This is a genomic window from Faecalibacterium tardum (genome assembly GCF_040096515.1).
Taxonomy (GTDB): Bacteria; Bacillota; Clostridia; order Oscillospirales; family Ruminococcaceae; genus Faecalibacterium; species Faecalibacterium tardum.
The window spans coordinates 1-57,671 of the sequence record NZ_JBBMEO010000002.1 but is presented as its reverse complement, the minus strand read 5'-3'; the positions used below and the strand labels follow the sequence as shown (position 1 = coordinate 57,671).

General features: G+C 59.0%; 50 protein-coding genes, 1 tRNA gene and 1 CRISPR repeat array (1 of these 52 running past the window's edge). Of the genes, 14 read left to right on the top strand and 37 right to left on the bottom strand.

What is annotated here, in order from left to right; all coding sequences use genetic code 11:
* From lepB to WMO44_RS02405, 23 genes are all read right to left on the bottom strand, one after another.
* Positions 1 to 331 carry the 5' portion of a signal peptidase I gene (gene lepB / locus WMO44_RS02515; RefSeq protein WP_055184269.1) on the bottom strand. It extends 221 nt beyond the left edge of the window, so 331 of the gene's 552 nt are visible here — the first part of the coding sequence; its start codon is at positions 329 to 331; its stop codon lies off the left edge, out of view.
* A gap of 105 nt (positions 332 to 436) precedes the next feature.
* A complete protein-coding gene (rplS, locus tag WMO44_RS02510; protein ID WP_015538550.1) occupies positions 437 to 778 on the bottom strand; it encodes a 50S ribosomal protein L19 in 342 nt (113 codons plus the stop codon).
* A 217-nt stretch (positions 779 to 995) separates the two neighbouring features.
* A complete protein-coding gene (locus WMO44_RS02505) occupies positions 996 to 1,640 on the bottom strand; it encodes a TIGR03936 family radical SAM-associated protein (protein WP_349151637.1) in 645 nt (214 codons plus the stop codon).
* On the bottom strand, positions 1,615 to 3,474 hold the full coding sequence (locus tag WMO44_RS02500; RefSeq protein ID WP_055184265.1) for a TIGR03960 family B12-binding radical SAM protein: 1,860 nt from the start codon (positions 3,472 to 3,474) through the stop codon (positions 1,615 to 1,617). Before WMO44_RS02500 ends, WMO44_RS02505 begins: the two co-directional genes overlap by 26 nt.
* A gap of 37 nt (positions 3,475 to 3,511) precedes the next feature.
* On the bottom strand, positions 3,512 to 4,021 hold the full coding sequence (locus WMO44_RS02495; protein WP_349151636.1) for a metalloprotease: 510 nt from the start codon (positions 4,019 to 4,021) through the stop codon (positions 3,512 to 3,514).
* Entirely contained in the window at positions 4,018 to 4,548 is a 531-nt protein-coding gene (locus WMO44_RS02490) for a M23 family metallopeptidase (protein WP_349151635.1), read from the bottom strand. The genes WMO44_RS02495 and WMO44_RS02490 overlap by 4 nt, the downstream gene beginning before the upstream one ends.
* Positions 4,549 to 4,671: 123 nt before the next feature.
* Positions 4,672 to 7,065, bottom strand: coding sequence for a polyphosphate kinase 1 (gene ppk1, locus WMO44_RS02485; RefSeq protein ID WP_349151634.1), 2,394 nt, complete (start codon positions 7,063 to 7,065; stop codon positions 4,672 to 4,674).
* A gap of 53 nt (positions 7,066 to 7,118) precedes the next feature.
* A complete protein-coding gene (locus tag WMO44_RS02480) occupies positions 7,119 to 7,463 on the bottom strand; it encodes a ComEA family DNA-binding protein (RefSeq protein WP_349151633.1) in 345 nt (114 codons plus the stop codon).
* Positions 7,464 to 7,544: 81 nt separating this feature from the next.
* On the bottom strand, positions 7,545 to 8,372 hold the full coding sequence (locus WMO44_RS02475; RefSeq protein WP_349151632.1) for an HAD hydrolase family protein: 828 nt from the start codon (positions 8,370 to 8,372) through the stop codon (positions 7,545 to 7,547).
* The gene (locus WMO44_RS02470; RefSeq protein ID WP_349151631.1) at positions 8,369 to 9,301 is read right to left on the bottom strand and encodes an RluA family pseudouridine synthase; all 933 of its coding nucleotides are present in this window, start codon (positions 9,299 to 9,301) and stop codon (positions 8,369 to 8,371) included. Before WMO44_RS02470 ends, WMO44_RS02475 begins: the two co-directional genes overlap by 4 nt.
* A 3-nt stretch (positions 9,302 to 9,304) precedes the next feature.
* Positions 9,305 to 9,784: a signal peptidase II gene (gene lspA / locus WMO44_RS02465; protein ID WP_349151630.1), complete on the bottom strand. Its 480-nt coding sequence runs from the start codon at positions 9,782 to 9,784 to the stop codon at positions 9,305 to 9,307.
* Positions 9,785 to 9,875: 91 nt separating this feature from the next.
* A complete protein-coding gene (ileS, locus tag WMO44_RS02460) occupies positions 9,876 to 12,671 on the bottom strand; it encodes an isoleucine--tRNA ligase (RefSeq protein ID WP_349151629.1) in 2,796 nt (931 codons plus the stop codon).
* 36 nt (positions 12,672 to 12,707) lie between these two features.
* Positions 12,708 to 13,553, bottom strand: coding sequence for a DivIVA domain-containing protein (locus tag WMO44_RS02455; RefSeq protein WP_349151628.1), 846 nt, complete (start codon positions 13,551 to 13,553; stop codon positions 12,708 to 12,710).
* A gap of 15 nt (positions 13,554 to 13,568) precedes the next feature.
* Complete coding sequence (locus WMO44_RS02450; RefSeq protein ID WP_349151627.1) at positions 13,569 to 14,387, bottom strand: YlmH family RNA-binding protein; 819 nt, start codon at positions 14,385 to 14,387, stop codon at positions 13,569 to 13,571.
* Positions 14,371 to 14,838: a cell division protein SepF gene (locus WMO44_RS02445; RefSeq protein WP_055184243.1), complete on the bottom strand. Its 468-nt coding sequence runs from the start codon at positions 14,836 to 14,838 to the stop codon at positions 14,371 to 14,373. Before WMO44_RS02445 ends, WMO44_RS02450 begins: the two co-directional genes overlap by 17 nt.
* 109 nt (positions 14,839 to 14,947) lie before the next feature.
* Positions 14,948 to 16,261, bottom strand: coding sequence for a biotin/lipoyl attachment domain-containing protein (locus WMO44_RS02440; RefSeq protein ID WP_349151626.1), 1,314 nt, complete (start codon positions 16,259 to 16,261; stop codon positions 14,948 to 14,950).
* Between the two features lie 5 nt (positions 16,262 to 16,266).
* The gene (gene miaA / locus WMO44_RS02435; RefSeq protein WP_349151625.1) at positions 16,267 to 17,217 is read right to left on the bottom strand and encodes a tRNA (adenosine(37)-N6)-dimethylallyltransferase MiaA; all 951 of its coding nucleotides are present in this window, start codon (positions 17,215 to 17,217) and stop codon (positions 16,267 to 16,269) included.
* The gene (mutL, locus tag WMO44_RS02430; protein WP_349151624.1) at positions 17,201 to 19,336 is read right to left on the bottom strand and encodes a DNA mismatch repair endonuclease MutL; all 2,136 of its coding nucleotides are present in this window, start codon (positions 19,334 to 19,336) and stop codon (positions 17,201 to 17,203) included. Before mutL ends, miaA begins: the two co-directional genes overlap by 17 nt.
* Before the next feature lie 34 nt (positions 19,337 to 19,370).
* The gene (gene mutS, locus WMO44_RS02425) at positions 19,371 to 21,986 is read right to left on the bottom strand and encodes a DNA mismatch repair protein MutS (RefSeq protein WP_349151623.1); all 2,616 of its coding nucleotides are present in this window, start codon (positions 21,984 to 21,986) and stop codon (positions 19,371 to 19,373) included.
* A 112-nt stretch (positions 21,987 to 22,098) separates the two neighbouring features.
* Positions 22,099 to 22,506: a YlbF/YmcA family competence regulator gene (locus tag WMO44_RS02420; protein WP_005925591.1), complete on the bottom strand. Its 408-nt coding sequence runs from the start codon at positions 22,504 to 22,506 to the stop codon at positions 22,099 to 22,101.
* A 61-nt stretch (positions 22,507 to 22,567) separates the two neighbouring features.
* A complete protein-coding gene (gene miaB / locus WMO44_RS02415) occupies positions 22,568 to 23,959 on the bottom strand; it encodes a tRNA (N6-isopentenyl adenosine(37)-C2)-methylthiotransferase MiaB (RefSeq protein ID WP_113991947.1) in 1,392 nt (463 codons plus the stop codon).
* A 118-nt stretch (positions 23,960 to 24,077) separates the two neighbouring features.
* Positions 24,078 to 24,482 (bottom strand): Fur family transcriptional regulator, encoded by a 405-nt coding sequence (locus WMO44_RS02410; RefSeq protein ID WP_349151622.1) that lies wholly within the window; start codon positions 24,480 to 24,482, stop codon positions 24,078 to 24,080.
* A gap of 24 nt (positions 24,483 to 24,506) precedes the next feature.
* Positions 24,507 to 25,781 carry a replication-associated recombination protein A gene (locus WMO44_RS02405; protein ID WP_349151621.1) on the bottom strand — a complete coding sequence of 425 codons (1,275 nt, stop codon included), beginning with the start codon at positions 25,779 to 25,781 and terminating at the stop codon, positions 24,507 to 24,509.
* A gap of 172 nt (positions 25,782 to 25,953) precedes the next feature.
* Here WMO44_RS02405 and WMO44_RS02400 point away from each other — a divergent pair, with 172 nt between their 5' ends.
* The 9 genes from WMO44_RS02400 (at position 25,954) to cas2 (ending at position 35,039) form a co-directional block, all read left to right on the top strand.
* On the top strand, positions 25,954 to 26,643 hold the full coding sequence (locus WMO44_RS02400; RefSeq protein ID WP_112089789.1) for an endonuclease III domain-containing protein: 690 nt from the start codon (positions 25,954 to 25,956) through the stop codon (positions 26,641 to 26,643).
* Between the two features lie 20 nt (positions 26,644 to 26,663).
* Entirely contained in the window at positions 26,664 to 26,990 is a 327-nt protein-coding gene (locus WMO44_RS02395) for a GlsB/YeaQ/YmgE family stress response membrane protein (protein ID WP_097780404.1), read from the top strand.
* A gap of 184 nt (positions 26,991 to 27,174) precedes the next feature.
* Entirely contained in the window at positions 27,175 to 29,337 is a 2,163-nt protein-coding gene (cas3, locus tag WMO44_RS02390) for a CRISPR-associated helicase Cas3' (protein ID WP_349151620.1), read from the top strand.
* Positions 29,338 to 29,720: 383 nt separating this feature from the next.
* Positions 29,721 to 30,371 carry a type I-C CRISPR-associated protein Cas5c gene (gene cas5c / locus WMO44_RS02385; RefSeq protein ID WP_055184232.1) on the top strand — a complete coding sequence of 217 codons (651 nt, stop codon included), beginning with the start codon at positions 29,721 to 29,723 and terminating at the stop codon, positions 30,369 to 30,371.
* On the top strand, positions 30,368 to 32,134 hold the full coding sequence (cas8c, locus tag WMO44_RS02380; protein WP_349151619.1) for a type I-C CRISPR-associated protein Cas8c/Csd1: 1,767 nt from the start codon (positions 30,368 to 30,370) through the stop codon (positions 32,132 to 32,134). Before cas5c ends, cas8c begins: the two co-directional genes overlap by 4 nt.
* A gap of 3 nt (positions 32,135 to 32,137) precedes the next feature.
* The gene (cas7c, locus tag WMO44_RS02375; RefSeq protein WP_118657551.1) at positions 32,138 to 33,037 is read left to right on the top strand and encodes a type I-C CRISPR-associated protein Cas7/Csd2; all 900 of its coding nucleotides are present in this window, start codon (positions 32,138 to 32,140) and stop codon (positions 33,035 to 33,037) included.
* Positions 33,037 to 33,723 (top strand): CRISPR-associated protein Cas4, encoded by a 687-nt coding sequence (gene cas4 / locus WMO44_RS02370; RefSeq protein ID WP_349151618.1) that lies wholly within the window; start codon positions 33,037 to 33,039, stop codon positions 33,721 to 33,723. The genes cas7c and cas4 overlap by 1 nt, the downstream gene beginning before the upstream one ends.
* Positions 33,708 to 34,739 (top strand): type I-C CRISPR-associated endonuclease Cas1c, encoded by a 1,032-nt coding sequence (cas1c, locus tag WMO44_RS02365; RefSeq protein WP_349151617.1) that lies wholly within the window; start codon positions 33,708 to 33,710, stop codon positions 34,737 to 34,739. Before cas4 ends, cas1c begins: the two co-directional genes overlap by 16 nt.
* Positions 34,740 to 34,748: 9 nt before the next feature.
* A complete protein-coding gene (cas2, locus tag WMO44_RS02360; protein WP_055184225.1) occupies positions 34,749 to 35,039 on the top strand; it encodes a CRISPR-associated endonuclease Cas2 in 291 nt (96 codons plus the stop codon).
* A 180-nt stretch (positions 35,040 to 35,219) separates the two neighbouring features.
* Positions 35,220 to 36,204: direct repeats of the CRISPR family, unit length 33 nt; unit sequence GTCGCCCTCCTCGCGGAGGGCGTGGATAGAAAT.
* Between the two features lie 9 nt (positions 36,205 to 36,213).
* Here cas2 and WMO44_RS02355 read toward each other — a convergent pair.
* The 5 genes from WMO44_RS02355 to WMO44_RS02335 all read right to left on the bottom strand — a co-directional run bounded on the left by WMO44_RS02355 (position 36,214) and on the right by WMO44_RS02335 (position 41,984).
* Positions 36,214 to 36,765: a hypothetical protein gene (locus WMO44_RS02355; RefSeq protein ID WP_055184224.1), complete on the bottom strand. Its 552-nt coding sequence runs from the start codon at positions 36,763 to 36,765 to the stop codon at positions 36,214 to 36,216.
* A 1-nt stretch (position 36,766) separates the two neighbouring features.
* Positions 36,767 to 39,904 carry a portal protein gene (locus WMO44_RS02350; protein ID WP_349151616.1) on the bottom strand — a complete coding sequence of 1,046 codons (3,138 nt, stop codon included), beginning with the start codon at positions 39,902 to 39,904 and terminating at the stop codon, positions 36,767 to 36,769.
* A 150-nt stretch (positions 39,905 to 40,054) separates the two neighbouring features.
* Positions 40,055 to 40,984, bottom strand: coding sequence for a terminase large subunit domain-containing protein (locus WMO44_RS02345; protein ID WP_349151615.1), 930 nt, complete (start codon positions 40,982 to 40,984; stop codon positions 40,055 to 40,057).
* Positions 40,965 to 41,468, bottom strand: a complete 504-nt coding sequence (locus WMO44_RS02340) for a hypothetical protein (RefSeq protein WP_349151614.1) — start codon at positions 41,466 to 41,468, stop codon at positions 40,965 to 40,967. The genes WMO44_RS02345 and WMO44_RS02340 overlap by 20 nt, the downstream gene beginning before the upstream one ends.
* Before the next feature lie 440 nt (positions 41,469 to 41,908).
* Positions 41,909 to 41,984 (bottom strand) — tRNA-Thr (locus WMO44_RS02335).
* A 193-nt stretch (positions 41,985 to 42,177) separates the two neighbouring features.
* Here WMO44_RS02335 and WMO44_RS02330 point away from each other — a divergent pair.
* From WMO44_RS02330 to WMO44_RS02320, 3 genes are read left to right on the top strand one after another with little or no spacing between them, the layout of a single operon-like run.
* Positions 42,178 to 42,546, top strand: a complete 369-nt coding sequence (locus WMO44_RS02330) for a hypothetical protein (RefSeq protein WP_349151613.1) — start codon at positions 42,178 to 42,180, stop codon at positions 42,544 to 42,546.
* 16 nt (positions 42,547 to 42,562) lie between these two features.
* Positions 42,563 to 43,477, top strand: a complete 915-nt coding sequence (locus tag WMO44_RS02325) for a DnaD domain-containing protein (protein ID WP_055184214.1) — start codon at positions 42,563 to 42,565, stop codon at positions 43,475 to 43,477.
* Positions 43,478 to 43,486: 9 nt separating this feature from the next.
* Positions 43,487 to 44,467 carry an ATP-binding protein gene (locus WMO44_RS02320; RefSeq protein WP_349151612.1) on the top strand — a complete coding sequence of 327 codons (981 nt, stop codon included), beginning with the start codon at positions 43,487 to 43,489 and terminating at the stop codon, positions 44,465 to 44,467.
* Positions 44,468 to 44,623: 156 nt separating this feature from the next.
* On the opposite strand, the gene WMO44_RS02315 is transcribed toward WMO44_RS02320, so the two are convergent.
* The 3 genes from WMO44_RS02315 to WMO44_RS02305 form a co-directional block, all read right to left on the bottom strand.
* Complete coding sequence (locus WMO44_RS02315) at positions 44,624 to 45,412, bottom strand: MBL fold metallo-hydrolase (RefSeq protein WP_249254317.1); 789 nt, start codon at positions 45,410 to 45,412, stop codon at positions 44,624 to 44,626.
* Positions 45,413 to 45,489: 77 nt separating this feature from the next.
* Positions 45,490 to 46,776, bottom strand: a complete 1,287-nt coding sequence (gene murA, locus WMO44_RS02310) for a UDP-N-acetylglucosamine 1-carboxyvinyltransferase (protein ID WP_349151611.1) — start codon at positions 46,774 to 46,776, stop codon at positions 45,490 to 45,492.
* A gap of 281 nt (positions 46,777 to 47,057) precedes the next feature.
* On the bottom strand, positions 47,058 to 49,076 hold the full coding sequence (locus WMO44_RS02305) for a fructose-1,6-bisphosphatase (protein ID WP_349151610.1): 2,019 nt from the start codon (positions 49,074 to 49,076) through the stop codon (positions 47,058 to 47,060).
* 133 nt (positions 49,077 to 49,209) lie between these two features.
* Here WMO44_RS02305 and WMO44_RS02300 point away from each other — a divergent pair, with 133 nt between their 5' ends.
* Together WMO44_RS02300 and WMO44_RS02295 are read left to right on the top strand one after the other, a co-directional pair.
* The gene (locus tag WMO44_RS02300) at positions 49,210 to 50,124 is read left to right on the top strand and encodes a radical SAM protein (RefSeq protein ID WP_349151609.1); all 915 of its coding nucleotides are present in this window, start codon (positions 49,210 to 49,212) and stop codon (positions 50,122 to 50,124) included.
* A 163-nt stretch (positions 50,125 to 50,287) separates the two neighbouring features.
* On the top strand, positions 50,288 to 51,376 hold the full coding sequence (locus WMO44_RS02295; RefSeq protein WP_055184205.1) for a sugar kinase: 1,089 nt from the start codon (positions 50,288 to 50,290) through the stop codon (positions 51,374 to 51,376).
* A gap of 64 nt (positions 51,377 to 51,440) precedes the next feature.
* Here WMO44_RS02295 and nagZ read toward each other — a convergent pair whose 3' ends face one another.
* From nagZ to WMO44_RS02265, 6 genes are all read right to left on the bottom strand, one after another.
* Positions 51,441 to 52,691 (bottom strand): beta-N-acetylhexosaminidase, encoded by a 1,251-nt coding sequence (gene nagZ, locus WMO44_RS02290; protein WP_349151608.1) that lies wholly within the window; start codon positions 52,689 to 52,691, stop codon positions 51,441 to 51,443.
* A 12-nt stretch (positions 52,692 to 52,703) separates the two neighbouring features.
* Positions 52,704 to 53,498 (bottom strand): ABC transporter ATP-binding protein, encoded by a 795-nt coding sequence (locus WMO44_RS02285; protein ID WP_055184201.1) that lies wholly within the window; start codon positions 53,496 to 53,498, stop codon positions 52,704 to 52,706.
* On the bottom strand, positions 53,491 to 54,432 hold the full coding sequence (locus tag WMO44_RS02280) for an ABC transporter permease (protein WP_349151607.1): 942 nt from the start codon (positions 54,430 to 54,432) through the stop codon (positions 53,491 to 53,493). Before WMO44_RS02280 ends, WMO44_RS02285 begins: the two co-directional genes overlap by 8 nt.
* Positions 54,433 to 54,548: 116 nt before the next feature.
* A complete protein-coding gene (locus tag WMO44_RS02275; protein ID WP_349151606.1) occupies positions 54,549 to 55,577 on the bottom strand; it encodes an ABC transporter substrate-binding protein in 1,029 nt (342 codons plus the stop codon).
* A 186-nt stretch (positions 55,578 to 55,763) separates the two neighbouring features.
* Positions 55,764 to 56,489: a YkgJ family cysteine cluster protein gene (locus WMO44_RS02270; protein WP_349151605.1), complete on the bottom strand. Its 726-nt coding sequence runs from the start codon at positions 56,487 to 56,489 to the stop codon at positions 55,764 to 55,766.
* 84 nt (positions 56,490 to 56,573) lie between these two features.
* On the bottom strand, positions 56,574 to 57,446 hold the full coding sequence (locus tag WMO44_RS02265; RefSeq protein WP_349151604.1) for a D-alanyl-D-alanine carboxypeptidase family protein: 873 nt from the start codon (positions 57,444 to 57,446) through the stop codon (positions 56,574 to 56,576).
* Positions 57,447 to 57,671 lie beyond the last annotated feature (225 nt).

The window sequence follows — 57,671 nt, the reverse complement described above, 5'->3', positions numbered from 1 at the left end:
CGCCGTTCACCGTGACTGTACCGGCGTCGTAATCAATGCTGATGGTGTCGCCGCCCTTGGCGATGATCCGCTTGACCAGCGGTTTACCATAGACGGTGTAGCTGTCCACGATGACCACATCGCCCCGCTGCGGGGTGTAGCCTGCCGCCCAGACGATAAGCTTATCGCCGTGGGTCAGGGTGGGCACCATAGAACGCCCATCCACCTGAATGATGCGGAAGAAAAACGAAAAGATCAGAACCAGTACCAGCGCTGCGGAGATAAGCGCTTCGTACCATTCCAGTATGCCCTGCCCGCGCACTGCGGGGGCAGACTGCTGCTGTTTTTCCATAGCTTAGCCACCAGCCTTTCTTGATTTTATGATACACCCGGGCTTTGAAAAAGAAAAAAGGGACAACAAGTTGTCCCTTTTCTCCCGGTTTCAAATCGGGGATGATCAAATATCGCTCTTGACCTTGGCAGCCTTGCCCGTACGGCCACGCAGATAGAACAGCTTTGCGCGGCGAACCTTGCCCTTGCGGACAACAGTGACCTTCTCAACGAAGGGGCTGTTGACGGGGAAGACACGCTCGATGCCGACACCGTAAGCCACGCGGCGAACGGTGAAGGTCTCTGCAACGCCGCCGTGCTTCTTAGCAATGACAGTGCCCTCGAAGGCCTGAATGCGCTCACGGTCGCCGTCCTTGATACGAACATCAACGCGGACGGTATCGCCAACGTTGAACTGAGGCTTTTCAGCCTTGATGCTGCCTTCAGAAATAATCTTCAGTGCGTCCATTTTTGAATCCTCCATTTGTTTTTAGACGTTCATGCACGGCATAGCCGTCAGAGGACCGCCCGTTTAATGATAAATACTTGTCATTAACCCCGCTGTGGTCTCAGCGGACACTAACGCCTTAATAGGATAGCACAAAACCGGCTTGAATGCAAGCAATTTAGCGAAAAATCTTGCAAAAATTTTCTGTTTTGCCTGATAGACGGACTTTTGCGCAGCTTTAGACAAACAGCTGCCGGTCTGCCGTTAAAAATTTGGTGCGCAGGATGTTGGCGCTTGCGGCAGACAGGCCGAACTTTTCTTCCAGAAAACCGGTGAGCAGCGAGGGGTTCAGGTTCAGTTCCTGCGCAGCGGGCAGACACAGCTCCAGCTGCACGGTGTCCCCCAGTGCGGTATAGCGCAGCTGCGGGATATGCTCTTTAAGGTCCACGATCTTTTTGCCGCGCTTGCTGTGCTTTTCCACAGGGGCTGTCTCCAGCGCGTTATACTGCTCCAGCACCGCAGCGGCAGCCGCCGGGTAGCTGATACGGTAGCAGGCAAAGGCAATGCTGTCCGCCTTCATCTCCACCGGAGCCACACGGGTAACGTGGATACCGGCGGGCATAATGGCGTTGAGCGCAGTCTGCCACTGGACAAAATCCGGGGCTTCGGCCTCGGTCTTAACGTCCACGCACTCGCACTCACTCTCCTGTCCCAGCGAGAGCGGGCAGGCAAAGGTCATGTAGATATGGGGGTTGAAGCCCAGCGTATGCCACACCGGCAGGCCGCTGCGCTTGAGCACCCGCTGCATCACCCGCTGCAGATCCAGCAGGGAGATATAGGAGGCTTCATTTTTCTTTTCAAACGAGATTCTGACTGTAATCAAAGCAGGGACCTCCTAACAGATGGTTGGCACCGCAGGCGTTGCAGGCACGGTTGCAGGGCGGGGTGGTCTGGGCGGCCAGAGCCTTGTTGTACTCCCGCACCAGATACTCGTGGGTGATGCCGTAGTCCATGTGAGACCACGGGGTCACCTCGTCCAGTGCGATGGGGCGCTGGCAGTAGAAGGCGGGGTCGATGCCCAGATCCGCAAAGGTCTGCATCCATGTATCGTACTTGAAGCACTCTTCCCAGCCGTCGAAGTAGCAGCCGCGCTTATAAGCCTCCACGATGACCGGGGCAAGGCGGCGGTCGCCCTTGGCAAACACGCCCTCCAAAAAGCTGGTGGTGCTGTCGTGGTAGTTCACCTTGATCTTGCGGCTGTGCACGCTTTCCAGCAGGTGCTTCTGCTTAGCCTGCAGGGTCTCGGCGGTATCCATGGGCACAAACTGGAAGGGGGTGTGGGGCTTGGGCACAAAGCAGGCGCAGCTGATGGTCACCTGCACGCCGCGTCCCTTGGCGTGGTTCGTGTTCTTGTAGTAGAGGTCTACCACCTTCTGAGCAGTCTCGGCAATACCCTCGATATCCTCCATGGTCTCGGTGGGCAGGCCCATCATGAAGTAGAGCTTGACCGAGGTATAGCCCGCGTTGAAGGCGATGGTGCAGGTCTTTTCAATCTCGTCCCAAGTGACGTTTTTGTTGATGACGTTGCGCAGACGCTGGGTACCGGCCTCGGCAGCAAAGGTCAGGCCGCTCTTGCGCACCTTGGTGGTTTTTTCAATGAGGCTCTGGGAGAAGTTGTCCACGCGCAGGGAAGGCAGCGACAGGCTGACGTGCTCCTTGGGCGCCCACTCGTTCAGATCGTCCAGCAGTTCTTCCAGCTGACCGTGGTCAGAGGTGGAAAGGCTGGAAAGGCTCAGTTCCTCGTAGCCGGTGTTGGCGCACAGATCCTGCGCGGCCTTGTTCAGCAGGCTGGCATCGCGCTGGCGCATGGGGCGGTACAAGAAGCCCGCCTGACAGAACCGGCAGCCGCGCACGCAGCCGCGCAGCACCTCGATGCTGGCGCGATCCTGAATAGCACCTACCATGGGCACCACAAAGTTGGTGGGCGGGGCGAACTGGTTCAGATCCTTGATGATGGCCTTCGTGATGCGCGCGGGGATGCCCGGCTCGTTGGGGGTGATGGCCTTCACTCTACCGTCCTCGTGGTAGGTGACATCGTAGAAGGCCGGGATGTACACGCCCGGGATCTTTGCAATGTTGAGCAGCAGCTGTTTTTTGGAGATGCCCTCTTTCTTTGCCTTTTCGATCTCAGCGCAGATGGCGGGCAGCTGGTTCTCGCCCTCGCCCAGCTGGATAACATCAAAGAAATCCGCAATGGGCTCCGCATTGCAGGCGCAGGGGCCGCCCGCCACGATCAGCGGCCAGCGGTCATCACGGTCTTTGGAATAGAACGGGATGCCCGCCAAGTCCAGCATGGCAAGGATATTGGTATAGGAAAGCTCGTACTGCAAGGTAAAGCCCACAGCATCAAAGGCCGTGAGAGGGTCTTTGCTTTCCATGGTGTACAGCGGCAGCTGCAGGCGCTCCATCTCTGCCTTCATATCCAGCCAAGGCATAAAGGCGCGCTCACACCACCAGTTCTCGTGGCTGTTGAGCAGCTCGTACAGGATCTTTTCGCCCAGAAAGGACATTCCCACCTCGTAGGTATCCGGGAAGCAGAAGGCAAAGCGCACATCCACCTTGTCCTTTTCTTTATAGATACTGCCGGGCTCGCCGCCGGTATAGCGGCCGGGCTTCTGCACCCGTCCCAGCGCTTCTTTCAGTTTGGGATCAAACATCGGGTCCTCCATAAACAATCCGTTTTTTGCGTTCTTTTTATTTTACCCCAAATGTGCCGGTTTTGCAATCGTTTCCGGCGGTTTGTGCATACTTTCCGTGTTTTTGCTGCCACAGCGCCCCTGCACACGCCGCCATCTGTGCACCATCCAGCGGCGGGATTGGCAAAAGGTTGAACAGCCCGGTCAGCAGATTCGCCGCCCAGAACGCGCTGCCGCGGATGGTAGTGGTCTGTAAAAGGCGCAGCACCCACACCCCGGCAAGTAAAAAATTGACCGCAGGCCCGGCGGCAGCCAGCACGAGCCGCTGACGCGGGGAGAGCCTCTCCCCTGCTGTGTGCATACAAAAGCCGGTCATGGTCACCTCGATGACCGGCAGATGCCTTTGCTGGATGCAGTAGACAAAAATGTGCCCCAGCTCGTGCAGAATAGCCGCCAGTAGCCCCAGACGCAGAAAACCGCTGGCATCAAAGTAGAGCAGCAGATATACCACGCCGCACAGCAGCACCGGGTCCCGGAATACAAGCTTCCCCGCCCGTACCCGGCTCATGGGGCATTCTCCAGCAGGGCGGCGGGGTCGCAGGCAGCGCCCTGCTGCCACAGTTCCAGATGCAGGTGCGCACCGGTGGCGCGGCCTGTCTGCCCTACTGTACCAAGCGTCTGCCCGGCCTGCACCACCTCTCCCGGGCGGACATAGAGGTATTGCAGGTGCGCGTAGCGGGTCTCGCAGCCATCCGGGTGCAGGATACGCAGATGGTTGCCGTAGCTTGGGCTGTATGCCGCTGCGGTCACTACCCCGCCCTGTACCGCCCGCACCGCTGTACCCGCCGCACAGGCAAGGTCGAGCCCCTGATGAAACGCAGGCTTGCCGGTAAAGGGGTCGATCCGCTTGCCATAGACATCCGAGATGCGCCACACCGCAGTATCCAGCGGAAAACAGCATTTTTTCGTATTCCGCGCGGCCTGCACCGGTAAAGCCGCCAGCAGACAGAGTGCCAGCCCTGCCAGCACAAGTGCCATGATGCCCCACCGCCGTCTGCGTATTTTTGCTGCCTGTCCGCTCCGTTTTGACCGCATACGCTGTCCCCCCTATCCTGAAAAGTGTATGCATAAGCGGCAGGCAGGAGAACGCAAACAAAAAGAGCCGCCGCACAAATTTCTGCGCAGCAGCTCTGTTTTTGGTTTACATGATTTTACAGATCAGCGCCGGAAAAAGCTCCCAATGCGTTCCAGTAGGCTCTTTTTCTTGGGTGCGGTGACAACAGGCTTTACAGCCGGGCGGGGTGCAGCCGGAGCTTTGGGGGCGGGCTGCGCAGCGCGGGGCTTATTGTTCAGCATCTGCTCCAGCGCCTCATAGTGGTCGGGCTGTTGTGCCGCCGGGGCGGCCTTCTCGGCCTTTTCCGGTGCAGGCTGGAATACATGGGGCAGCTCCTGCTTCAGCTGCTCCACGGTAACTTCCTGACAGACTGCCGCCGGTTTTTCCGTTTCCGGCGCAGGGGTGGTGCACTTCCACGGCTCGGTGCGCTGCCAGTCGTTGCGCAGCAGCTCGTACATGCCCATCTGACTGTTGACCAACGGTTCACCCTCGGCGGGCTTTACCTTCTGGTAGTTACCGTTGGCATCCATGACCCGGGCATTGACGTTATCCCGCAGCTGCAGCTGAAGGATATCGGTGAGCTTTTGCACCAGAACAGGATCCTCTACCCGCACGCCGACCTCCACGCGGCACTCGGTATTGCGGGTGAGGAAGTCACCGGAGGCAATATAAATGCGGGTATGGGTGCCATCGAAGAAGCTGTAAATACGGCCATGCTCAAGATACCGTCCCACCAAACTGCGGATGTGCAGGTTCTCAGTTTTGCCGGGCACCTCTGCGCGCACGCAGCAGATGCCGCGCACGATCATATCAATGCGCACCCCGGCACAGCTGGCTTCCTGCAATTTGAGGATGATGTCCCGGTCGCTGATGGAGTTGTTTTTCAGGATCATGGAAGCCGGACGTCCCATGCGGGCGGCAGCGATGACGTGATCCATCTCGTCCAGCAGCACGCTTTTGAAGCGCAGCGGGGCCACCAGCATCTTGTCGCTTTCCTCAGTGAGCTGCTGCACGGCCAGATTGCGGAACACCTTGGAGGCTTCCTCGCCGATGCGCTCGTCTGCGGTGATGAAGGAATAATCGGTATACAGTTCGCTGGTTTTTTCGTTGTAGTTGCCGGTACCGATCTGGGTGATATAGGAGTAGCCCTCTGCGCCCTTGCGGGTGATGAGGGTCAGCTTGGAGTGCACCTTATAATCCTCGAAGCCGTAGATGACGGTGCAGCCGGCGCTTTCCAGCTGCTTGGACCAGTCGATGTTGTTCTGCTCGTCAAAGCGGGCGCGCAGCTCTACCAGCGCTACCACTTCCTTGCCGTTTTCGGCTGCTTCCATCAGCGCCTGCACGATCTGGGACTCCCGCGCCATGCGGTAGAGGGTCATCTTAATGGAGATGACGTCCGGGTCCTGTGCGGCCTTTTTGAGCATGGCGATAAAGGGACGGATGGACTGGTACGGGTAGCTGAGCAGCACGTCATGCTTCTGTACCTCAGTGGCCAGATCATAATCCGGCGGCGGCAGCATGGGGCGTGCGGGGGTGTAGAACAGCGCCGGGTGTCCCTCGGCCTCCATGCGGCCGGAAAGCTTGAAGAAGAAGCTCAGGTCCAGCGGGCTCTTTTGCAGAAATACCCGCTTGCGGGTCAGCTCCAGACGGCTGCACAGCAGCCGCTCCACCTCCGGTGCAGGGGCGGGAGTGATCTGCAAACGGACAGCCGCCAGCTTGCGGCGACGCCGGAGCAGCTCGGTCATGATCTCACGATAATCAATATCGTGATCCATCATGCCCTCTTTTACATCGATATCCGCGTTGCGGGTGACCCGGAACAGGCATTTTTCCTGCATGGAATCCTTGCCGAAGATGCTGGACGCATAGTGCAGCACCAGCTCTTCGGTGAGCGCAAACTGCACAGCTCCGTCCTTTTTAATGAAGTGCATCCGCTCCATCTGGCTGGAGATGGGCACGATGCCAAGACTTTGCTCCTGCGTGTGCTTTTCCTTGAGAAGCACACCAAGATAGATCTCCTTATTGCGCAAAAACGGGAACGGATGGCGGTTATCCACGATCTGTGGGCTGAGGATGGGGAACAGCTCCGACTGAAAGTATTTTTTCCAGAGATGCTCTTCCTCCTTGGTCAGGTGGTCGAAATCCACCTTATGGTAGCCGTTCTCCGCCAGATTTTCTAACGCTTTTGCGTAGAATTTATCGCATTCCTCTTGCAGCTGCGCCGTTTTGGGCATAATGGCGGCCAGCTGCTCGGCGGCGGTCATGTTGGTCTTGTTTTCCCGCTTTTCCTTTTTGGTCTTGCTCTGCTCAAGGTTTGCGCGCTCCTGCAAGGAGCCCACGCGCACCATGAAAAACTCGTCCAGATTGGAGCCGTAAATTGCCAGAAACTTGATCCGTTCGCCAAGCGGGACATTCTTGTCCTTGCCCAGCGCCAGAACGCGGCGGTTGAAATCCAGCCAGCTCAGTTCGCGGTTGATAAAGATCGATTCGTCACTCATAACAATATATCTCCGTATTTCCTCTTTGACCAAGGCAGCAAGCAGGCTACACCCTAGCGGACATACGCCTGCCCTGCCCATGAATCTACCATTGCTTGGGTAATGCCCGGCACCTGCGCGGCATCCTCCACCTGTGCAAACGGGCCGTACTGCGCCCGGTAGTCCAGTATAGCCTGAGCATTGCGTGGGCCGACACCGGGCAGGGTGCACAAAGCATCCGCATCGGCTGTGTTCAGCTCCACCTGTGTGTACGCTGCCAGTTCCTTTGTGTCCGGCAGTGTCTGCGGCTTTTGCGACCGCAACGGCACTGCGAAGCGAAATGCCAGCCCTGCGCAGACCCCTGCGACGGCAAGGCACAGCAGCAGAAACAGCCTTTCGCGGCGCTTTTTGTCCGGCATAGTTTCTTCTCCCATTCTACCTGATTTTTTGCCAAAAAGAAAGCCCTCTGCGGAAAATTCACAGAGGACTTTGCATAAGTTTTACACGGATTTTTCAGCAGCACGCACCATGCGGTACAAAACCTCCACGGCAGCGCCACCGGCGGCATCCGTCAGGGTGATCTGCCTGGCGGCAAGGCGCAGCTCTGCCGGGGCATCGGCGGCAACAGCGCTGTGCTCCACAGCCTGCACCAGCTCCAGCATGGGCTGACTGCCAGCCAGCACCAGAACCTGCTCTGCACCCACCTGCGCCATGGTGCAGACGGTGTCCAGCATTTCCCGGCCGGAGATGCGCTTAGGGGTAAGGACAAGGGTGTCCGGGGCGATACGTTCGCCCAGCAGGGCAACACGATCTCCAATGGCCTTTTCCGCCAGCGAGATCAGGGGCACAGACTTGCTGTCCTGATACAACAGCACCCGCAGCACCTGCTCGGGGTGGATATCAGCGGCGTTTGCCAGCAGATAGGGGGTCCACTCCTGCCGCAGATGGCGCTCCAGCGCATTGCTCATGCGCAGCACCCGGGTGGTGCCATCCTGCATCTGCACGGCGACACCCACGCCGGGGGTGTCCGGCAGGCAGTTGAAAAGCTCCTGCTGCTGGGCAAAGCTGCACAGGGGCACCCGGTTGCCATCGGCATAGTGGTAAGCCATGGTGCCGCCGCACACCAGCGCAGGCGCTGCCAGACGCACGCTGCCCAAAATGGAGCGCACGGCACGCGGAGAGCGCTGCGAAAAAACAGTCAGTCTGCCGCCGCGGTTGCTGAACAGCTGCAAAACGTCCCGCACCACCTGGGTCAGGTTTCCATCCTCGCCCAGCAGCAGGTTATCCAGATCACAGAGCACCAGAGTGGATGCCAGAGAATCGTTCATGTGTTTTTCCTCCTGAGAGTTGCGAGAAAATGGGTGAAGTAGTCCGGCAGCTCAGAATCGAACCGCAGCTGCTCCCCGGTGATGGGGTGGATAAAGCCCAGCGTTTTGGCGTGCAGGCACTGACCGTGCAGGCTGGTGATGCAGTTGTGAGGGCCGTACACCGGATCCCCCGCCACCGGATGGTGGATGGAGGCCATGTGTACGCGGATCTGATGGGTGCGGCCGGTCTTTAGGCGACATTCCAGCAGGGTGAACTCGCCCAGCCGCTCCAGCACCTTATAGCCGGTGTAGGCGTACTTGGTGTGGGGCTCGGTGGCCGGGTAGACCGCCATTTTTTTGCGGTCGGTCTTGCTGCGGCCAAGGTTTGCTTCCACAAAGCCCTCGTCCTGCGTAAAGCCGCCGTAGACCACCGTCTGGTAGGCGCGCTCTACGCTGTGCACCGCCATCTGCTGGGAAAGCCCGATGTGGGTGGCGTCGTCCTTTGCCACCACCAGCAGGCCGCTGGTGTCCTTATCAATGCGGTGGACGATGCCGGGGCGGATCTCGCCGCCAATACCGGAAAGACTGCCCTTGCAGTGCCACAGCAGGGCATTGACCAGCGTGCCGTCCGGGTTGCCGGGCGCGGGGTGCACCACCATGCCCTTGGGCTTGTTGACCACCAGCAGATGGGAGTCCTCGTAGACGATGTCCAGCGGGATATCCTGCGGCACGGCCTCAATGGGCTTTGCGTCCGGGATCTCCAGCAGCACGGTGTCCCCTGCCTTGAGCTTCAGGCTTTTGGCAACGGTTTTGCCGTTGCACTGCACATGCCCCTCGGCCACCAGCGCCTGCAGCGCCGAGCGGGACAGGCCGGTGTCCTCGCCGCTGAGAAAGCGGTCGATGCGCTGGCCGGCAGTCTCCTGCTCTACGATAAATTCACGCTGTTCCATTGTTTACTGCTCCTTGGCGACATCATCGGCGTGGAGCTCATCCAAAAAGATCACCAGCACCCACAGTGCCACGCCCACGCAAACACAGATATCCGCAAAATTGAACACGGCAAACCGCATGAACAGCAGGTTGATGTAGTCCACTACCTCGCCGTTGAGCACACGGTCGATCAGGTTGCCGATACCGCCGCCCAGCACCAACACCAGCGCTGCCTGCTGCAAGCGCTTGCCGCGGCTGCGGAAAAACAGGCCGTAGGCGACCGCCAGCAACGCCGCGCTTGTGGCGATGATCAGGAACAGCTGCTTGCCGCTGAGCAGGCTGAAGGCCATGCCCTGATTGAGCACGAACCGCAGCTCCACCACATGGGGGATGAGCGGCATAGCACCTACCGGCTGCAAAGCCTGCACTGCCCACAGTTTGATCAGCTGGTCGATGCCGACCAGTGCCGCCACAGCCGCCAGATTGAAGAGTACAAATGCCATTAGCTACCTCGTTTCTGCTATAAAAAACGGCGCTCCCCGGTCAAGGGAGCGCCGCCCTTTTACAAAACAGATTTGTATTTATGCGGGACGCTTATGCTTCCACAACGCTGGCGCAGCGTGCGCACAGGGTGGGGTGTGCGGGGTGGCTGCCGATGGAAGCAGAGTACTTCCAGCAGCGCTCGCACTTGTCGCCGGTGGCGTGTGCAGCTGCAACGCCCAAGCCCTCGACAGCGCTGGCAGCGCCGCCCTCACCCTTGACCAGCTCCACATGGGAGACGATCATCAGGTCGGCCAGCTCGTCCATGGGGATGCTGTTCAGCAGGTCATAGACGGCATCGTTGCAGTACAGGGTGACGGAGGCTTCCAGAGAAGCACCGATCAGCTTTTCGGCACGGGCCTGCTCCAGCACCTTCTTGACCTCGTCGCGCACGGCGATGAGCTGTGCCCACTTTGCCTTGAAGGCATCATCGGCGGCGTACTGGCCAGCCTTGGGCATCTGCTCGAACACCACATACTTGTTCATGCCCTCGGTCTTGGGCATGAAGTCCCAGATCTCCTGACTGGTGAAGCACAGGATGGGGGCAATGATCTTATCCAGAGCGACAAGGATCTTGTACATGGTGGTCTGGGCGGCCTTGCGGGCTGCGCCGTTGGTGCAGTACAGACGATCCTTGGTGACATCCAGATAGAAGTTGGACATGGCCACCACGCAGAAGTTGTACACGGCGTGGTAGACCTTGTTGAAGTCATACACAGCGTAGCCTGCGTTGGTGTTGGCGATCAGGTCATCCAGCGCAGCCAGTGCCCAGCGGTCGATATCCTGCAGCTGGTCGTCTGCCACGCAATCGGTGTTGGGGTCAAAGCCGTCCAGATTGCCCAGAATGAAGCGGGCGGTGTTGCGGATCTTGCGGTAAGCCTCGCTGAGCTGCTTGAAGATGTTCTTACCGGCACGCACGTCCACGGTGTAGTCAGAGGAAGCCACCCACAGACGGATGATATCTGCGCCGTAGTCCTTGATGATCTCGCTGGGCTCCACGCCGTTGCCGGCGCTCTTGTGCATCTGCTTGCCCTGCTCGTCCACAACCCAGCCGTGGCACAGCACGGACTTATAGGGTGCGCAGCCCTTGCTTGCAACGCTGGTCAGCAGGCTGGACTGGAACCAGCCGCGGAACTGGTCGCCGCCTTCCATATACATATCGGCGGGGAAACGCAGCTCGGGACGCTCGTCCAGCACGGCAGCGTGGGTGGAGCCGGAGTCGAACCAGACGTCCATGATGTCGGTGTCCTTCTCCCACTCGGAAGCGCCGCACTTTTCGCACACTTCGCCTGCGGGGATGATCTGCTCGGCATCGTACTTATACCATGCGTCAGAGCCTTCCTTGCGGAACAGGGCGCTGACAGCCTTGATGGTAGCATCGGTGATGTGGTAGGTGCCGCACTTCTTGCAGTAGAAGGCGGGGATGGGCACGCCCCAAGTGCGCTGACGGCTGATGCACCAGTCGTTGCGGTCGCGCACCATGCCAGTCATGCGGTCATGGCCCCAATCCGGCATCCAAGTGACGGTATCAATGGCCTTGTACACGTCCTCGCGGAACTTGGCAATGGAGCAGAACCACTGCTCGGTAGCACGGAAGATGATGGGGTTGTGGCAGCGCCAGCAGTGGGGGTACTGGTGCTTGATGTGCACCTGACCCATCACAGCGCCGGAAGCAGTCAGGTCGGCCAGAATGGTCTTGTTGGCTGCCCACACGCGCTGCCCAGCGTACTTACCGGCCAGTTCGGTCAGGTAACCGCCGTCGTCCACGGGCACGGTGATGGGCACCTGCGGATACTTCTGGCAGACGTTGAAGTCGTCCACGCCGTGGCCGCCTGCGGTGTGCACGCAGCCAGAACCGCTTTCCAGCGTGACGTGGTCGCCCAGAATGACCCAGCCCTCCTTGGGCAGGTAGACGTGGTTGTAGCGCATCAGCTCGAACTCAGCGCCGGAAACGGGCTCGCCCACGATCTCGTAGTTCTCGATGTGGCAGGCGTCCATGACGCTCTTGACCAGCTCGGTCGCCATGATGTGGTACTCCTCGCCGATCTTGACGAAGGAGTACTCGAACTGACCGTTCAGGCAGATGGCCTCGTTGGCGGGCAGGGTCCAGGTGGTGGTGGTCCAGATGACGAAGTAGGTCTTATCCATGGGGATGCCGTACTTTGCCAGCACACCGTTGGGGTCCTGCGAAACGTGGAAGCGCACAAAGATGGAATCGCAGTCGTCCTCGCCGTACTCGATCTCGGCTTCTGCCAGCGCGGTGCGGCAGTCCGGGCACCAGTACACGGGCTTGAGGCCCTTGTAGATGTAGCCCTTCTTGGCCATCTCGCCGAAGATCTCGATCTGACGTGCCTCAAACTCCGGCTTCAGGGTCAGGTAGGGGTGCTCGAAATCACCGATGACGCCCAGACGCTTGAACTGGTCGCTCATGATGTCAATATGCTCGGTGGCAAACTTTTCACAGATCTGGCGCAGCTCCAGCTTGGAGATGTCCTTCTTCTTGTCACCCACCGAGGACAGAGCCTTCAGCTCAATGGGCAGGCCATGGGTATCAAAACCGGGCACATAGGGAGCCTGATAGCCCTCCATGTTCTTTTCGCGGATGATGATATCCTTGATGATCTTGTTCAGGGCGGTGCCCATGTGGATGTTGCCGTTTGCATACGGAGGGCCGTCGTGCAGAATGAACTGGGGCTTGCCCTCGTTGTGCTTCATGAGCTGGTTGTACAGGTCGTTGTCGTCCCAGTCCTTGAGCATGACCGGTTCCTTTTTAGGCAGACCGGCGCGCATCTCAAACAGGGTCTTGGGCAGATTCAACGTGCTGTCGTACTGCGATTTGTTCTTAGCCAATGGTTTACACTCTCCTCTATTTTTGCGTTGGGTGCCTTACTCGCTGAACTTTACGCCCTGAAAAGCGTCGTAGTCCGGCTCGTCCGGCTTCATATCAGCAGGAGGCGGGTCCAGCTTGAGCTGGCTTTCGTCCTTTGCCCAGAAATCCTCGCTGCTGTCAGCCGCCTTGTCGTCATCGGCAGGGGCGGCAGATTCGGTGGTTTCGGTCGGCTCGGCAGGCTGCTGTGCCGGGGCTGCTGCGGCATCGGCTGCGGGGGCAGTCTCGGGCTGTGCGGCGGGCTGCTCTTCGGCAGCTTCCTGCGCAGGCTCTGCGTCCTGTGCGGGGGCGTCCTTTTCAGCATCCTTGGTTTCCTTCTGGAACTCCGGCAGACGGCTCAAAGACTCCACGTGGCTGCGGTACAAATTGAGCACATCCGCCTTGAAGCGGGTGACCTCCAGACGGACGCGGTCGTACTCCCGCTCCTCAGCCAGACGCTTCTCGTTGGCCTCGTTCTCGATCTCGTCTGCGCGGTCGCTTGCCTTTTGCAGCAGCTCGTTGGCGTCGCGGATGATATCATCGCCCCGCAGGTTTGCACGGTGGATGATCTCCTCGGCCTTCTGGTTTGCTTCGCGGATCACGTTTTCGCCCATGCGCTGGGCGTTGATCAGTGCGCTCTTGAGCATATCGCCGTCAGCCTCAAAGCTTTGCAGCTCGCCCTTGAGCTTCTGGTTCTCTGCGGTCAGATCAGCGATCTGCTTGCGCAGCTGCTCTGCCTGCGCATCGTTCTGCTGCAGCTGCTCCTCGACCTTGTCCAGAAAACGATCCACGTCCTCTGTACGGTAGCCGCGGAGGGTTTTTTCAAATTGTACAGAGCGGACATCCTGCGGAGTCAGCATAGTCATTTCCTCCCATAGCTTTTAATATTGAAAGAACTCAATGATCGAACGATCTTTTTTACTTTTCCCGGGCAATGCAGTCAGCCGGAAGCGACCCTTGCCGCGCACAGTGAACACATCCTGCTCGTATACGGTGGCATGGGGCTTTTCTACCGGCAGATGGTTGATCTCTACCCTGCCCGCCTCGATCAGCTCCGCAGCGGTACCGCGGCTGATGTGCAGCATAGCAGAAAGCACCGCGTCCAGCCGCAGGGAGGACACAGTAGCGGTGAGCAGCTGCCGCTCCGGTGCCGGGAAAGCCGGGATCTCGTCCGGTTCCAGCAGGCGGGTGGACACCTCGGTGCGTCCCGCCTGACACAGCTCCCGGCAGATGAGCTTTGCCGCCGGTTCCAGCGCGAACACATAGGCTGTGCCCGGCGCATCGGCAGGCAGCAGGATATCCCCCAGCGCCTCGCGCTTGAGGGCAAGCCCCATCAGGCTGCCCAGATAGTCCTTGTGCGCCGGAAGCGCCGCACCGGGCAGTGCCCGGCATTGCAGCTGTACGCAGCGCACCGGACACTCGCCGTAGCTGTACTCTGGCTCCAGACAGAGCACCCGGCGCTCAGCCTCGGGCCAGCCGCCGTCAAAACGCCAGCCGTCCCGCACACCGGCACGTCCCAGTGCCGCCCGGGCAAGATCCTGCTCGCGGTCGCTGAGGAACGCAGAGTACCGGACTATGCCGCGGGAAAAAGCCGCGTCGGCAAGATCCTCGATATGCCGCATAAGGTAGCGTTCCTCATCATTGCGGGCGGGCACAAAGCCGCGCACCGCACCGGCTGCCGGATCAATAGAATGCGCCATTGTTCTCCAGCTCGTCCAGCAGATCGCCCATGATATCCACGTTGTACGGGGTAATGATAAAGGTGCTGTTGGCTACGCGCTTGATCTGGCCGTTGTTGGCATAGGCCACGCCGGACAAAAAGTCTACCAGACGGCGGGAGACCTCCTTGTTGGTGGACTCCAGATTCAGCACCACGGTACGCTTGTTGTTCAGATGGTCGGCAATGGTACTGGCATCCTCGAACCGCTCGGGCTTAACCAGAACCACCTTGAGCTGGGTGGTAGCATGGATGTTGACCACCTTGTTCTTTTTGCTGGTGCCCTCGGCAGGCTCTTCGGTCTCTTCATCCATCCCGATGCCAACGCCGCTGTTGTTGTTGTTCACCATCTGGGGGCCGTCATCGATGTACTGATCCTCGTACTCGTCCCCTTCGCCCATCAGACCCTTTTTAATGCTATCCAGCAAAGACATAATTATCTGCTCCTTTCATTCGGGCAGCGCCCGGCTGCCTGGCGTTCTTTGCAAAAAGAATGCAAATAGCTTTTACTATTATCTGATTTTTTTCAGCAGATGTCAATAACTACAAAAGTTTTCCGTCATATAAATTTTGTCCCGAGACGATTATTTCGTCATAAAGCCTTACCTGACTGACGGAACCGTCCGTTCCCTTGGGCAAAACAAGGATGTAATCCCCTTCCGTGACCAGCGGATGGTCGGCATCCACGGGGTCGATCTTGCAGAAGCGGGCGATGTTGCCGTACTTGACATACACGCCGGGGATGTAGTTTTCGCCCTGCGTTTCGGCCTCGGTGCCGTCCTCTTTCAGGTAGTGCACTGCTGCGGCAGGCACCCGCAGACCGGTGCTCTCGCTGGTGCTGATACGGGCGCGGGCGTGGTTGAGGCACAGCACATCGCCGTTGATGGAGTTGCAGCGCAGCACAAAGCGGGCAATATCCTTTTCTGCGTCAATGGTCACCTCGGTGACGGTGGCGCGCAGAGCGGCATCGCTCTGGCCGGGAAAGCTGATCTCCACTGCCGTGCGCAGGGGCTTACCGTCCGAGCCCAGCAGCTTTTCGGCCTGCCTTGCGGAGCACACCCCGGCGTACTGCCAGCTGAACCCGGCTACCAGCTTGCCTACACAGCCGTCCAGCGGCATCTCGGGGTCGGAGTCCAGATAAGCCTTGAGCTGCTCCGGGCTCTGTGCCAGAATGTCCGCAGCACCGGCATTCAGCCGTCCGCTGCTGGCGGCCCGGACAAAGTAGCCGGTGGTGGGGGCGGTGATCTGAGTGGGGTTGCCCAGCTGGCCCTGCACGGTCTGTGCCTGCTGGGCAAGCAGCGCGATCTGATCCGCAAAGCCGGCGGTATCGCCGGTGGTGATCCACAGCTTGTTCTGCGCCAGCAGGTAAGCATCGGCGCTGCTGTCCACATCGCTGTAGCGGTCGGTGTCCAGCGCATCCAGCAGATCGTACAGTGCGCCGGAGCGCTCTTTGAGCAAGCCGTCCAGCTGGGTGGCTGCGGTGTTCTGGGAGCGCTGCAACAGGTCGATCTGGCTGGTGAGCTGGGTCAGCTGCTGGCGCAACACTGCCTGATTGGCATCGGTGTACAGCTCTGCAACGGCAGTGCCTGCCGACACCCGCTCGCCGTCCAAGACAAGGTAGCCCAGATTGCCACTGCCGGAAATGCAGGTTTCGTCAAACAGCAGCACGCCGTCCGCTTCAATGGTATCGGAGATGGTGATAGGCAGCGCCGTTTCGTAGACGTTCTGGGGGAAAAGGATGTGCGCCGCCTGCCAGCAGACATACGCTGCCGCCGCCAGCAAAAAGGTGGCCAGCACGACCGCCAGCGTGGTAAGCGCAGAGAGCTTGTGGCGCGGTTCCTGAGGAGTTTCCGGCATAAGGATCATCCTTTCGATAAAAAGTCTTGGGTCAGACGCAGGGCAGTCTGCCGCACGTCTGCCGCTCCGGCGTCCAGCCATGTGACCCCGTCCATGTGGCGGAACCATGTCAGCTGGCGCTTGGCGTAGTTGCGGGAGGCCTGTTTGAGTTTTTCAGTACAGGCATCCAGCGCGGCGGTCTGTTCAAAATACGGGAAAAATTCTTTATAGCCGATGGCCTGTGCGGCGGTGCGAAAGGCTTCGCGGTTGCGCCAGACGTATTCCGCTTCAGCTAAAAGCCCGGCCTCCAGCATTTTATCCACTCGCAGGTCGATGCGGCGGTACAGCGCTGCACGCTCCGGGAAGTCCAGTCCCAGCACAAGGCTGCGGTAGGGGCGCTCCGGCGGCAGCGAATCGGCCTTTTGTTCGCTGAGACGCTTGCCGGTGGCGCGGTAGTGCTCCAGCGCCCGCAGCACCCGTACCTTATTATTGGGGTGGATGGCAGCGGCAGCCTCGGGGTCCACGGCTTGCAGTTTTGCGTACATGGCCTCCGGGCCGATGGCTTCCAGCTCTGCGGTCAGCTGCTCGCGCAGGCCGTCCGGGGCTTTTTCGGCGGTAAAACGCACGCCGTACAAAAGGCTCTGCACATATAGGCCGGTACCGCCTACCAGCAGCGGCAGATGCCCCCGGCCGGTGATATCCTGAATATACTCCCCTGCCAGCGCGGTAAAATCTGCCACGCTGAAGGTCTTTTCCGGGGTGAGGATATCCACGCCGTGGTGCGGAATGCCGCAGGTCTCCTGCGGGGTGACCTTGGCGGTGCCCACATCCAGACCTTTGTAGATCTGCATGGAGTCGGCGCTGATGACCTCGCCGGAAAACTGCTGCGCCAGCGCAACGCCCAGCGCGGTCTTGCCGGTGGCGGTGGGGCCTACCACAGCCACCACGGCAGGTTTTGCATTATACGATGCGTCCAAACTGCTTTTCCAACTCCTTTCGGGTAAGCTTGAGCACGCAGGGACGGCCATGGGGGCAGAAGGGCGGCACCTCGCCGGAGAGGATCTTCTCGGCCAGTGCCATCAGCTCCTGCGGAGAGGACTTGTCCCCTGCCTTGATGGCGGCGCGGCAGGAGATGGAGTGCAGCACCCACTCGGTGTGCTCGTTCAGCGCGTCCCGGCTGCCCTTGAGCAGGCGGTCGGCGATCTCCACCAATAGATCCTCGGCGTTTTGTGGCTCTACGTCCGCAGGCACGGCGCGCAGCAGCACGGTGCTGCCGCCAAAGTCCGCCACGTCCAGCCCGGCGTTTTCCAGCAGGGGCTGATTTTCCAGCAGCGCCTGCTTTTCCTCTGCGGAAAGGTCGATGGCGGCGGGCTGCAGCAGCAGCTGGCTGGGCACATTGCCGTAGTTGGCGGCAAGCTTTTCGTACAGCTGACGCTCGTGGGCAGCGTGCTTATCGATCAGACACAGCTCGTCTCCCCGCTCGGCAAGAATATAGGTACGGAATACTTCGCCCACATAGCGCAGCGGTTCTTCCCCCTGCGGCACATCAAAGCCCAGCTGTTCCGGCTGCGCGGACTCCTCCGGCTGATAGGGCGCCGTTGCGGCTTCGATCTCCGGGGCGGCGGGCATGGTGTTCCATGCCGCCATGTGATCCAGCGGCGGGTCGGCTGCGGTGTCCGTCTCCGGGTGCACATCCAGCTGTGCCTCAGCAGCGGCTGCCCGGAAGGGCTGCGGTGCGGGCTGGACTTCGGTTGCATCCAATTTTTCCGGGCTGTGGAGGGTGACCACCGGATCCAGAATGTCCTCAGCGGGGGCAGACTGCCGCCACGAGGGCACGGCAGCCGCCGCGCGGGCAGGCTGTGCGGGCTGTACCGGCGGGTTATCTGCCGTAAAAGCAGGGGTTTTCACCGGTGCATCGGCGGAGCGCTGCGGCGCGGATGCCTGCCAATGCTGCGCAGGCAGTGTGCCGGGGGCCGCTTGACCCGGAATGACGGCGGAAAGCCCTGTAAAGCTATTATTCTTTACAGTATTTTCGCTCTGAATATCGTTTTCTTTTTCAGTTTTCTCTTTTTCGTCTGCTTCAAAGGTGAAGCGGCGTTCCCCGGTGCCGGGCTGTGCCAGCGCCAGCTTGACCGCATGGTAAACAACGTCGAACACGTCATTTTCCCGGGCAAAGCGAGCCTCGATCTTTGCAGGGTGGACATTGACATCCACAAGGTCAGTGGGCATTTCCAGCAGCAAGATGCCGCCCGGGAACTTGCCCTGCATGGTCGTGCCTTTAAAGGCCATTTCCATGCCCGCCATGATGGTACGGTTGCGCACATAGCGGCCATTGATGTAGAAATGCTGCATACTGCGGCTGGCGCGGCAGCTCTTGGGCGGAGTGATCAGACCCGTGACCCGGTACAGTCCTTCCTCAGAGCGCACCTCGATGAGGTCGCGACTGAACTCCCGCCCCAGCACCGCGTAGGCGGCGCTGCGCAGCTGGCCATCGCCGGGGGTGACGTATTGCAGCTTGCCCTCCCGGATGAACTTGACACTGACCTCCGGGTGGCTGAGCGCCACATGACCCACGTTATCTGCCACAAAGGTGCCCTCGCTGGAGTCCTTTTTGAGGAACTTCATGCGGGCGGGGGTGTTGTAGAACAAATCCTGTACCCGGATGGTGGTGCCCACAGCACGGGCTGCAGGCTCCCTGCCCTGCTCCTCGCCGCCGGCGATGCGGTAGCAGGTGGCAAACTCGTCCACCTCGGTGCGGGTGAGCAGCTCTACCCGCGCCACGCTGGCAATAGAGGCCAGTGCCTCGCCGCGGAAGCCCAGTGTATGGATGCTGTTCAGGTCATCCGGCTTTTCAATTTTGCTGGTGGCGTGGCGGATGAAGGCTGTCGGGATATACTCGGCATCAATGCCGGTGCCGTTATCGCTGATCTCGATCAGCTTTACGCCGCCGGACTCGATGCTTACGGTGACCTGCGTTGCACCGGCATCGATGGAGTTTTCCAAAAGCTCCTTGACCACCGATGCGGGGCGCTCCACCACCTCACCGGCGGCGATCAGCTCCGCGGTATGCTTATCCAGAACATGGATGACTGCCATGGTCTTTTCCCTCCCCTGTGGTTAATTTTTGCGGTCAGCCGTTCAGGCTGCCCTTGAGGGTCTTTTTCAGCTCGTACAAAAAGTTCAGTGCTTCAATGGGAGTAAGCGTTTCCACATCCACAGCTTCCAGCTTTTCCATCATTTCGCTGGGCACTGCCGGGGAATTGTACTCCTGCAAGGCGTCAAAGTCCATCTGCTCCACCTTGTTTTTGGGCGCAGAGGCTTCCAGCGTACGCAGTACCTCGTGGGCACGGCGGGTCACGCTGCCGGGCAGACCGGCCAGCTTTGCCACCTCGATGCCGTAGCTGTCGTCGGCGGGGCCGCGCACGATGCGCCGTAGAAAGGTGATGTCCTCACCGCGTTTTTTGACCGCGATGTTGTAATTTTTTACGCCCTCTACGGTGCCTTCCAGCTCGGTCAGCTCGTGGTAGTGGGTGGCGAACAGGGTCTTGCAGCCCAGCCCCTTGGCGGGGTCGGCGATATGCTCCACCACGGCGCGGGCGATGCTCATGCCGTCAAAGGTGGAGGTGCCACGACCGATCTCGTCCAGCACCACAAGGCTTTTGGCGGTGGCGTTTTTCAGAATTTCGGCTACCTCGGTCATCTCCACCATAAAGGTGGACTGGCCTGCAGCAAGGTCATCCGATGCGCCGATGCGGGTGAAGATGGCGTCCACCACGCCCACATGGCAGCTGGCAGCCGGCACAAAGGAGCCGATCTGTGCCATCAGCGCAATGAGGGCATTCTGACGCATATAGGTGGATTTACCCGCCATGTTGGGGCCGGTGATGATGAGGCAGCGGTCGGTGGTGCAGTTGAGGGTGGTATCGTTTGGCACAAACATACTGCCCTTGAGCACCTGCTCCACAACGGGGTGACGTCCCTCGGTGATGGTCAGCACATCGCTGTCGTCCACCACGGGGCGGCAGTAGTTGTTTTCCGCAGCGACCTGCGCCAGCGCAGCCAGTACATCCAGCTGGGCAATGGCATTGGCGGTGCGCTGGATATGATCCAGTTGTGCACCGATGCTTTCCAGCAGTTCGTCAAACAGGCGGCGTTCCAGCGAGATGAGCCGCTCGTGTGCGCCAAGGATCTTGCTTTCCAGCTCCTTCAGCTCCTGTGTGATGTAACGCTCGCCGGAGGTAAGGGTCTGCTTGCGGATGTAGGTCTCCGGCACAAGGTTCTTGTAGGAGTTGCTCACCTCGATGAAGTAGCCAAACACATGGTTATAGCCGATTTTCAGCTTTGGAATGCCGGTCTCCTGCCGCAAGCGGGCTTCCAGCTGCGCCAGCACGCCCTTGGTGTTATCGCGGATGGAGCGCAGCTCGTCCACCTCAGCATGGTAACCCTTGGCGATAACACCGCCATCCTTGAGGGTGGAGGGCGCGTCCGGGTCTACTGCGGCATAAATGCGCGCCTTGATGTCCTCCAGCGGGTCGATGCAGGCAGCAAGCTCGGAGAGTTCCGGGCAGTTGCAGCCCTCAGCCTGCTTGCGCAGACCGGGCAGACGGTCGCAGGTCTGGGCAAGGGTGTAGATTTCCTTAGGTGTGGCAGAGCCGTACACCGTGCGGGTCATCAGGCGCTCCAGATCCGCGATGTAGTGCAGTTCTTCGGTCAGGTCGCCGCGCACCATGGTCTGACGCACCAGCGCCTCCACTGCGTTCAGGCGGTGGTTGATAAGCTGGCTGGAAATGAGCGGCTGCTCAATCCAGCTGCGCAGCATACGTTTGCCCATGGCGGTGCTGGTCTTATCCAGCACCCACAGCAGGGTGCCGCGCTTTTCGCGGCCGCGCAGGGTCTCGGTCAATTCAAGGTTTGCCCGGGTGACCGGCGAAAGCCGCATGAACTGAGCTTCGTTGTAAGTAATGACGGTCTTTAACCGCTCCACACCCTTGATCTGAGTATCGTGCAGGTATTCCAGCAGCGCGGCCATGGAAAAGCGCACAAGGCCCTCGGCGGCTATGCCGGTGGTCTGCGGCCAGTCGCGGCCAAACTGCTCCTCCAGCGCAGACGCCACCAGCCCCGGCGCATAGCGCTCGTCCTCGACCAGCTCCACCGAGCAGCTCATGTTCTTTTTGATGTAGGCGGTCACCTCGCGGCAGTCCAGCAGGCCGGGGTTCAGCAGCACCTCGCTGGGATGGTAGCGGCACAGCTCGGTAATGACCGCCGGGGCGATCTTATCCGCCGTCAGCTCGGTGATATGCGCCGTACCGGTGGAAACATCTGCAAAGCACAGGCCGGCCTTTTTACCCTTGAGGTACAGGCTGGCAATGTAGTTGTTGCGGTCGTCCTGCAGCATGCTGCTCTCGATGACCGTACCGGGGGTGACCACCCGGATGATGTCCCGCTTAACAAGGCCTTTCGCCTTGGCGGGGTCCTCCACCTGCTCGCAGATGGCCACCTTATACCCCTTGGCGATCAGACGCGCCACATAGCCCTCGTAGCTGTGGAAGGGCACGCCGCACATGGGGGCGCGCTCCGCAAGGCCGCACTGCTTGCCGGTAAGGGTAAGATCCAGCTCCCGGGACGCCGTGACGGCATCGTCGAAGAACATTTCGTAAAAATCGCCGATGCGGTAAAAAAGAATTTCGTCCTTATGTTGGTTTTTGATCTCAAGATACTGCTGCATCATGGGCGAAAGCTCTGCCATGGTTTTTCCTCTTTCCCTTGTATGGTTCCGTCAGCCGGTTTGTGGGCTGTAACCGCCGGTGCAAACAAAACGCGGTCTGTGTTGCACAGCCGCGTTCCGATGAAAACTCTGCTTAGTGGCAGCCGCCGCAGGTGGAGCAGCTGCCGGTGCAGGAGGCAGAAGGCTCCTGCACGGTCATGGGGTCGCCGCCGTTCATGGCGGTGTTGATGATGGCGTCGATATAGTTGACCAGATTCTCGCACTCGCGCTTGGCCTCGTTGTATGCCACCATGCCCTCGTTGCCCATGATCTGGCCGTAGAGGCTGTTCACCTTCTCGTTCAGCTCAGCGATGCGGGCGTCGTCGCGCTCGTTCTTGCCGATCTCGTTGTTCAGATCCATGCGGGCCAGATTGAACTCGCCGATCAGGTTCTGCAGCTCCTCATCTTTGTCGTTTGCCTTGCGGGCCTGATCCAGAATGACGTAGCGGGGGTCGGTCTGCAGTGCCATAGCGGCACGCTTGAAAAGATCAATGCAATCCATGATTGGGTTCTCCTTGTTGTTTTTTATTCTTTCTGGGGCAGTTTGCCCCGGAATCACGTTTTTATGCTTCCACTTCACCCAGCAGCACGGTGGCGCGGGCGCCGGTAAGATGTACAGTCGCGTAGCTGCCCAGCAGTGCCGGGTCGGCGGCAAACTCCACGGTCAGATTGTTATCGAGCCGGCCGGAAAGGGTACCCTCATTGCGGCCGAAGCCCTCCACCAGCACCCGGACGGTCTGCCCTACCTGCGCCTTGACCAGTGCCATGGCGATCTCGTCCTGCGTTGCCAGCAGGCGGGTCATGCGGTCGGTCTTTTCCTTGCGGGGGGTGGGGTCCGGCATTTCGGCAGCCTTAGTGCCGGTGCGCTTGGAGTAGATAAAGGTGAACAGCTGCATATAACCCACTTTGCGTACCAGTTCCAGCGTTTTTACAAAGTCCTCCTCGGTCTCGCCGGGGAAGCCCACGATGATATCGCTGGAGAAGGTGATGCCGGGCACGGTCTTGCGGGCGTAGTCGATGAGCTCCAGATACTGTTCCACCGTGTAGTGGCGGTTCATCTGCTGCAAAAGCCGGTCGGAACCACACTGCACCGGCAGATGCAGGTGCTTGCACAGCTTCGGCTGGGCGGCAATGGTATCAATGAGCTTATGGCTGGCGTCCTTGGGGTGGCTGGTCATAAAGCGGATGTGGTAATCGCCAGGCACGGTGCACAGCAGGTTGAGCAGGTCGGAGAAATCAATCTGCTCCTCCAGCCCCTTACCGTAGCTGTTCACGTTCTGACCCAGCAGGGTGATCTCCTTATAGCCCGCCTCCACAAGGCTGCGGAACTCGGCAAGGATATCGCCGGGTTTGCGGCTCTTCTCGCGGCCGCGGACGTAGGGCACGATGCAGTAGGTGCAGAAGTTATCGCAGCCGTACATGATGGGCAACCATGCGCGGAACTCGCTCTCGCGCCGGATGGGGATGTTCTCCACGATGACCGGACGCTGTGCGGGGTCCAGCAGCACCCGCTTATGCTTTTGCAGCTTCTGGGCAATCAGCTGCGGCAGGGTGTCGATGCCGTCCACGCCGAACACCAGATCCACATAGGGGTAGCTCTTGCGCAGCTTTTCCACAACATGCTTCTGGTTGGCCATGCAGCCGCACAGGCCGATGATGAGGCCGGGCTTTTTTTCCTTAAGGCCCTTCAGCGCGCCCACATTGCCGAACACCCGCTGCTCGGCGTGCTCACGCACAGCGCAGGTGTTGAACAAAATCAGGTCGGCATCCTCCGGCTTATCGCACAGGCCGTAGCCGATATCTACCAGCACGCCCTTAATGCGCTCGCCGTCGTTGACGTTCTGCTGACAGCCGTAGCTGTGCACAAAGGCCAGCGGCGGGGTGTCGTAGGTCTGCCGCACCAGCTCGGCGGCAACGGTATTATGTTCAAAGTTAATGTATTCCAAGCAAACCATCCTTCTCCGCCGGGCAGGGTAGCCCCGTGCGGCGAAACTCTATTTTCTGCCATTCTATAAAAGACACTCTTTAGTATACCCTGTTTGGCCGCTGCGGGCAAGAGGAAACACGCAAATTTTATGCCTGTTTAGCCACTGCGGCCTCTGCATCCTGCCTGCGGCAGCACTCTTCGCACACGCCCAGCAGCACCACGGCGCAGTCCTGCACCCTGCCCTTCTGGTTTTTGACCAGCTCCATCACCTGTTTTCCGTCTACCTCTGCATCGGTGACGCCGCCGCAGACGGTGCAGTACAGGTGGCTGTGCCACGGCAGGGTGTGGTCAAAGCGGTCCGCCTTGCCGGGAATGGACACCCGGCGCACCCGCCCGGCCTCCACCAGACTGTTCAGGTTGCGGTATACGGTGCCAAGGCTCAGATTCGGGCACTCCTGCGCGGCTTTATCGTAGATTTCCTCCGCAGTCGGGTGGTCGCACAGCTGCTGCACCGTCTGCATGACAAGCTCCCGCTGTTTTGAATAACGCATATCCATCCTCCTTTTTCACACGGTTCAGACGTTTTCTTCCCCTTTGATCTTTGCCCAGTACGCCCGGGCGGCCTGTTCGGTCTTGTTGTCGCCAAAGGTGTAGTACTTGGTATCCTTCAGCACATCCGGCAGATACTGCTGCTGTACCCAGTGGTTGGCGTAGCTGTGGGCATATTTGTAGTTCTGCCCCTTTACCAGTGCATCCTCACCGTCAAAGTGCTTGTTTTGCAGCTGACGCGGGATGGGTCCGGTGCGCCCGGCCTGCACATCCGCAATGGCTGCGTTGATGGCATCGTGGGCGCTGTTGGATTTAGGGCTGGTGGCCACCAGAATGACTGCGTCCGCAAGCGGCAGACGCGCCTCCGGCAGACCCACCATGTTGGCGGCATCCACCGCCGCCTTGACGATGGGGATGATCTGCGGATAGGCAAGCCCCACATCCTCGCAGGCACACACCATCAGGCGGCGGCAGGCAGAGGGCAGGTCGCCCGCTTCCAGTAGGCGTGCCAGATAGTGCAGCGCCGCGTCCGGGTCGGAGCCGCGCATGGACTTCTGATAGGCAGACACGATGTCGTAGTGGTCGTCGCCCTCCCGGTCGTAGCGCATGGCGGTGCGGCGGGTGACCTGCCGGATCATATCTAAGGTAATGCGTTTTTCTCCGTTTTCCACCGGCGCAGCCGTGACCGCAAAGTCCAGACAGCCCAGTGCCTTGCGCAGATCGCCCCCGGCGCTTTCGGCCAGATAGGCGCAGGCGTCCTCGTCCATGCACACCGGCACCTGCTCCCCTTCGGAAAGGCGCTGCACGGCGTTGCGCACCCCGCGCTCAACGTCCGATGCGGCAAGGGGCTTGAACTCAAACACCGTGCAGCGGGAAAGCAGCGCGTTATAGATGTAGAAATAGGGGTTCTCGGTGGTGGAGGCGATCAGGGTGACGCTGCCGTCCTCGATACATTCCAAAAGGCTCTGCTGCTGCTTTTTGTTCAGGTACTGGATCTCGTCCAGATACAGCAGAATGCCGCCCGCCGCTGCCAGCGTGCCGATATCCTTGAGCACCGCCTTGATATCTCCAGTGCCGCAGGAGGTGCCGTTGAGCTTGTGCAGGGTCATGCCGCTGTTCTCGGCAATGATGCGTGCCACCGTGGTCTTTCCGGTGCCGGAGGGGCCGTAAAAGATCATGTTGGGGATGCGTCCGCTCTCGATGGTGCGGCGGAACACCCGCCCCGGAGCCAGCAGATGCTGCTGCCCGCACACATCTGCCAGCGTTTTGGGACGCAGGCGCTGCGCAAGTGGTTCATTCATGGTGGTTTCTCCTTTCCTGCCCGCAAGGCACTTTTTATATAGTATAGCGCATTTAGAAAAGGAGGACAAGGGCTTTTCTGAAAATCATTCTCAGATAATGCCCTGCAAACATTTACAAATCCTGTCAAACATGGTATGATTCAGGTATTCCCTTTTAAAGGAGGTTTGTCCCATGCCGGTACGAAAAAAAGCCCCGGAGGATCTTACTGCAAAAAAAGCGCTGGCGCTGGAGGTCATCCGGCGTCTCAAGGCCGAATACCCGGATGCTGGTTGCACCTTGGACTACGACCACGCATGGCAGCTGCTGGTCAGCGTGCGGCTGGCCGCCCAGTGCACGGATGCCCGGGTGAACATTGTGGTGGAGGAGTTGTTTGCAAAATACCCAAGCGTAGCGGCACTGGCTGCCGCCGAGCCGGAGGACATTGAAGCCATTGTCAAACCCTGCGGACTGGGACACTCCAAGGCGCGGGATATCTCGGCTTGTATGCGGATGCTGCGGGACAAGTACGACTGCCGGGTACCCGACACCTTTGACGAATTGCTTGCCCTGCCCGGCGTAGGGCGTAAGAGCGCAAACCTCATCATGGGGGATGTATTCGGCAAGCCCGCCATCGTTACCGACACCCACTGCATCCGGCTGTGCAATAAGATCGGCCTTGTGGACGGCATCAAGGAGCCGCAAAAGGTGGAGATGGCGCTATGGAAGATTATCCCGCCGGAGGAAGGCAGCGACCTTTGCCACCGCTTTGTGATGCACGGCCGTGCGGTGTGCAACGCCCGCAAGCCGGAATGCGAAAAATGCTGTTTGAAGGACATCTGCCGCACTGCCCGCGAAGCCGCCGGACAGCAGGCAGAGCCATAATTTTTAAGGAGGTATAAACTATGATCACTTTAACGATTTTGCTCATTGTTGCCCTGCTGTGCGTACTGGTGGGCTGCCTGACCGGCCTGCTGACGCTGGTAGGTGTGCTGGCTTCCCTTTTTGTGGGCGTGCTGGTGGGCGCATTGGCCGGATATCTGGCCGGGCGCTTTATGGGCACGGAAACTTCCCTTGGCCGTAACATTCTGATGGGTGTGCTGGGCAGCTTTGTGGGCGAGTTTTTGTTCGGCCTGCTGGGCATCCACGCTTCCGGCAGCTTTTCTTCCTTTGCCATCTCGGTAATCGGTGCCTGCATCTGCATCTGGATTGGCCAGAAGATCTCTGAGTAAGTTTTTTGTAACAGTATGCCGCCGCGTTCTGCCGCCGGAGTTTCCGAGCAGGGTGCGGCGGCTTTTTTATGGGCGTTCTGCCGGATAAACGCCGCCCGGGCTGTGCAGGCCGCCGAACTTTCTGCCAATTCTTGACAGGCATTCCCTGTCGTTGTATCGTTGACCCAGAAACGGAGGCTTCAACATGGAAAAAGCACTTGCACATATTTCCGAGGACGGCACCCGCACCCAGACCGTCTACGAACATCTTTCCGGCACAGCGCGCCTTGCCGGAGCTTTTGCCGCACCCTTTGGTGCAAAAGAAGAGGCCGAATACGCCGCGTGGCTGCATGATATCGGCAAATACAGCACCGCCTTTCAGCAGCGGCTGGCGGGCGGTGCTACAACCGACCACTCGACCGCCGGTGCACAGGAAGCCATGAAGGGCTGTGCGCCCCACGTTCAGGCCGCCTTTGCCGTAGCCGGGCACCACACCGGTCTGCCGGATGGCGGCAATAAAAGGGCAGCCGATTCTGCCGACGGCACCCTGTTCGGGCGGCTGAAAAAACCGGTGGAGCCTTACGATGGCTGGCGCGAGGTCACCCTGCCCCAGAGCGCCCCGCCGGACTGGGCAAACCGCGACCCACTGGATTTTGCATTCTTTACCCGGATGCTCTACTCCTGTCTTGTGGATGCGGATTTTATCGACACCGAAACTTTTATGAACGGGCAGGCCGCGCCCCGGGGCAACAGCACCGCGCTTTCTTCTCTTCTGGAAAAGGTGCGTACCAAGGCGGCTGGCTATCTTGCGGCACAGAGCACCTTGCCGGTAAGCAGCCAGCGCAATGCCGTGCTGCGGGCTTGCATGGAAAAAGGTGCCCACGGCGCACCGGGGCTGTATACCCTCACCGTGCCCACCGGCGGCGGCAAGACCTTTGCCTCCCTTGCCTTTGCGCTGGAACAGGCCGCTGCGCAGGGCATGAAGCGGGTGATCTATGTGATTCCGTATATGTCCATCATCGACCAAACTGCCGCTGTTTTTGCAGACCTTCTGGGCGCAGAAAACGTTCTGGCGGATTACTCCTGCGCAGACTATAAAAGCCTCGAACAGGAAAAGCTGACCCCGGCGCAGTACCGCCAGCTGCTGGCCAGCGAAAACTGGGATGCACCTGTTGTGGTAACCACTGCGGTGCAGTTTTTTGAATCGCTGTACGCCAACCGCAGCAGCCGCTGCCGTAAGCTGCACAACATTGCGAACAGTGTGGTCATCTTTGACGAAGCGCAGACCCTGCCCACCAGTTATCTGCTGCCCTGCGTCAGTGCTATTGCACAGCTTGTGCGGCATTACCACGCCACCGCCGTGTTATGCACCGCCACCCAGCCCGCATTAGAGCCCTATTTCCGGCAGTTTGCGCCGGAACTGCCCTTGCAGGAAATCGTGCCGGACACTGCCACCTTATACACCACCCTGCGCCGCACCACCCTTTGCGATGCCGGAGAGCTTACACTGGAAGCGCTGACTTCGCAGCTCTGCGCACTGCCGCAGGTGCTGTGCGTAGTGAACCGGCGCAAAACGGCGCAGGAAGTGTACGCCGCCTTGCCTGCCGAGGGCAGTTACTGCCTGACCACGCTATTGTGTGCCGCAGACCGCCGCCGCCAGCTGGCAGAGATTCGGCAGCGGTTACGGGAAAGCCTGCCCTGCCGGGTGGTTTCCACCTCGCTGATCGAAGCAGGTGTGGACGTGGATTTCCCCGCCGCATACCGGGAGCAGTGCGGGCTGGACTCCCTTTTGCAGACTGCCGGACGCTGCAACCGGGAGGGACACCGCAGCGTGGAAGAGAGCCTAGTATACCGTTTTACGCTGGAAGGCTGCGGCGTACCGCAGATGCTGCGCCAGAACGTACACGCCATGCAGTACGCAGCAGGCTGCGCCGCAGCGCTGGACAGCCCGGAGGCGGTCAGAGCTTATTTTAAGGAGCTGTATTTTGCGCGGGGTGAGGCCGCACTGGACACAAGCAGCATTCTGGACGCCCTGCGCAAAGGGATCTCGGGCTGCATTTTCCCATTTGCACAGGTGGCTGAACAGTTCCATCTGATCGAAGCCCCCACCCGCACCGTTTACCTGCCTGTTGGCGAAGGAAAAGGCCTTTGCGACCAGTTGCGCAGCGGGACTGTGAGCCGCACACTTTACCGCAAGCTGGGCGCTTACAGCGTAGCCTGTTATGCCCAGCAGTTTCAGGCACTGGAATCTGCCGGAGCGTTGGAACCACTGCCCAACGGCAGCGCTATCCTGACTGACCGCACCCTGTACGACCCTAAGACCGGGCTTTCCATGGACGTGGAGACCGGAAAAGGTCTGTTTTTCTGACCAAAAGCTAAAAATAAGGCAAAGATAATCCTTAGAAGTCCTTTTTATTGTATTTTATTTGTTGTAATATAGTATTTGATAAATGAAGAAACGGCAAAGCATCTGTCGCTCTGCCGTTTCCCCGTCATACATCCATGACCCACTAATTATTTCTATCCACATCCCAGTGCGCTCACCGGATGACAGGAACAGTATACGAAAAAAAATATTAAATTGCAAGTTTCCTCTTGTATTATGTTTCGAATTGTGTTATCCTCTTCTCAGAAGATGCGTTTATACATTCATTACACAATAATTGAAGATTTTTAAAACGAGGTGATCTTAGTGGGCAGGTTTTCTCTTTGTCTGAAGATTCAAATAAACAATGAAAGGAGGTGGTGTTCATGTCCATGCTGATCGAGGTCTGGGGCGACTACGCCTGTTTTTCAAGACCCGAGATGAAAACCGAGCGTGTATCCTATGACATCATGACGCCCTCGGCGGCACGCGGGCTGGTGGAGGCCATTTACTGGCACCCGGGCATGAAGTACCATATCGACCGCATCTACCTGCTCAAGCCGGTGCAGTTTGCCAGCATCCGGCGCAATGAGGTCAAGGCTACCCTGCTGTCCTCGGCGGTGCTCAGTGCAGCCAAGGGCGGCGAGGTGCCCATGCTGTGCACGGCAGAGAACATCCAGCAGCGTGCCGCACTGGTGCTGCAGGATGTGCACTACGTGATCGAATGCCATTTTACCATGACCGAAAAAGCCGCACCCGGCGATAACCCGGGCAAATTTCAGGATATCTTGCGGCGGCGGCTTGCCAAGGGGCAGTGCTATCACCAGCCCTGCTTTGGCTGCCGGGAGTTTCCGGCAAACTTCCGGGAATGGCACGGCAGGGCCGAGGACATCCCCGCACTGCCGCTCACGCAGGATCTGGGCTTTATGCTGTACGATCTGGACTACTCCGACCCGGAAAATATTCGCTCCCAGTTCTTCCGGGCAAAGCTGGAAAACGGCGTGTTGGACTGCCGGGATGTGGAGGTGTTTACATGATCTTACAGGCACTTACTGCCTATTACGAGCAGCTTGTCCGGCAGGGCAAGCTTTCTGCCCCCGGCTGGGATGACAGCTTTAAGGTGAGCTATGAGCTGCGGTTGAATGAGGCCGGGCAGCTGCTTAGGGTCGTTCCCCTTCTCACCGAAAAGACCGTGGGCAAAAAGACAGTCCTTGCCCCGCGTGCAATGCGCGTACCGGCGCATGAAAAGCGTTCCTCCGGCATTGCCGCCAACTTTTTGTGCGACAACTCTACCTATTTGCTGGGCGCAGACGAAAAAGGCAAGCCGGAGCGCGCTGCGGATTGCTTCAAGGCCTGTGCCAAATTGCATCACACCATTCTGGACGGCGTAGACAGCCCCGCAGCCCGGGCGCTCCTTGCTTATTTTGACAGCTGGGATCCGGCGCAGGCTGCCGCGCATCCCCTATTGGCTGAGCAGTGGAAGGAGATCACCGGCAACGCCAACCTGATCTTTGGCTACGAAGCTGCCGACCACAGTCACAGCTTTGTCAACGACGACCCTGCCATTCAGAACGCTTGGCAGACGCACTACAACGACCGCTCTGCTGATTCGGACATGGGGCAATGCCTGATTACCGGAAAATATGCCCCTATCGAGCGCACACATCCCAATATCAGCGGTGTACCCGGGGCGCAAAGCTCCGGCGCAGCACTGGTATCCTTCAACGCACCGGCCTTCTGCTCCTACGGTCACGAGCAGGGCGATAATGCCCCTGTCAGCAAGTACGCCGCCTTTGCCTATACCACTGCACTGAACCGCCTGCTTGCTGATCGCAACCACTGCAAACATGTTGGCGATACCACCATTTTGTGCTGGGCAGAAAACGCAGAGCCGGTCTATCAGGACGCCATGAGCATGTTCCTGTTTGGGGCAGATGAAGCAGCCGGCATTCAGGAAAGCGATGTACAGGCCGCGCTCAAACGGCTGTCTGCCGGGCAGACAGTGCCTTTTCTGGAAAAAGAGCTTTCGCCCGACCAGCACTTTTATCTATTGGGTCTGGCACCCAATGCAGCGCGTCTTTCGGTGCGGTTCTTTTTGCGGGACACCTTCGGCAGCTTTGCGCAAAACCTGCAAAAGCACGCCGAGGAAATGGAGATCGACTGCTCGGAAAAAGAAAAATTCCGCACCCTGCCCATCTGGGCTGTGGTGAATGAGACCACCCGCACCGTGCCCGGGCAGCCCGCAAAGCCGTCCCCGCAGCTGGCAGGCGACCTGCTGCGCGCCGTGCTGACCGGCGGGCGTTACCCCGCCACCCTATTGAACGGTGTGACCCTGCGTATCCGTGCCGAGCAGAATGTGACCCGCGGCCGGACTGCCGTGATCAAAGCGTATTACCTGCGTAATTACCCTACCGAACTGAACAAGGAGGTCTATACTGTGAGCCTGAATGAAACCACCAATGTCCCCTATCTTCTGGGACGGCTGTTCTCTGTGCTGGAGGCTGTGCAAAAAGCTGCCAACCCCGGCATCAACACTACCATCAAGGACCGGTATTTCAACGCCGCCTGCGCCACGCCGGGTATGTCCTTCCCCACCCTGCTGCGGCTGAGCCAGAAGCATCTGCGCAAGCTGAATGACGGTCTTGCCACCCACTACGATAAGCAGATCACCGAACTGATGGCACAGCTGCCGGAGAGCGGTTTCCCTGCCCGGCTCAGTCTGCCGGATCAGGGTAAATTCACCATCGGCTACTATCACCAGACCCAGAAACGTTACGTCAAAAAGAACGAGGAGGAATAAAAAATGTCTGCACCTATCAAGAACCGCTACGATTTCGTCATTCTGTTCGATGTAGAGAACGGCAATCCCAACGGCGACCCCGATGCCGGTAATATGCCCCGCATCGACCCCGAGACCGGCTACGGTCTGGTAACCGATGTCTGCCTGAAGCGCAAGATCCGCAACTATGTGGAGACGCTGAAGGAGGACGCCCCCGATGCCGACAATTACCGCATCTATGTCAAGGAGGGCGTCCCCCTGAACCGCAGCGATGCCGAGGCGCTGGAGCACAACGGTCTGACCCCCAAGGACGACCTGAAAAAAGCCAAGAAAAGCGACCCGGATATCGACCGCAAGCTGCGGGATTATATGTGCGAACATTTCTACGATATCCGCACCTTCGGTGCCGTGATGACCACCTTTGTCAAGGGTGCGCTGAACTGCGGCCAGGTGCGCGGGCCGGTGCAGCTGAGCTTTGCCCGCTCTGTTGACCCTATCGTGCCGCAGGAGGTGACCATTACCCGCGTAGCCATTACCACCGAGGCAGATGCTGAAAAGAAGAACAGTGAAATGGGCAACAAGCATATCGTGCCCTATGGCCTGTACCGTGCCGAGGGTTACGTTTCTGCCAATCTTGCTCGCAAGACCACCGGCTTCTCGGAAGAGGACTTGCAGCTGCTGTGGCAGGCTATCCTGAATATGTTCGAGAACGACCACAGTGCTGCACGCGGCAAGATGGCCGTGCGGGAGCTGATCGTGTTCAAGCACGATTCCGAGCTGGGCAATGCGCCCGCCTATAAGCTGTTCGATGCCGTTACCGTGGCGCACAAGGCCGAGGTGGTCGCGCCCCGCAGCTATCAGGACTACACCGTTACGGTGGCCGACACCCTACCGGAGGGTGTACACTGCGAGAGGTTCCACTGATGGACGCGCCGGATGACTACCTGCAAATGTCCGGCATCCAGCATTTTGCCTTCTGCCGCCGCCAGTGGGCACTGATCCATCTGGAGCAGCAATGGGCAGAAAATCTGCGCACCACTGAAGGACAGCTGAACCATGCCCGCTGCCACGATGACACCCGCACCGAGCGCCGAGGCGATTTTCTGATCACTCGGGGAATGCGGGTGACCAGCCACCGGCTGCGGATGTCCGGCAACTGTGACGTGGTGGAGTTCCGGGCTTGTGCGGATGGCATCCCGCTGCAAAGCACCCCCGGGCGCTGGCAGCCCTACCCGGTGGAGTACAAGCACGGTCACGCAAAGGAAACCGATGCTGACCGGCTGCAATTATGCGCACAGGCCATGGCGCTGGAGGAAATGCTGGTGTGCCATATCCCGGAAGGGGCGCTGTATTACTGCGAGACGAAGCGGCGGGAGGTCGTACCTTTTACCGACGAACTGCGCAGCACCACCCGGCAGATGGCAGACGAAATGAACCAGTATTTTGCCCGCGGCTACACTCCAAAGGTAAAGCCTGGCAAGCACTGCAACGCCTGTTCCCTGAAAGAGCTCTGTCTGCCGATGCTCTGCCAGAAGGCAGACGCCAAGGCTTATCTGCGGCGCTATCTGGACGAGACGGCCACGGAGGTGACACCATGCGGCAATTCCTGAACTCCCTGTTCGTCCTCAGCGAGGACGCTTACCTCACGCTGGACGGCGAAAACGTTGTGGTCAGCCGTGGAAAAGCTGAGGTCGGGCGGGTGCCGCTGCACACGCTGGAAAGCATCCTCTGCTTCAGTTACGCCGGTGCCAGCCCTGCGCTGATGGGCAAATGCGGGCGCATGGGCATCGACCTGAGCTTTTATACCCCGCGCGGGCGCTTTTTAGCGCGCACTGTGGGCGAGGAACGCGGCAACGTATTGCTGCGGCAGACCCAGTACGCCGTTGCCGCCAGCGAGGCGCTCAGTTGCAGTTATGCCCGCAGCTTTATTCTGGGCAAGGTTTACAATGCCCGCTGGGTGCTGGAGCGCGCCACCCGGGACCACCCGCAGCGGGTGCCCGTGGACGAATTGAAACAGACCAGCGCACAACTGGCGGCTGCCCTACCGCTGGTGGAAGGCTGCGAGGATCTGGAGCAGCTGCGTGGGCTGGAGGGCGAAGCTGCACAGCGGTACTTCGACCGGTTCAACGCGCTGATCTTACAACAGAACGATGCTTTTGTGTTCACCTGCCGCAGCCGCAGACCGCCGCTGGATAATGTGAACGCGCTGCTGTCCTTTGCCTATTCCCTGCTGGCCAGCGATTGCGCCGCCGCGCTGGAGGGTGCCGGGCTGGACCCTTATGTGGGCTTTCTGCACCGCACCCGTCCCGGGCGGCGCAGCCTTGCATTGGATCTGATGGAAGAGCTGCGCACCGTTCTGGCTGACCGGTTCGTGTTGTCCTGTATCAACCAGAAAGTGCTGAATGCAAAGCACTTTGAAAAGCAGGAAAACGGTGCCGTTCTGCTGACCGAGGAGGGACGCCGTGCATTCCTGAACGCATGGCAGCAGAAAAAGCGCGAAGTCATCACCCACCCGTTTTTGAAGGAAAAGCTCTGCTGGGGGCTTGTGCCTTATGTGCAGGCGTTGCTGCTGGCGCGCACCCTGCGGGGCGATTTAGAGGTTTACCCTCCGTTTTTCTGGAAATGAGGTGTAATCATGCTGGTACTGATTACCTACGACGTAAACACCGAGACCTCTGCCGGACGCAAGCGGCTGCGCAAGGTTGCCAAGAAGTGCGTAGATCATGGGCAGCGGGTGCAGAATTCCGTGTTCGAATGCCTGCTGAACGCTTCGCAGTACGCAGTTCTCAAAGCAGAGCTGACCGCCCTGATCGACCCTGCCTTGGACAGTCTGCGGTTCTACCAGCTGGGCAACAACTACCAGACCAAGGTCGAGCACGTTGGACTGCACCCAGAATTTGCCCAAGACAGCGTGCTGATCTTTTGATGTCCGGCCAGTGCGAATCGGCAGCACACATGGTTTTCCGGGACGCTTCGCACCGGAATACCAGCCGTTTGCGCAAGTAACGGTGTGATTTTGCGGTTTGTTTTGCAAGCATCTCTTTGCAATTTGTGCAGAGAGGTGTATAATGAGACAAAAGCAGGGTGTTTTCTCTCTGTTTTTGCTGTCGCCCTCCTCGCGGAGGGCGTGGATAGAAATCTTTCCGGCACGTGGGGCGTGACAAGTCCGGATAGTCGCCCTCCTCGCGGAGGGCGTGGATAGAAATAAAAAGAGATGCGCGGGACCGCCTATCAAGACACTGGTCGCCCTCCTCGCGGAGGGCGTGGATAGAAATAAAAAGAGATGCGCGGGACCGCCTATCAAGACACTGTCGCCCTCCTCGCGGAGGGCGTGGATAGAAATCCCACAACTGCGGTTTTTTCGTGTCCATCTGAAAGTCGCCCTCCTCGCGGAGGGCGTGGATAGAAATTGTGTAGTAGAAGTCACATAAGAACTGGTGGCTGAGTCGCCCTCCTCGCGGAGGGCGTGGATAGAAATGCTTGCTGTGTCTTTGGCTGCTTTGCCAACCTTTTCGTCGCCCTCCTCGCGGAGGGCGTGGATAGAAATGCTTGCCGACTGTTCCCAGCTTTTTGCAGCTTTGTCGCCCTCCTCGCGGAGGGCGTGGATAGAAATTGGATGCCTTTTGTGTTTCCGATTTTGCTTTTCGGCGGTCGCCCTCCTCGCGGAGGGCGTGGATAGAAATTGTACCTATGGCTTTTTTGTTGACGTATTGCGCCACGTCGCCCTCCTCGCGGAGGGCGTGGATAGAAATAGGAATAAACTCGTCATATACTACATCTGAAAACGCGTCGCCCTCCTCGCGGAGGGCGTGGATAGAAATCTCAATCAGAGAGCACCAGCGTGACAATTTACCGTCGCCCTCCTCGCGGAGGGCGTGGATAGAAATTTCATACTTTGCAGTTGCTTCGGCAACCGTGGCACCGTCGCCCTCCTCGCGGAGGGCGTGGATAGAAATATAAAGTGAACGGTCTGCTGCCCCTTGGCGTTGCGGTCGCCCTCCTCGCGGAGGGCGTGGATAGAAATCTGCACTTCCCGGACGGTGTAGATGATATACACCGTCGCCCTCCTCGCAGAGGGCATGGATAGAAATTTAAAAAAGCTATGGTAAAATCGCAGCGTCCGAAACATCCTGCGGTCTGCCGTTATTCACATACGGGTTATACCAGACATTCTGGAATATGCATCCTTCGATCCAAATGTTTTCGCACCAAATGCTCTCGCCGTTCTCCATGCGTCCCCGCAGCCGGATGCCGCAGGTCCATATTTTGTTTACACCGTTCGGGTTGATGCCTTCCCATGTGCAGTTGACGAACCGAATGTTTTTGCACCCCTCCAGCACCATGTTCGCGCCCTTCCAAAAGATCACGTTCCGAACTTCCAGATCTTCAACGTTGTTGACGATGATCTCAAAGTACTTATACTTTTTGTTTCCTCCGTCCACCACGCAGTTGCTCTGGCTCAGCGCCGCCGTCAGTGCTTCCGTGTCGTCCGTCTCTCCGTCCCCCGCCGCACCGGGAATACCCGTCACTGCGCCGCCGCCCGTGCCGCTTCCGGCCATGTCCCACGCTGCTGCAATGCCTGCTTCCATGTGGTTCAGCTTGGCAGCGGTTAGGGTCTGGCCGTCAATAAAATTCTGTTTTGTGTACCCCATCTTAGCTCCTCCCAAGGATCATTCTGCCCAGCACTGCAAGGCTCAGCCGGTCAGTGTTCCTGTTGTCCGGGTCGTCTGCGCCCCACAGCGCCTCTAAGCGGTCACAGGCCGCTGCCGCTGCATCATTGCCCGCCGCCAGCGTGCGCAGCACGGTCAGCACCGCCCGCTTTTCCGCAGTGGTAATGCCGCCGGTTCCCAGCATCCCTACCAGCGCTTCCCACGCCGGGGTAGCCGGTGCGGGCATTGCGCCCTCTGCCGTGCCGCTGTTGGCGCATACTTTGCACCGCACATCGGCGCTGGTCACAGTGCAGCTGCCGTCCGTACCCTCAAATGTGATGCAGCCCACACCGGGCACTGCCGTTACCGCCGCCGGAACGGTCAGCACACCGTTTTCCACCAGCGTGGCCGCGCTTGCGCCGGGGGTGTGCCAGTGGGCGCATACGGTCAGCCCCTTCCACTCGCCCCGCTGCTCAATGCGCAGCCGGTAGTTGCCCCGGTTGCCCTTCAGGTAGTCCCCGCTGCCCTTTTCCACGGCACCTACGTCTGCCGCTGTTATCGCCCGGTCAAGCCCCGTGCCGCCGTTTGCTGTGCGCAGCACCCCGGTCATGGCCGTAAGCTCTGTGGTGTCCTGTGTAGTGTAGGCCTGCTGCGTACCGTCCGTAAACACCACGGTCAGGGTGCGGCCCTCCAGCACCACCTGCTGCACAAGGTCTCCCCTGTCCGCAGCCATCGCCCCTACGTCCGCAGCGTTCAGGCGCACCGCGCCGCCCTTGCCGTTCACGCTCAGCACGGTGCCGTCCTTGGGCGCGTATCCTTCTGCCCGCGCCGCCGCTTTGTCTGCCTGCTGCGCCGTCTTCACACTCACGCCCCGCTGCTGCGCCAGCTCCTCGTAGTAGGCCTCGTCCTTCACCTTGCCGTTCTTCACGGCCTCGATCAGTCCGTCCACATCCTCGCCATCGATGCCGTAGGCCTCGCTCAGCGCCTGCCGCAGGGCAGCCGCCTTGGGGTCCGCGTGCACCGCCTCGCCCGCCTTGATGATGGCCTGCTGCATCACCTCGTTGAAAATGTCGCTGTACTCGCCGCCGTCCCGCACCAGCGCCCCAAAGGCCTTGCGCTTTTCCTCCGGGGTTTTTTCCGTCTTCTGCTCCTGCGGCTTCTCCTCGGTCGGCTTCTCACCTTCCTGCGGCTGCATCTCCGGCTGACCGCTCAGCTGAGGGGGCTGTTCCGCCGGGCTTGCCTTTCCCCGCAGTGCACCGCTGCGCCGTGCCAGCCGCTCCTGTGCCGGACGCAGCGCAGGCTCCTGCACCGCCGGGGCTGCCTCTGCGCCGCCCTCTCCGGCAGCAGCACTACCATCTGCAAACAGCTGCAGATCCATGCCACCAAACGGGTTGTGGCTCCCAGCGTCCACTTCGTGCCTTGGGCGGCACTCGTGTCCTGCTGGCCACGGCCCCAACCTCGGCTCCCTGTTTCTGCCGCTGGCAGCGGTCGCCTCCGTTGCAGCGAAATACTGCAGGTTCATCTTTCCGTCCACAATGTCGAACACCGGTTCGTGGTCGCCCAGCTGCACCCCGCCCACGACGCCGCCGGGCACTCCGCGCAGCTGCTGCGCGCTGAAGGTGGCATACTCCACCCCGCCGCTCTCGCCGGTAATGCGGTACACCCGCTGCTCGTCGTAGAACTGTCGCATCAGCTCAATGATCAGGTAGCACTCCTTCGCAAACGCCCGGTACGCGCTCTTCAGCATGTCCCGGCTCAGCTTGCTGCCCGCCTCCTGTAACGCCGCAATGGCACTGGCAGCGGTCAGGCCGCTGGTGGTACCGCCCTGGCTCACGTCCCGGTTGCCGCTCACTTCCTTCAGCTCGCTCACCCGGGCATCCCGGTAGTTCATGCAGTTGCCGCTCAACACGTTCGTCTGCAGCGGCATAAAGCTGTCGCTGTTCAGCCGCCCTACAACGTGCACGATGTCCTTGCTAAAGTCCGCCAGCTCTTTCTCGTTCACTCCCGCCGTGTCGCTCAGCACAAAGCGCTGCTTTGCCGCCAGCTTCACATTCTCGTCCATGGCGTGGTTCATCTCGTCAATGGCGGTCTGGGTGTCCTTCATCACGTCGATGTACCCAAACCCCGCCGGGGAATCCTCCTCCATGAACAGCGGGTCAAACACAAAGGGGTACTTCCCGTGGTCGTAAAAGCCCCGCTGTGCCAGCTGCGGGTCGTTCTCGCTGGCATACAGCACCACGCCGTTGCAGTACTTGCAGTAGTGCAGCACCGTCTGTCCGCCGGGCTGCGCCTTCTTGTAGTACCAGTCCACCACCACGCTCTTGTCGGTGGTGTCAATGCCGTCGTCGTGGATGTACTGCCCCACGTCCAGCCCCTCGCCGGTGTGCCCCTCCATCTGCGGGAAGCGCCCCACCAGCTGCTCGTTGTCCTCAAGGCTCAGGCTGAACAGGTGCGGCGACTGCTGAATGTCCTCCACCCCCGGCGCCCAGTACAGCATCAGCAGGTTGACACTCTGGATGCTGATGTCTCCCAGCCCGCCCCACAGCACCGGGTCCCAGAAGATGCCCTTCACGCCGGTACCGGTCTTGAGCTTGCGCCACCATGTGTCGCTGTACACCTGCTCGTAGTTGCACTGCTCCAGCACCGCCGGGATCACCTTGGAAAGGGTCCTCGCCGTCTCCTCGTCGTCCGCCGCTCGCGGCAGCACGTTCGGCTCCGGGTAGTTGTCCATGGCGTCCGCGTGCTTGTTGGCAATGCTGTTGAACAGCCACCCGCTGGAAGGCTGCGGCTTTCCCTCCATCATCTTGTTCTGGTAGTTTTTCCAGTGCCCCAGCCGGAACCACAGCTCGTTTTCAATGATCCGCTTGTCTAGCGCCGCCTTGCCGGTCTTGTACCGCTGCAAAATTTCTCCCGCCTTGGCTACTTCCTCCGGCCCGATCACCGTCTCCGCAGCCACTCCCGCCGGTACGCTCCCGCCTGCATCGCCCTGCAAAAGGCTCTGCATGGCATCATCCCGCCCGGTGCCGGGTCTCGCGGTGCTCACCATCCGGTCTCCCTCGCTCATGCCGCCGGGGTTCGCTTCTGCGGGTCTTGTGTCCGCCGGTGCCTGCTGCGCCCCAGCCGCCTGCGCGGCCATCGCCATGATCCGCAGCAGCTTCTCCCCGTCCTGTTCGGTGTTCGGCTACTCTGCCCATCGACCTTCTGAACCTCGCCAATCATGCAGCTTCTCCCCGTCCTGTTCGGTGTTCGGCTACTGTCCCTCGTATCTTCCTGTCATCGCTTCTCCTTCTGCTTATACCCGCATCACCCGGATGGGGCTGCGGTGCACATCCATGTCCAGCGGGTCGTCCCGCAGCACCACCTCTTTGCGTACCTGCCGGGGACTGATGGGGTTTTCCATCAGCACATACCGGCACTCGTCGTAGATGTGGTCCTCCTGCGTGGTGTCAATGTCCTCCACGTTGCTCTCGTCGTACACAAGGTTCGGGATGGTGCGGATAAAATGCCGGCAAAACACCTGAAACATCGGCCGTCCCTCCGCGTCAAATGCCAGCCGGTAGTGCAGCTGCATCTTGCCCGCAATGCGGGTGTGGTCGCCCGGCCGCCACGTCACAAAGTACGGGTACTTCTCCTGCATCTGCGCAATGCTCTCGCCCTGGCTCTCGTTGAAGATGGCCGGGTCTGCCACTCCCTGGATCACCCTGCCCTTCAGCATCGGGTCGTTCTGCTCTGCCTCCCGGATGCGCCTTGCCTGCATGTACACCACCGTGCCCGGCCCTGTGGGTCGGTTGCGGCTCATCAGGTAGCTGTACTCCTCCCATGTGAAGTGTGTCAGCTCGTCCACCCCGATAAAATCAAAGGCTTTGCCTTGGTAGTTGTACTTGTCCTGCGTGCGGAACATGGACCCGAAATAGATCTTCGCCCCGCTGGGAAAGGTCCACACATGGCTGGAAGCGTTGTACCGCGCCTTCGGAAAGACCGGCCTGTAATACTGCATCGTCTTGTCGATCAGTTCCGAAAGCTGCGGGTAGGTCTTTCGCACGATCAGTCCGCGGTAGTGCGGCACGTTCACCTGCCGCAGCGCCTCGATCACCAGCGCGTCGCTCTTGCCGCCGCCAGCCGCCCCGCCGTATAGCGCCTCGTCCTCGCACCGCCGCATAAAGGCAGCCTGTTTCGGCTGCGGCTTCCACACGATGCTTCTCTTATACTGTCCCGCTGCCATCCAGTACCACCTCCGGCCTTTCGTCCTCGCTCTGCGGCTCCATCAGTACAGTCGGCACGCTCTGGCCGCTGTCCCGGTCCGTGTCCGGCACCAGCGCCGCCGCGTTCGCCGCCGCCGTCAGCAGCACCGCCCACAGCATCAGCCGGATCTTCTCCTTCTCCACCCCAAACCGCTTGCAGGTGGCGTACTTCACCCGCCGCGCGTAGTTCTCCACGTCCTTCCAGCAGGCAGCCTCGTCATCCGGCAGGTAGCAGTCCTCGTATGTACCGGTCAGGAAAAAACCGCGCTTATCAAAATTCGCCAGCACCTTCCGCTGCTTCTTGCGCATGCTGGCGGCTTTATTCCGACTCTTCTGCCCCTTGTCGCTCTCCTTGCGCTTCTTTCCCCGCTTGCGGTGCTCCTGATCCGTCACGGCATACACTCCAACGGCCATGTACTCGTCCCCGCACCGGATCTTCTTTTCCCGGATGTAGCTTTTCCGCATAGGCTGCTCCTGTAATTCTCTCTTTTGTGACCCACACAGTCACAGAAATAACGGGTATACTAGCTCCCCAAAGCGCCCACCCGGACGCTTTTTATAAAAAGGTATCAGACAAAACGCCTGCCGCCGAGCCTTCTCTCAGCAGCACCCGTTCCTACCTGATGCTTCTGTGGTCGCCAAAGCCCCCGGCCACGCACTCACTGCGCCGCCGGGGGCTAATTTCGGGTTCTTCCGCCCCTTGTGCTCTTCTTTCTTCTTGTGGAAGTCAAAACCACCGGCTCAGCCGGTGGTTTTGACTGCGCCGTCTTTTGCGCCACTAAATAAAGCAATTTCCAGATAAATAGGGGTAATTAAGGCACAATCGCCCACTTTCCCATCCCCTGCCGCACAAACAAAAAACCCCGAAAACTGGCTTCACAAGCCAACTTTCGGGGGTTTCTCTTTGGAGCTACTGACCTGATTCGAACAGGCGACCTGCTCATTACGAGTGAGCTGCTCTACCAGCTGAGCCACAGTAGCACATTGCACATCTGCTGCAACAGGCAATATTTTACCATATTTCTGCGACCCTGTCAAGGCCGGATTTCCTGTAAGCGGGGGCAGCTTTTGCAGGGCGTTTCACAAAAAGTTGTTGCATTTTAGCCCGGCGGCTTTATAATAGAATTGATTGTGCAAAAGGCCGCGCCTTTTGCCGGAAAGGACGAGCTGCACCATGATCTTTGTTCCCCTGCTGCACTACTTTTTGTGCAAGAATGATTACAGCGGCAACGAGGCCGGGCTGCGCTACCGGCTTACCCCGGGCAAGCGCACCGTACCGGACCCGGACGGCGGCGCGGATGCCACCAAAGAGGAAAAGATCCTCACAGTGGACTACTGGCCCGCGCCTTGGACGATCGACAAGACCGACCCCGCCCTGCGCAGCCGGGAGGTATTCCCGCTTACAGACGAAGGGCGTGCCGCCGCTGCGCAGTATCTGAAAGACGCCTACGATGCCGAACCAGAGCGCTGGAACAACTGCCCGGATATGATGGACTGCGAGCCTTGGGAGCCGCCCGCCGAGCCGGATACTGCCAACGAATAAACCAAACGAGGAAATCATGATCTACCGTTTGAAAGAACTGAAGGGCGATACCATCGCCGTGCCGCAGCTGGTGTTCTCCAAGCTGGGCATTGCCGAAGAATACAATGTGCGGGTGGCGCTATATGTGCTGGCCACTGGCGTGACCGACCCGGACAAGCTCTGCGCCGACCTCAAGCTGCGCAGCCGCATCAGCGCCGAGAGCGCGCTGGCGTTCTGGGCGGGTGCGGGGCTTTTGGAGCGCTACGAGGAGAACGCCGCGCCGGGCGCAGAGCCCAGCGCTCCCGCCCCCATGCGCTGGGCGGAGATCGCCGCTGCCAGCCGCACCGACCCTATGATTTCCAGCCTGATCGACTGCGCACAGACCAGCTTTGCCCGTCCGCTGACCCACACCGAGATGGAAAAGCTGGTGAACCTGTATGTGCAGGAAGGCTTTGCACCTGAGACTGTGATGCTGTGCGTAGCCTATGTGGCCAGCCGGGGCAAACGCACCATGGCCGCTGTGACCCATGAGCTGAAGGTCTGGCGCGCCGAGGGCGTAGAGACCGGCGAGCAGGCCGATGCCCACTTAAAGCTGCTGGCGTTGCGCCAGAGCCGCGAGGAATACGTCAGCAGCCTGTTGCAGATCACCCCCGAGGAGCTGACGCTGGGCGGGCGCAAGGCCATTGCACGCTGGTACGAGGTGTACGGCTATGATGACGCCATGGTGCAGGAAGCCGCCGTACAGGCCGGCCCCAAGCGGGATCTGTGGTACTGGAACAGCATCCTGAAAACATGGAACGCCAAGGGTCTGCGCAGCATCCATGATGTGCGTGGCCCGGTGGCCGCAGCCGGAGCAAGCCGGAATATCCGGGTGGACCGCGACACGCCCAGCGGAAACGATATCCTGAAAAACGCCACTCGCCGCCGTCCCCTGATCAAGAAGCCGGAGTAAGGAGCCTTTATGCGTACCAAAAACGAATTATATCAGCAGGCATTGCGCACCGTAGCCATGCGGCGGCAGACCGCCCGCGCTTTGGCGCAAGATGCACAGGCTGAAGCCGAGGCCGCCATCCCTGGGCTGCGTCACGCCGAGGAAGAGGTGCGGGTGCGGGGCATCCGCTGTGCCATTGCCGGAGCCTCCGGCAAAGACCGCACCGAAGCTGCCGCTGCGCTTGCGGCGGCAAAGCAGAAGCTGACCGCGCTGCTGGCTGAGAGCGGACGTCCTGCGGATGCGCTGGAGCCAAAGTTCACCTGCAAGCGGTGCGAGGACACCGGCGCAGTGGACGGCCATACCTGCGACTGTGTGCGCCGGGTGATGCAGCAGCTGCGCCGCAAGGAGATCGAGGAGCTGTCCAGCCTGTCCATCTCCAGCTTTGACACCATGCAGCTGGACTACTACCCCAACACGGTGGACAAGACGCTGGGCGAGAGCGTGCGCAGCTACATGGCCGAGGTTCTGGCCGACCTGCGGGATTACGCCGCGGACTTTTCCCCTGCCACCCGCGAAAGCCTGTTACTGGTAGGCAACGCAGGGCTGGGCAAGACCCATGCCGCCCTTGCCATTGCCGGGGAGGTGTTGCGGCAGAACTATGATGTGATCTATGTCTCCTGCCCGGACTTTTTCGGCAAGCTGGAAGCACTGCATTTCGGCACAGATCCCGGCGGCGAGGAGGAGACTTTGTTCCAGACTGCCTGCAACGCCGATCTGCTGATCTTGGACGATCTGGGCACGGAATTCAACTCCAGCTTCTTCCTGACGAATCTGTACAGCCTGCTGAATAACCGCTTGGGCGCAAAGCTACCCACCATCGTCACCACCAATATCACGGACGGTGCGCTGCTGGAAAAGCTGTATACAGAAAAGATCTCCAGCCGCCTTGCGGCCTTTGTACAGATCCAGTTTTTAGGCAGTGATATCCGGGTACAGAAAGCCGCAGAATAAGTCGTTTTGTTTCTACCGAATCCGAATATTTTTTGAGAGAAACAATTTTAAAATAAGTGCGAAATGCCGTGCAAATGAAAAGCCATCTGCCGCAGCATGACCGGGGGGTGAAACCCTTGGAATCAGCTGTTGCAGATGGCTTTATTTTGCGACAAATCAGAACTCTAATGCAGGGCTTACCTCGTTGCGACGCTGTGCCTGCACGATGCAGTCCTTTTCCGGCACGACACCGGCTGCACCCAAGGTGGTGAACACGGTCTGCAAAGCAAGAGTCGGCGTGTTATTCTCCTGCGAGAGATGGCACAGGGCAAACTTTTTGCAGCCGCTCTGGATCAGCTCCAAAAGCTTTGCGGAGCACTCATCGTTGGAAAGGTGCCCCCGCACGCTCTCGATGCGAGCGCGCAGATAATAGGGGTAGGGCCCGCTGCGCAGCATGTGCAGGTCGTAGTTGCTTTCCAGCGCCACAAGGTCGCAGCCGGAAAGCGCTTCGTGCACCGGCGGGGTCAGGGTGCCAAGGTCGGTAGCGATGGTCATGGTCTTATCGTCCGGGGTATGGATGCGGTAGCCTACGCAGGGCACATCGTGGCTGGTGGGGAAGGACTGTACCCCGAAGCAGCCGATGTCCTCTTCCCTGCCCTCCAGCGCGTTCAGTTCGCAGTTGGCGGGCACGATATCGTTGGCATCCAGAAAATCCAGCGTAGCCGCTGCACCGTACACCGGCAGCGGGTTCTTTTTGAGGAAGGTGGAAAGCCCCTTGACGTGGTCGCTGTGCTCGTGGGTGACAAGGATGCCCGCGCAATCGCTGACGGCTAGTCCCAGCGATTTGAGCGCTGCTGTGGTAGTGCGTACCCCCTTGCCCATATCCACAATAAGGTACTGCGCACCGCAGCGCACCACGCTGCTGTTGCCGGAAGAACCGGAATACAATGAAATGAACTCTGCCATGAAAACCTCTTATGTTACCACCTGAAAACAGCCCGCCGCACAGAACTTACGGCAGGCTGTTTGTTTTGTTGTTTGTGTTACAGGGCCTGTTCCAGTGCGGCGGGCGTCCGCTCCACCTTGCTGATCTCAGCACCCAGACCGCGCAGCTTTTCCACGATATTCTCGTAGCCGCGCTCGATATGACCGATCTCCTCGATCTCGCTGGTGCCATCGGCCATCAGAGCAGCCACCACCATAGCAGCACCGGCACGCAGATCGGAAGCGCGCAGCGGTGCGGGGCTGAGCTTTTCTACGCCCTCAAACACGGCTACCTGACCGTCCACCTGTACGCTGGCACCCATCTTGCGCAGCTCGTCCACATAGCGGAAACGATTATCCCACACGCTCTCGGTGATGGTGCTGGTGCCCTTAGCCACGCTCAGCAGCACACCCATCAGGGGCTGCATATCGGTGGGGAAGCCGGGGTGCGGCATGGTGTTGATCTTCAGCGGCAGAATATCGCCGGTACGGGATACCCGCACAGCATCGTCAAATTCTTCCACAGTGATCCCTGCACGGCGCAGCTTAGCCGTGATGGGCTCCAGGTGCTTGGGGGTAACATTCTTGATGAGCACATCGCCGCCGGTGGCAGCGGCAGCCACCATGTAGCTGCCGGCTTCGATCTGATCCGGGATGATGCTGTAAGTGCAGCCGTGCATCTTTTCCACGCCGCGCACCTTGATGACATCGGTACCGGCACCGCGCACATCTGCGCCGCACATATTCAAAAAGTTTGCCAAGTCCACCACATGGGGCTCCTTGGCGCAGTTTTCCAGAATGGTCTGCCCCTTGGCCATGACCGCAGAGAGCATGCCGTTCATGGTAGCACCCACGCTGACCTTATCAAAGAAGATATGGGCACCGGTCAGCTCCTGCTTGGTGCGCACGGTGATCATGCCGTAGTCCACGCTGTCCTCTGCGCCCAGTGCGCTGAACACCTTCAGGTGCTGGTCGATGGGGCGGGGGCCCAGATTGCAGCCGCCGGGCATGGCCACCTGTGCCTTGCCGAAGCGGGAAAGCAGCGCACCGAGGAAGTAGTAGCTGGCGCGCATCTGGCGGGACAGGTCGTCCGGCACATTGGTAGTGACCAGATGCCGCGTATCGATCTCGTAGGTGTTGCGGTTGAGCATCTTCACCTGTGCACCCAAGGTGCTCAGGATCTTGAGGCTGACCGACACATCGCTGATATCAGGCAGATTTTCGATCACGCAGACATCCGCTGCCAGAATGGTAGCAGGCAGAATACCCACAGCCGCATTTTTTGCGCCGGAAATAGTCACTTCTCCGTGCAGGGGCTTACCGCCGGTAATAACAAATTTCTCCACTTTTATGATCTCCTTGTCAAAGGCCTGTGCCACAGGCCTGTTAAGGCTACTGAAAGCATTCCATTTCGTTACTTGTACTGCCGGGGTGTACAGATTCACCAACACCGGGGCGGTTTTATAACTATCCTATTATACACTACTTCCACAAAAAAGCAAAGCCCGATTTGTATCTGTTTCATTATTTTCTGTTTTGCCCAGATTACACGCGGATATTCCAAAAATTTATTGGGTTTTTCATCAATTTTGGCCAAATCTGACCCCAATTTTACCCTTTGGCAATATCACCAAACGTGATCCTCGCACCGTGCCTCCGGGATCCAGCCCAGCTGATAGGCCGTTACTAACTGCTTGAGGTCATGCACGCGCTCCCGCAGCACCTCGCCCTCGTCCGTATCTTCCACGAGGATGCGATGATTTTCGGTCTCCAGAATGTTCTTCTGGGACAGGATGTCCAAGTTCTCCCGCACCGCCTTTTCTGCGCTTTCAAAGGGCTGATGGGTGCGCAGGGACATGGTGCGGCTGGAATACACCAGCGTGTAGCCCGCAATGCCGGTCTTTTCGTGGTAGGCGCGGCAGAACCCACCATCGATGACCACCAGCCGTCCCCCGCCCTTGATGGGGCTCTCACCGTTTTTCTCCTGCACCGGCACATGGCCGTTGACGATATGGCTCGTGCCCGGCAGACCGAACTCTGCCAGAATGCGGCGGCAGGCGGCTTCGTCGTTGTACCAGCTATAATAGGGGTCCTTGACCTCCGTATGGGTGGCGGGGTCTGCGATATATAGCCGCTCGAAGGTGGTCATGGCGCTGCGGCCAAACAGCGGCGAAAGTTTGCCGCACCACAGATACCACAGAAAATCCTGTCCGCTCTGGCGGGCGGCGCTGCCCTCCGCCCCGTAGTAGCCACGGCGGGCACGGGCGTCACAGTAATCCATCAGGGCACGGCCGGAATAGCGGCGTCCCTCGAAGTGCTCCACCGCAAAGCCGCCCTTCGTGTTCATGGGCACAGCACCATGGTAGAGCAGATTGCCGTTTTCAATGTGGTACACGCTGCCCTTGGCATACAAAAATTCAATGTGCTGCTGTAATCTTTCGCTCTGCCGGAAGGACTGCACCAGCTTGTGCAGCACCAGTTCCTCGTCCGGGTTCAGCTTTGCCGGGTCTGCCGGGTCTACCGTGGGGAAAGAGGTGTCCCGCAGGGGGTAGCGCTTCTCCCCTACCTGCACGGTGTGGGCGTCCCAGTCGATGCGGCGCAGATAATCCCGTCCCTGCATCTGGAAATCCGGGTTGCGGTCGATGACCTGACACTCCAGCTTGAACATGAGGATGGAGATGGCCTTGTGCATCACGGCGCAGCGGTGGAGCATTCCTCCCGTATAGGGGCCACGGGCGGCGTCCGTGTGGGGCATCCAGATGGAAAGGTCATCCTCGCCATAGAACTGCTCCGCCATGCGCTGCAAGTGCCGCAGATTGATGCCGTAGCAATCCTCCAGCATCCCGTGGTTGTGGTAGGCAAGCGTAGTTTTAAGTACTGTACAGATGCAGATGGGACTGCCGGCGGCAGCACCCATCCACACCACGTCATGGTTGCCCCACTGGATATCCACGTTATGGTGGCGCATCAACAAATCCAGAATAATGTCCGGGCGGGGGCCACGGTCAAACAGGTCGCCCACGATATGCAGCTTATCCACCGCCAGATGCTTGATCAGCTCGCACAGCCGCACGATAAAACGGTCGGCGCGGCCGTTCTCGATGATGCTGCCCACGATCTGGCCGTAGTACAGGTCTTTATCGTGATCCTCAAAATGGGCGTGGAGCAGCTCGTCCAGAATATAGCCGCAGCTGGACGGCAGACAGCCGCGCACATGGTCGCGGGTGTGCTTGGAGGACACCAGACGACAGATATCGATCAGCTGGAGAAGGGTCTGGGTATACCACTGCTCCAGTGCATCCTCAGTGGTGCAGCGTGCTTTAAGCTGAGGCAGCTTTTCAGTGGGATAGTAGATCAGGGTGGCAAGCTCTGCACGGGCTGCCTCCGGCATGGTATCGCCCAGCACGGCATCCACCTTTTCCCGGATGACACCGGAGGCGGAGTTCAGGATGTGCACAAAGGCCTCGTTTTCGCCGTGCAGGTCGCTCATGAAATGCTCCGTGCCTTTGGGCAGCTTGAGCAGCGCCTGTGTGCTGATGATCTCGCTGGCAGCTGCCGCCTGCGAGGGGTAATCTCTGGCCAGCAGGGTCAGGTACTTCAGGTTGTCGCGGATCTCATCGGTTTCGGTGCGCATGGCTTCCTCCATCGTAACGCATTCCTTGCCCTGCAAAGATGTTGCGTTTTTTGTATTATCGTTTCTCTATATTTCAGTATAGCACGAATGGCATCAAAAGTGGTATACTGAATACGAAAATTTTAAGCAAAGGACTTTGGATATTATGCCGAAAACCATTTCCGTTCCCACTCGCTGTACCCTCTGCCCCCGCCGCTGCGGTGCTGACCGTGCCGCCGGGCGCACCGGCTTCTGCGGGGCAGGCGCTACGCTAAAAGCTGCCCGCGCCGCCCTGCACCATTGGGAGGAGCCCTGCATCAGCGGCACAAGGGGCAGCGGCACGGTGTTCTTTTCCGGCTGTACCCTGAAGTGCTGCTTCTGCCAGAACTATCCCATCAGCGCCGAGGGGCTGGGCAAAGAGATCACCGTGGAGCACTTGGCTGAGATCTTTTTAAATTTACAGGCGCAGGGCGCACACAACATCAATCTGGTCACCCCGGGGCAGTGGCAGCCGTGGATCATTGCCGCGCTGGACATTGCCCGCGCCAAAGGGCTGCGTCTGCCCATCGTGTGCAACACCGGCGGCTACGAGACGGTGGAAAGCGTGGAGGCGTGGCACGGGTATATTGATATCTGGCTGGCTGATTTAAAATATATATCCTCTGCCCTTTCCGCAGAGCTTTCCGCCGCGCCGGACTATTTTGCCGAGGCAAAGCCCGCCATTGAAGCCATGATGGCGCAGGCCGGGCATCCGGTGTTCGATGCAGACGGCATCCTGCAAAAGGGGGTCATTCTGCGGCATCTGGCGCTGCCGGGTCATGTGGAAGACAGCTTTGCCGTGCTGGACCAGATGGCTGCATGGAACGACGCCGACCCCGGGTGCTTTCTGCCCAGCGTCATGAGCCAGTATACCCCCTTCTACAAAGCCGCAGAGCACGGCATCGGGCGGCGCATCACCACCTATGAATACCGCCGGGTGGTGAACTACGCCATGGACAAGGGGCTTGTGCAGGGCTATATGCAGCAGAAGAGCAGCGCCAAGGAGGAATACACCCCCAGCTTTGACCTGACCGGGGTGTGATTCCGCATTAAGGCAGCTTTTTCGGCAACTTTACCAAATTTTCGGTTTTATTTTCTCTTGCTTGCGCGTGCAAACCCTTGCATTCTGTCCGGGAACGCACTATAATGGATACAACGATGTGTTAATAGTTGCGGATTTCCGCAATGTCATCAGGAGGAGCGTTATGGAACATTTCAATCCGATCCTTGGCAGCGAACCCAATGGCCAGAAGTTCATCACCTGTGGTGAGATCATGCTGCGCCTGACCCCGCCGAACTACGAAAAGATCCGCATGGCATCCGGCTTTGAGGCCAGCTACGGCGGCAGTGAGGCCAACATTGCGCTGGCGCTGGCAAACCTTGGCGTAGACAGCACCTTCTTCAGCGTAGTGCCCAACAACAGTCTGGGCAAGAGCGCTGTGCGCTGGCTGCGCTCCAACGATGTGCACTGCACCCCCATGATCCTGACCGAGCCGGACGAGACCCCCTCTAACCGTCTGGGTACTTATTATCTGGAGACCGGTTACGGCATCCGCGCTTCCAAGGTCATCTACGACCGCAAGCACAGCGCCATTACCGAGTACGATTTTTCTCAGGTGGATCTGGACGCTCTGCTGGAGGGCTACGACTGGCTGCACCTCAGCGGCATTACCCCGGCGCTGGCTCCCAACTGCCGCAGCCTGATCCTTGATATGCTGAAGGTTGCCAAGAAGAAGGGCTTGACCGTGAGCTTTGACGGCAACTTCCGCTCCACCCTGTGGACCTGGGAGGAGGCACGGGATTTCTGTACCGAGTGCCTGCCCTATGTGGATGTGCTGCTGGGCATTGAGCCCTACCACCTGTGGAAGGACGAAAACGACCACAGCAAGGGTGACTGGAAGGACGGTGTGCCCCTGCAGCCCAGCTACGAGCAGCAGGACGAGATCTTCCAGCGGTTCATCGAGCGCTACCCCAACCTGAAGTGCATTGCCCGCCATGTGCGCTACGCTCACAGCGGCAGCGAGAACAGCCTGAAGGCCTTTATGTGGTACGAGGGTCACACCTTCGAGAGCAAGCTGTACACCTTTAACATTCTGGATCGCGTGGGCGGCGGCGACGCCTTTGCCAGCGGCCTGATCTACGCCATGCTGCACAACTACAAGGCTATGGATATGATCAACTTTGCAGTGGCCAGCAGCGCCATCAAGCACACCATCCATGGCGATGCCAACATCACTGATGATGTGAGCACCATCCGCAACCTGATGAACATGAACTACGATATCAAGCGGTAAGCCGCATACAGCAACAGGCTCCCTGCCATTTGGCGGGGAGCCTGTTTTGCACATATTGTGGGATTCACGCTGCGGTATCAGCCCCATACCACAGCTTTTTCAGCCAGCCCGAAAAGCTGCACTTCGTATCGGAGGTTTTCTCTGCTATAGGCTGCTTTGCTGCAGACGACCCGCTGAGATCCAGGCCAGCCTTTTGTTTGAGGGTCAGGATCCGCCGGACACTTTCGTTCAGGCGCTCTTCTGAAAGCGTGCCGTCCTCCACTGCCTGAACTACACCATCAAAGGCCGCGCGCAGATCACTGGGCATTAGCAGCACATCCACACCGGCTCGAAGTGCTGCCACAGCCGATTCCGCCGGCGTAAAGTGGTTTTTGATGGCATTCATTTCCAGTGCATCGGTTACGATCACGCCCTGAAAGCCCAATTCTCCGCGCAGCCGCTCGGTTATCATCGTGTAGGACAGCGATGCCGGCAGGCCGTCCGTGGTCGCATTCGGGGTCGTGATGTGCGCCGTCATGACCACATCGGCCCCGGCGGCGATCCCTGCCTCAAAGGGAAGCATCTCCATCGCTTTCATTTCTTCCCAGGTCTTGTAGGATGTCGCTGTTCCGTAGTGGCTGTCCTGTCCGGTATCCCCATGGCCCGGAAAATGCTTTACCGTGCAGAGCATCCCGGCCTCGTGGAAGCCCTCCACTGCAGCGGCCACCATCTGCGCCGTCTGCTGCGCATCGGTGGAATAAGCCCGCCTGCCAATGACCGGATTAGCCGGGTTGGAATCCACATCCGCAACCGGCGCAAAATCCAGATTGAACCCGTAAAATCGCAGGTAACCGCCGATCGTCCGTCCCATCTGGCGGGCCTGCTCCGGCTCGCCTGTTTTGCCAATATCCCGGGCGCTCGTATATTTAGGCAGAGAGAAGGCCTCATGATTTGCCAGCCGGGCTACCGCGCCGCCCTCTTCATCAACGGCCACGATCATCGGTATTTTGGAGGCGCTTTGGAAATCCGCGATCAAGGAGGAAAGCTGGTTCTCATCCTGAATGTTCTTCTTAAAAACTGCGATGCCGCCCACCGGATACTGTTCCAGATTCTGCCGCATGGTCTGCGTCAGCGTCTTTTTTTCAGGATTCAGTGAAAAGTCCAGCGTTTCCGGGCGCACCCAGAACAGCTGTCCAACCTTTTCCCGCAAAGTCATCGTTGCAAGTTTTGCCTCCACCGCATCCGTTGCTTCTTCCGAGAATGCACTGGGAAGCATCGCACCGGCCAATGCAGCGCTGACGACCAGCGCCGCTGCTCGTTTCCAAAGTTTTCTCATCGCAATCCCTCTTCAGGACAAGATCATGCGGTCGTTGGCAAACTCGCCGCCGCTGGCGATCTGGAACTTTGCCAGCAGGTCGGAGACGTGCAGCTTCTGCTTCTCCTCCCCTGCCACATCGTAGATGATGTGCCCCTCGTGCATCATGATGAGGCGGTTGCCGTATTTGATGGCATCCTTCATGTTGTGGGTGATCATCATGGTGGTCAGGTGGTTCTCTTCCACGATGCGTGCCGAAAGGGTAAGCACCTTCAGCGCCGTTTTGGGGTCCAGTGCGGCGGTGTGCTCGTCCAGCAGCAGGAGCTTGGGTTTGTTCATGGTAGCCATTAGCAAAGTCAGCGCCTGCCGCTGACCGCCGGAAAGCAGTCCCACGCGGGCGGTCAGGCGATCCTCAAGACCCAGATCAAGGGTCTTGAGCAGCTCGCGGTACTGCTCCCGCTCTGCCTTGGTGATGCCGATGCGCAGGGTGCGGCGCTTGCCGCGCCGGGCTGCCAGCGCCAGATTTTCCTCAATCTGCATGGTGGCGGCAGTGCCGGTCATGGGGTCCTGGAACACGCGGCCAATGTAGGCGGCGCGCTGATGCTCGCTCAGACGGGTGACGTCCACACCGTCGATCAAAATTTTGCCCTCGTCCACCGGCCATACACCGGCCACTGCATTCAGCATGGTGGATTTACCTGCACCGTTGCCGCCGATGACGGTGACGAAATCGCCCTCGTTCAGCTTCAGGTTCAGACCGTTCAGGGCGGTCTTCTGGTTCACTGTACCTGCATTGAAGGTTTTGGAAACATTTTGAATCTCAAGCATTTTTTGCGTCCTCCTTTGCCTTTTTGACCGGCTTCGAGAAGTATTTGCCCTTCCAGTACGGCACGGCAAGGAACACTGCCACCACGGAGGCACTGAGCAGCTTGAGCAGGTTTGCATCAAAGCCCAGCGTCAGCACCAGCTGAATGACGATATAGTAGATGATGGCGCCGATGGAAACAGAGGCCAGCTTGAGGGCAAAGTTGTGGAAGATGCGGCTAAACACGGCCTCGCCAATAATGACGGCAGCCAGTCCGATGACGATAGCACCGCGTCCCATGCCCACATCTGCAAAGCCCTGATACTGGCTGAGCAGCGCACCGGACAAAGCCACCAGCGCATTGGAGACAGCCAGACCCAGCACGATGTTGAAGTTGGTGTTGATGCCTTGTGCGCGGGACATGGCAGGGTTAGAGCCGGTAGCACGGATGCCGCAGCCAAGCTCCGTACCGAAGAACCAGTACAGCACCCCGATGACCACCACCGTAGCAAGGATGACCATGATGATGGGGTTGTGCAGGGCAAATTCCTTGACCCAGCGCAGGGAGATGAGCAGGCCGTATTTGTCCACATTGATGGACTGGTTGGCCTTGCCCATGATCTTCAGGTTGATGGAATACAGTGCCAGCTGGGTCAGAATACCGGCCAGAATGGCGGGAATGCCCATAAAGGTGTGCAGCAGGCCGGTGACAAGGCCGGTAGCAAGGCCGGCCAGCACAGCCACCAGCAATGCTGCCCAGACGTTCATGCCGGAAAGCAGACACATGACGCACACCGCGCCGCCGGTGCCAAAGCTGCCATCCACGGTCAGGTCGGCAACATCCAGAATACGGTAGGTCAGGTACACACCAATGGCCATGATGCCCCAGATAAGCCCCTGCGCACAGGCACCCGGCAGAGCGCCCGGCAGGTTTGCAAGTCTTGCAATGATTTCCAAAACAATTTCCTCCTAAACATTACACTTTTTTATCTCCCGCTTTGATACGGGAAAGCGGAGAAGAGCAAGAATCCACTCTTCTCCGCTATTTTTATATTGTTCCGGTTTTGCTGTTATCAGGCTTCGATCTCTACATAGCCTTCCGGCACGGTCAGACCAAGGTCATCGCAGACAGCTTTGTTGTACTTCTTGGTCACATCGGTGTACTCGATGGGCATGGTGGAGATGTCGCTCTCGCCGTTCAGGATCTTGACTGCCATCTCGCCGGTGGTGTAGCCCAGATCGTAGTAGCTGATAGACAGGGTGGCCACGCCGCAGCCGGAGCAGATTCCCTCCTCACCGGCGAACACAGGCTTCTTAGCCGGGCGGCAGATACCGTCCACGATGCCGGTATTGGCGGCAACGGTGTTATCGGTAGGCACATACAGCGCATCGTTCTCGTCCGCAGCCTTCTGGCAGACGGAGGACAGGTCGTTGGAATCCGAGAAAGCGTACTGGGTAGCAGTTACACCCTTGGCCTCCAGATACTTCTGCACTTCGTCTACCTGATACTGGCTGTTGGCCTCGGCCGAGCAGTACAGCAGACCAACCTTCTTGACCTCGGGCATCCACTCCACAATCATATCTGCCTGCTGATCCAGCGGTGCCAGATCGGAGGTGCCGGAGACGTTGCCGCCCACGGTGCCGGAGAAGTTGTCCAAACCCAGTGCCACACCGTACTCGGTAACAGAGGTACCCAGAATGGGGATGGTGTTGGTGGCAGCCTGTGCAGCCTGCAGAGCAGGGGTAGCGTTGGCCATGATCAGTGCCACACCGGAGGAAACAAAGCCGTTGGCAATGGTGGCGCAGGTAGCGGAATCGCCCTGTGCATTCTGGAAGTCGAAGGTGACGTTCTCGCCAAAGGAAGCGGTCAGGGCGTCCTCAAAGCCCTGCGTAGCGGCATCCAGTGCAGCGTGTTGCACCAGCTGGCAGATGCCAACGGTGAACTTTTCTCCGTTGGAAGCCGCAGCGACCGATGCAGAAGCAACCGTGGAGGATGCTGCCGCAGAAGATGCGGAGGAAGAACCGCCGCAGGCAGAAAGAGCAGCTGCTGCACCGCAGGCAGCGGCAGCAGTCAGGAAGGAACGACGAGTGATTTTACGCATATTGATGATCTCCTCTATCTCCAGCCCTTGCAGCCAACAGGACGCCGCACTCCGGGCTGATATTGTAAGCGGATCAAACAAGGTTCGCTTTACACTCGTGAAGTATAACACAGAATCGCTGGCAAAACAATCCACTTTTGCCTGAAAACGGCCTTTATTATCGATTCAAGTAAAGTCATCCATCAATTATTTTGAATGATTATTTCGTTTTTTCTGATACTCCGTCAGTTTGCGCAGTTCTGTGTCCAGCGTTTGCAAGTTTGCTTCCAGCTGCGGCAGATAGTCCTGCGCATAATCGTAACCAAAATACAGCGCCTGCCAGAGTTTTGCCTGCATCCGGCGCACCAGCACCGGGCTGAGCACTGTCTCCAGCTGTTCCACCGTATCTTCCAGCGCCATGCAGGTCTGCGCCCAGCGCACATCAATGGCTTCCCGGGCGGGCACATCGTAGCGGGCAAGGTAATCCTGCACCCTTGCTTCGATCACCTGCCCGCCGCAGCCGGTGGGCTGTAAAAAGTAGTGAACCTCCCCTGCCCGACTGATCTCCTGCGCCAGCGGATACAGCGCACATACCAACGGCTCTGCCTCATGGATGGCGCAGTGGTTTTCAGTCAGAAAGGGGCAGTTGTTGCGGTTTTCCTTGACCGGAGCAAGCCGCAGCACCGGTAAATGGCTCACCCTGCCTATGCTGCTGCGGCAGTAGCCCCGTGCCACGATCTGCGGCGGCAGACGTAGCCGAGCAGCAATACGCCACAAATCATAGCCGGACAGCACGATATCCTCCCGCCCACGGCAGCAGTTGCCGCAGCCCGCACAGGCAAAGCGGAACTGTGCATCACGTTCCAGCAGAGGCATGGCATCCGTACGGATAAAATCCACCTGTCCGCACAGGTCAATGGCTTCGTCTCGCATAGTCAAACATCCTTTTCCATGATAGAATGTCCCTATTGTACCGCCGAAGCACCCGGTTTGCAAGGCGAGCCCTGTGTAGCGCGGTTATTTTTTATCCGCCAGTTTCCGGTACACCTGCACTGCATCGCGGATATTGTACTGCTCCGTTCCATGGTCTCCGGGCGCGGCAAGCGTAACAAGGATGTACTCTTTTCCGTTCACGGTGGCAAGGCTGGCCAGACACAGCCCTGCGGCGGCGGTATACCCTGTTTTGCCGCCCTCGATTTGTGCCCCCTCGGGAAGCTCTGTTCCGTCCAGCTTGCCCAGCAGTGTGCTGGTCAGCGAAACGCCCTCCGGGTGCTGCGCAGTCGCTGTAGTGGTGTAGTGCTCCGCAGTAAAAATGGTGCGAAAGGTCGCATTGTGTAATGCTGCCTGCAAGAGCTTTGCCATGTCTGCCGCACTGGAATAGTGCTCGGTATCCGTCAGGCCGGTCGCATTTGTAAAATGGGTGTTCTTCATGCCAAGCTCTGCGGCCTTTTGGTTCATCAGTGCGGCAAAGTTATCCTCACTGCCGCTCACCAGCCGCGCCAGCGTCTCACAGCATTCTGCACCGGAAGGCAGCATCGCACCATAGAGCAAGTCCCGCACCGTGACTGTCTCCCCGGGCGCAAAGCCTGCCATAGATGCTTTTTCAATCTGCAAGGCCGGGAAAATATCCTCCGGCAGTGTTACCTGTTTATCCAGATCCGGCTCAGCCTCAATGGCCAGCAGTATGGTCATCATTTTTGTCAGCGAAGCCGGTGCAGTGCGCTCGTCAGCACGTTTCTGCGCCAATACCTGCCCGCTTTGGGCGTCCAGCAAGATCGCGTGTCGGCTGGCTGTATCCAGCAGAACGTTCTGCCGCAGAAACAGTACCAGCAGCACAAGCAGCGCCGCCAGAATACATAGCCGCCGACAGCGGCGGTGGAATCGTTTCATGTTTAGTCGCATCCTTTTTGCAAAATTGTAAAGCGCTTTCACCTCTTAACACGAGACAAAAGCGCTTTTTCCTGCAAATTTGCGGCTATGTATTTTTATGTTCATGCAACAAAAAAGCCCCGAAACTTTCATCTCAGAGCTTTCAGTTAAGTCGGCGACTACCTATTTTCACAAGCCGTTTCCAGCTAACTATCTTCGGCACAAGTAAGCTTAACTTCTGTGTTC

Coding starts and splice junctions, on each gene's coding strand:
- rplS (WP_015538550.1), bottom strand. CDS start 778: ATGGACGCACTGAAGATTATTTCTGAAGGCAGCATCAAGGCTGAAAAG.
- WMO44_RS02500 (WP_055184265.1), bottom strand. CDS start 3,474: ATGTTTGATCCCAAACTGAAAGAAGCGCTGGGACGGGTGCAGAAGCCC.
- WMO44_RS02495 (WP_349151636.1), bottom strand. CDS start 4,021: ATGAGCCGGGTACGGGCGGGGAAGCTTGTATTCCGGGACCCGGTGCTG.
- WMO44_RS02490 (WP_349151635.1), bottom strand. CDS start 4,548: ATGCGGTCAAAACGGAGCGGACAGGCAGCAAAAATACGCAGACGGCGG.
- ppk1 (WP_349151634.1), bottom strand. CDS start 7,065: ATGAGTGACGAATCGATCTTTATCAACCGCGAACTGAGCTGGCTGGAT.
- WMO44_RS02480 (WP_349151633.1), bottom strand. CDS start 7,463: ATGCCGGACAAAAAGCGCCGCGAAAGGCTGTTTCTGCTGCTGTGCCTT.
- WMO44_RS02475 (WP_349151632.1), bottom strand. CDS start 8,372: ATGAACGATTCTCTGGCATCCACTCTGGTGCTCTGTGATCTGGATAAC.
- WMO44_RS02470 (WP_349151631.1), bottom strand. CDS start 9,301: ATGGAACAGCGTGAATTTATCGTAGAGCAGGAGACTGCCGGCCAGCGC.
- lspA (WP_349151630.1), bottom strand. CDS start 9,784: ATGGCATTTGTACTCTTCAATCTGGCGGCTGTGGCGGCACTGGTCGGC.
- WMO44_RS02455 (WP_349151628.1), bottom strand. CDS start 13,553: ATGACTATGCTGACTCCGCAGGATGTCCGCTCTGTACAATTTGAAAAA.
- WMO44_RS02450 (WP_349151627.1), bottom strand. CDS start 14,387: ATGGCGCATTCTATTGATCCGGCAGCCGGTGCGGTGCGCGGCTTTGTG.
- WMO44_RS02445 (WP_055184243.1), bottom strand. CDS start 14,838: ATGTCTTTGCTGGATAGCATTAAAAAGGGTCTGATGGGCGAAGGGGAC.
- WMO44_RS02440 (WP_349151626.1), bottom strand. CDS start 16,261: ATGCCGGAAACTCCTCAGGAACCGCGCCACAAGCTCTCTGCGCTTACC.
- mutL (WP_349151624.1), bottom strand. CDS start 19,336: ATGGCAGTCATCCATGTTCTGGATAAGCATACCGCGGAGCTGATCGCC.
- mutS (WP_349151623.1), bottom strand. CDS start 21,986: ATGGCAGAGCTTTCGCCCATGATGCAGCAGTATCTTGAGATCAAAAAC.
- WMO44_RS02420 (WP_005925591.1), bottom strand. CDS start 22,506: ATGGATTGCATTGATCTTTTCAAGCGTGCCGCTATGGCACTGCAGACC.
- miaB (WP_113991947.1), bottom strand. CDS start 23,959: ATGGTTTGCTTGGAATACATTAACTTTGAACATAATACCGTTGCCGCC.
- WMO44_RS02410 (WP_349151622.1), bottom strand. CDS start 24,482: ATGCGTTATTCAAAACAGCGGGAGCTTGTCATGCAGACGGTGCAGCAG.
- WMO44_RS02405 (WP_349151621.1), bottom strand. CDS start 25,781: ATGAATGAACCACTTGCGCAGCGCCTGCGTCCCAAAACGCTGGCAGAT.
- WMO44_RS02400 (WP_112089789.1), top strand. CDS start 25,954: ATGCCGGTACGAAAAAAAGCCCCGGAGGATCTTACTGCAAAAAAAGCG.
- WMO44_RS02395 (WP_097780404.1), top strand. CDS start 26,664: ATGATCACTTTAACGATTTTGCTCATTGTTGCCCTGCTGTGCGTACTG.
- cas3 (WP_349151620.1), top strand. CDS start 27,175: ATGGAAAAAGCACTTGCACATATTTCCGAGGACGGCACCCGCACCCAG.
- cas5c (WP_055184232.1), top strand. CDS start 29,721: ATGTCCATGCTGATCGAGGTCTGGGGCGACTACGCCTGTTTTTCAAGA.
- cas8c (WP_349151619.1), top strand. CDS start 30,368: ATGATCTTACAGGCACTTACTGCCTATTACGAGCAGCTTGTCCGGCAG.
- cas7c (WP_118657551.1), top strand. CDS start 32,138: ATGTCTGCACCTATCAAGAACCGCTACGATTTCGTCATTCTGTTCGAT.
- cas4 (WP_349151618.1), top strand. CDS start 33,037: ATGGACGCGCCGGATGACTACCTGCAAATGTCCGGCATCCAGCATTTT.
- cas1c (WP_349151617.1), top strand. CDS start 33,708: ATGCGGCAATTCCTGAACTCCCTGTTCGTCCTCAGCGAGGACGCTTAC.
- cas2 (WP_055184225.1), top strand. CDS start 34,749: ATGCTGGTACTGATTACCTACGACGTAAACACCGAGACCTCTGCCGGA.
- WMO44_RS02355 (WP_055184224.1), bottom strand. CDS start 36,765: ATGGGGTACACAAAACAGAATTTTATTGACGGCCAGACCCTAACCGCT.
- WMO44_RS02350 (WP_349151616.1), bottom strand. CDS start 39,904: ATGGCGATGGCCGCGCAGGCGGCTGGGGCGCAGCAGGCACCGGCGGAC.
- WMO44_RS02345 (WP_349151615.1), bottom strand. CDS start 40,984: ATGGCAGCGGGACAGTATAAGAGAAGCATCGTGTGGAAGCCGCAGCCG.
- WMO44_RS02340 (WP_349151614.1), bottom strand. CDS start 41,468: ATGCGGAAAAGCTACATCCGGGAAAAGAAGATCCGGTGCGGGGACGAG.
- WMO44_RS02330 (WP_349151613.1), top strand. CDS start 42,178: ATGATCTTTGTTCCCCTGCTGCACTACTTTTTGTGCAAGAATGATTAC.
- WMO44_RS02325 (WP_055184214.1), top strand. CDS start 42,563: ATGATCTACCGTTTGAAAGAACTGAAGGGCGATACCATCGCCGTGCCG.
- WMO44_RS02320 (WP_349151612.1), top strand. CDS start 43,487: ATGCGTACCAAAAACGAATTATATCAGCAGGCATTGCGCACCGTAGCC.
- WMO44_RS02315 (WP_249254317.1), bottom strand. CDS start 45,412: ATGGCAGAGTTCATTTCATTGTATTCCGGTTCTTCCGGCAACAGCAGC.
- WMO44_RS02305 (WP_349151610.1), bottom strand. CDS start 49,076: ATGGAGGAAGCCATGCGCACCGAAACCGATGAGATCCGCGACAACCTG.
- WMO44_RS02300 (WP_349151609.1), top strand. CDS start 49,210: ATGCCGAAAACCATTTCCGTTCCCACTCGCTGTACCCTCTGCCCCCGC.
- WMO44_RS02295 (WP_055184205.1), top strand. CDS start 50,288: ATGGAACATTTCAATCCGATCCTTGGCAGCGAACCCAATGGCCAGAAG.
- nagZ (WP_349151608.1), bottom strand. CDS start 52,691: ATGAGAAAACTTTGGAAACGAGCAGCGGCGCTGGTCGTCAGCGCTGCA.
- WMO44_RS02285 (WP_055184201.1), bottom strand. CDS start 53,498: ATGCTTGAGATTCAAAATGTTTCCAAAACCTTCAATGCAGGTACAGTG.
- WMO44_RS02275 (WP_349151606.1), bottom strand. CDS start 55,577: ATGCGTAAAATCACTCGTCGTTCCTTCCTGACTGCTGCCGCTGCCTGC.
- WMO44_RS02270 (WP_349151605.1), bottom strand. CDS start 56,489: ATGCGAGACGAAGCCATTGACCTGTGCGGACAGGTGGATTTTATCCGT.
- WMO44_RS02265 (WP_349151604.1), bottom strand. CDS start 57,446: ATGAAACGATTCCACCGCCGCTGTCGGCGGCTATGTATTCTGGCGGCG.